Raw genomic sequence first — 57,671 nt, 5'->3', positions numbered from 1 at the left:
AAGATACCGGTCCAGGCATAGAAGTGCACGATATAGAGACTATTTTTGAGCCTTTTTACAGTACTAAATCGGTTGATGGACTAGGGCTTGGGTTGTGTATTTCTAAGCAAATTATTAGCGCGCTTAATGGCACGCTAAGCGCACAGAACCGCGAGCAAGGCGGCGCTAAATTTATTATTACGCTGCCTTGTGAGCCGCTAACGAGCTAAATAAAAGTAATTTAGGGCTAAATTATTGAGCGAATAGTAATTAATTGTGGCTATTTGTTCCTACAAAAACGGTAATTTTTAGATAGTTAGTGTTATTGCTCGAAAATCAGAACGGCGTTATAGTCGTAGCAAAATGATACACGAGTAGCACCTTTGGATACTGATAGCACACACACACCGTCACTCAGCGATACGTTTAATGAGCTGCAAAATAGCTTTTTAGCCCAGACGTACCTCCCGATAGATAAGCGTATCGTATTATTAAAAACGCTGCACAAACGCATTGTTAGCAATGAACAAGCGCTTATCGATGCAGCATCAAAAGACTTTGGCTACAGAACCGCGTTCGATACGTTACTTGGCGATATTCTGCCAACGGTTCAGGGCTTAGCGCACATTATTAAAAAATTGCCAAAATGGGCAAAACCCAGTAAGCGCTCAACTAGCTTAAGTTTGTGGCCATCAAAAGTGAGTGTGACTTACCAGCCACTTGGTATAGTCGGCGTGATTGCACCATGGAATTACCCCATACAATTGGCATTAGTGCCTGTTATTACCGCCATTGCTGCGGGTAATAGAGTTATGCTTAAGCTCAGCGAGTTTACCCCGCATACTAATGCAGTCATCGAAAAAATATTTGCAGGCGAGCTACAAGCGCATTGTAAAGTGGTGTTAGGGGCAAGCGATGTAGCGAGTGAGTTTTCTGCACTGCCATTTGCACATCTGCTGTTTACTGGCTCAACGTCAGTGGGCAAGCTGGTTATGAAAGCAGCCAGCGAAAATTTAACTCCTGTTACCTTAGAGCTTGGTGGTAAGTCGCCGGTGATCATTACTGAACAAGCTAATATTAAAAAAGCAGCGCAAACATTATTGTTTGGTAAAATGGCTAATGCGGGGCAAATTTGTGTAGCCCCAGATTATGTATTTGTGCCTAAGGCCCTTGAGCATCAGCTGGTGCAGCAATTGTGCGAGCTTTATAAAAAGCACTTTAAAGACGGGGTTGAAGGCAAAAACTTAACGTCAATTATTAGCGATGCGCATTACACTCGCTTAGAAGGGTATTTAACACAAGCACAGCAGTTAGGTGCGCAAGTTATTAAGCCGCTAGATCAAAACCAGCAAGACAAACAAAAGCATAGAATGGGTTTGCATATTGTTACCGCACCTAGCGATGATATGACGCTAATGCAAGATGAGTTATTTGGCCCCATTTTGCCTATTAAAACCTACGAAAAGCTCGATGAGGCAATTAGCTACATAAAAGCGCATAATCACCCTTTAGCGCTATATATTTTAGGCCAAGATAAGCACGCTCAAGATTACATAATGGAGCAAACATTAAGCGGCACAGTTGCTGTAAACGATGCCTTAGTGCAGGTGACAGCAGACGATGTGCCATTTGGTGGCGTTGGGCATTCAGGAATGGGGCATTATCATGGTAAAGAAGGGTTTTTAACCTTTAGTCATGCAAAAAACACCTTGGTGTCTAGCACGTTTAACCCGCGTACCGCGCTTTTACTCAAACAGAGCAACCTTATTATTAAGTTGCTTAAATTTTTATATATTAAGTAAATTGGTATAAAAAGGGCTAATGCGAGGTGCATTTGCCCTTGTTAAACACTTAGTTTTAGCTAGGCGCAAATTAAAATAAGCGACCTTCACCGGCGTACGTGCCTGCGAGTATTTTTTCGTAGATTTTGTCGGCTTTTTCTTTTGCTTCTTCTATTTCTTTGGGTAGCATTTTACGCTCATCTAGCTTACGGCTATGGCTTGCTTGCATGTTGCCGTTGTATTCTGCAATGGTATTCCACACATACGACTTCTCTAAATCTTTTGGCATGCCTAGGCCTTCAAAATACATGAGCGCCAGATTAAATTGCGCTAGTGAGTAGTTATTAGCAGCGGCTTTTTCGTACCACGTTCTGGCTTGTTTATAATCGCGCGTTACGCCCTCGCCATTTGCATACATAACACCTAAATTAAATTGTGCGGCGGGGAGGTTTTTTTTCGCTGCTTTTTCAAATAACGTAACCGCCATTTGCTTATCAAGCTTTACGCCTTTGCCTTCATCGTATAAAACCGCTAGCGCAAACATTGAGTTAGCGTGATTTTTTTTAACGCCTTCTTTATAAAGCTCTGCCGCTTTAAAGTAGTCGCGTGTAACACCATAGCCGCCCTCGTAAAGTTTACCTAGTTCGTAAATGCCAGGGGCAAAGCCTTTATCAGCTAAATATTCAAATTCTTTTAGTGCCGTCGCAAACTCGCCTTCGTTGGCAGCTCTTATACCGTCTTCAAGAGTTGCATGTGCAAATGGGCTTGAAAGCAAAACGCCAGTGAGTATTAATGCTTTTAAATTAAACTGTGACATAGCCATGTCTCCAATAGGTAATAGTTGCAATGTGTAAGTATAAAAACCTGTTTTATTGCAACACTTTGTACTTACTATTTAATAGCCACGTATAAAATGGTGCAAGTGCTTGGGGTTAAGTGAAATACTAACGCTTTGGTGATTATATGCTCGTTTAACACTTAGCCAAGCTGTTGTGGTAATTATAGCTTAAATAAGCAATTATATTGCTAATAATGCGCTGTTTATAAGCGTAAGATACAGATATTACAGAAAATTTAAAGCAGTAAAAAAGCGCAAGCCAAGGCCTGCGCTTTTAATGTCATATTAACCGTCACTAATATGAGCAATGTAGCAAGTAGAGATGAACTTTTATGCTATTACTTGGGTCGAGTAAATAATAGCCATTAAGCAGTCACGTGTTTAAAACAAAATGTCAGCATCCATGCTGTATTTCTTCCTTGGGCACTGAGGTCGTTACACTTTGTTTATGCGATTAATTATTATTTAGATTTGACAGTGTGTCAACAGTAAATAATAATTATTATCAATTAAAATAAATTAACATCTTTGCGTATTATGTGAGAGTTTGAGAGAAAGCGTTAGTTGAGGATTTCATGTTTAAAATAAAAAATATAAAAGTTTCGCGCGTAGCCATTGCGCTCAGTCTGCTATTTTTGTGTAGTTGTTCGGCTTCGTTTACTTATAATAACTTAACGTGGCTTTCATCGTTTTGGGTAGATGACTACATTGACCTAAATAAGCAGCAAAACAAGCAACTCAAAAGTATTATTAACACAACCCAGCAGTGGCATCGCACCACGCAATTACCCGCCTACAAGCAAGATATCCTAAATTTAAAAGGGTTATTTAATCAGCAGTTAGACTATCAGCAACTAAAGTCGCAAGTGGTATTGGCCAGAGCTCATTTTCAAAACATTCTTGAACACGCGCATATACCGCTCGCGCAGTTAGGGCTTACGCTTTCTTGTGCGCAGCGCGAAGAGCTTATTGCTAATATCCAAACGCAAATTAACGAAGAATACGAAGAGTTTACTGAATTAACAGCGCAGGAGCGCAAAAGCGAGCGCCTAGAAAGACAGCTTGATTACTACAAACAATGGCTAGGAAAGTTAACCCCTGTGCAAACGCAGCTTATTACCCAAGCTAACAATGCTCATTATGACTCTTCATTGCTTTGGCATCAGTACAAGCAAACGCGTTTAAATGCAGCGCAGCAAGTGCTTTTAAATAAAGCGCTCAGTGAGGCTGAATTTGTAAAACAATTAAGCTATGTAATTACACAGCGAGAAGCGTATATGAGCGAAGAGCTATTAGCCAGTAATGATGCAAACTTAGCGCTCTATGTAAACCTACTTATTGAGCTAAATACCACCTTGAGTGAGCAGCAACGCGAGAGTGTAAATGATGAGTTTGATGAGCTAATTAATACGCTCACCGATTTAATTGAAGATTAATGCTTATTTAAGCCAAGGCTCACATTAGCTAAAAAGCTAACGTATTGTTTGCTAATTAAGCATGTGCGCCTTTTTATAAATTATACGCTTATTAAGGAAGTTAGGGCGTGGCGTACTGCGGTGGATGAATTTACAGCAGGGCGTTTGGTTTTTAGTCAGGGCAAAGCCTTTGAAGGCGATTTAATTGCACCTAGAGTGAAAAATTTCAATCCACACAGGTCACCTCGCCCTCGATAAATGCTAAGATAATATTTCATATTTAATAACGTCCTATCTGATCGATTTTAAAATATATCACGTACGCTTCTCACTTATTTGTTGCTTGATTATCCTCGTTATATCTAACAAATGAAGTAAAGCGACACAATGGTGATAATTAAAACGCGCGCATATTAAGGTTTGTAATGGCTGCAGCTAATGGTTACTGATTTAAAAGGAATGCTCAATACGTGGTATCCGCTTCGTGATGAACAACAATGGGTGCTCGCAACCTTGTACCAAATTGAAGGGTCTAGCTATCGAAAATTGGGCGCGATGATGCTTATTTCGAGCCTTGGCCAGCGCTTAGGCATGCTTTCGGGTGGCTGTTTAGAGGCTGACATTCAGCGCCACGCCAAACAGGTTATGACCTCATTACATTCTAAAACTATTACCTACGATGCAACCGATGAAGACGACTTAACATTTCAGCTAGGAATTGGCTGTGGTGGTGTGGTGCATATTATTTTGCAAAGCGTTAATAGTGAAAACGAATACTTACAATTAGATAGCATGTTTAATGCGCTTAAAAATAAGCAATCGGGGCACTACACACAGCAAATTAAACCTTTGGTGGCAAAGGGGTCTGGCGTTTTTAAAACTGTGGCGCAGCAGCACAACTTATCTTTAAACCGCAAAGCAGCGCTTTTAGAGCAAGATAAAGTCCAACGTTTAGAAGTGGCTATTTACCCCAGCGCACATTTATTAATTGTTGGCGGTGGCGCTGATGCGATACCGGTATACGCGTTTGCTAAACAACTCGGGTGGACGGTAAGTGTATGGGATAGCCGAGCTGCAAATGCTAAAAGAGACTACTTTAAGCAGGCCGATAATATTTTGCGTTGCCCAGCTGCGCAGCTTAAACAATTTTGCGAACAGCAAAAAGTGGATGCCGCTGTTTTAATGGCCCACAGTGTAGACCTTGACTCACAGGCGTTAGCCGCACTTGAGCAAAGCCAACTAAAGTACATGGGGTTACTGGGGCCAGCACATCGCCGAGCGCAAGTGTTTGAACATGCAAATACAACGGTAAATAAGGTAGTAGCGCCTGTATTTGGTCCTGTTGGGCTTAATTTGGGAGGCGACTCGCCAGAGAGCATAGCTTTGTCGCTCATTAGCGAAATTCATGCGGTATTTGCTAATAAAGATGCTACATCGTTAAGTAATTGGGGCAACTAAGGTGCGCGTAGCAAAGGTTATTTTGGCCGCTGGGCAATCGTCGCGCTTTAACGGCTGTAAGCTTATAGCCGATGTAGGTAATAAACCAATGATTTGCCGCGCCGTAGATACCTTACAAGGTGATGACACATTACCTATATACGTTATTAGCGGTGCTTGGCATGCGCAAATTGAACACGCGTTACGTGGCTATAAAAATGTTGAAATACTGCATAACCCACACTGGCAAATAGGCTTAGGAAAATCCATTGCGCTGGCAACACACACTATAAGTAAGGCGCACTCATTAGAGGGGATTTTATTTATGCTGGCGGATCAGGTTGAGCTTAGTGCGGCACACATAAATACTTTAATTACTCATTTTAACAGCAACCCCTCGCGCTGGTGCGCTGATTATGGCGAACGCATTGGCGTACCTGCTGTATTTCCTGCCTGTGATTTTAAAACTCTAGCAGCGCTAAATTGCGATAAAGGCGCTCAACATTTACTGCGCGATACACAGGTTGACGTTAATACCATTTTACTTAAGCAGGCAAGCACAGATATCGACACTCAACAGCAATTAAAGCAGTTTATTAATAATAACAACAACCTAATTGTAAGCGAATAAACTAAAAAATATAGCCTAAACTTTAGGTTAAACGTTCAAAACGAGATTAAATTTTTAACAGTTATGCCAGCGCGCATTTTAAATGTGCGCTGCAATGTAAAGCGTAATAGTTTCAACGTACGGTGGTATAAAAAGTAACGTGTATGGGTCATGCGTTACTTTAATTTTATTTAGGCTTAATCAAGGGGCAAGCTATGGTGACGTTTACAGTTAATGGCAAAGAGGTTAAATCGCAAGCAAGTGCAGATACACCTTTGCTGTGGGTTATTCGCGATGAAATAGGGTTAAAAGGAACTAAGTTTGGTTGTGGTATTGCTATGTGCGGTGCATGTACGGTGCACCTAGACGGACAAGCAACGCGCTCGTGTGTATTACCCGTGGGCGCAGTGGCAGGAAAAAACATTACGACCATTGAAGGACTTAACAACGCGCATCCGCTGCAAAAAGCGTGGGTCGATGAGCAAGTGCCTCAGTGCGGTTACTGTCAATCTGGGCAAATTATGCAAGCAGCTACGTTATTAGCAGACAATCCAAATCCAACAGATCAAGAAATAGTAAATCATATGAATGGCAACTACTGCCGCTGTATGGCGTACAAGCGTATTAAATCGGCTATACAACGTGCAGCTGATGAATCGCAAAGTGCAGTACAAATGTTTAACCCCAAAGAGCTAGACGTGTAACTGGAGCCGACAATGAAAAAACTATTTCAAAAAAATACCGAAACCGTAGACTTAAACCGTCGCTCTTTTATGATTAGTACAGCAACTGCTGGCCTGGTTATGGCATTTGCTCCGGCTTTATTTTCAGGTGAACTTAGCGCCAAAGAGTCGATTGCACAACAATCGTTTTCACCCACAATTTGGTGGACTATGAACCAGCAAGGTGAAGTAGTCGTGAGTATTGCCAAAGCTGAAATGGGCCAGCACGTAGGCACCGCCTTAGCGCGTATTGTGGCAGATGAGCTTGAGTGCGACTGGGATAAAGTATCAATCACGTATGTAGATACGCACGAAAAGTGGGGCTACATGGTTACAGGTGGTTCATGGTCGGTGTTTCAAAGCTTTAAGCCGCTTTCACAAGCCGGCGCTGCGGGGCGTATAGCCCTTATAGATGCAGGGGCTAATATGCTTGGGGTTAAACCGGAGCAGTGCCACGCTAGTAAAGGGCGCATAATTGCAGGCGATAAATCGCTCAGTTATGCCGATATCGTTAAAAATGGTGAGTTTAACCGTACCTTTAGCAGTGAAGAAGTTGCAAAACTGCCGTTAAAGCCTGCCAACAAGCGTCACTTAACGGGTTTAAAACAAGACTTTAAAGCGCTTGATATTCCGGCAAAAACAAATGGTACTGCCGTATACGGTATAGATGTAGAGCTTGAAGGCATGGTGTATGCGCGCCCTGTGATCCCACCAACACGCTATGGTAGTGAAGTGACACAGGTGGACGATAGCGCCGCAAAAGCAATAAAAGGCTATAAAGGGTTTGAGATTTTAAGCGACCCGAGTAATACCGTACAAGGCTGGGTGGTGGTTTTAGCTGACAATTACCCCAGCGCTATTAAAGCGGTAGATGCGCTAAAAGTAACCTATAAAAAAGGGCAAACAGCTAATGTTACAGAGGCCGATATTCAATCCCTGGGCGAAAAATTATGTAACGATAGCAACGCTGGCACCTTATTTGTTAATGAAGGTGATACCGCTAAAATGCAGGCTGAGGCAACGCAGTCTCTTGAGTCACTGTACACCACAGCAACAGCAAGCCATTATCAATTAGAGCCGCTTAACGCGGTGGCAGAGTTTAAACAAGACAAGTGGATTATCCATACCGGTAATCAGTGGCAGTCTTTAACACTACCTGCATTGGCCAAGGCGTTAGAGGTTGAACAAAATAACGTTATTATTCGCCCTTATTATTTAGGCGGTGGATTTGGGCGTCGCTTATTTGGTGATTGGACTGTGCCTGCAGCATTAACAGCGAAAGCGATTGGCAAACCCGTAAAACTGGTATTTACGCGCGCCGACGATAGCTTATTTGATCAATCACGCTCTGCCTCTACAGCTAAATTAACAGCTTCGTTTAATGAAAATGGCAAGCTTAGTGCAATGGAGCATGCTTTTGCAGCAGGTTGGCCAACAAAAGCAATGGCACCTGGCTTCTTATCACCAGGGGTTGATGGCAAAGGTAAGTTTGATGCATTTTCAGCCTCTGGAGCCGATCACTGGTACAGCATGGATAACCACCGTGCCCGCGCAATTAATAACGAATTAGCGCAAAGCACCTTTACCCCTGGTTGGCTTCGCTCGGTAGGCCCTGGCTGGATAGCATGGAGCCTAGAGTCTTTTATCGACGAAATAGCGCACAAACAAGGGATTGATCCGGTTGAGTTTCGTTTATCAATGCTCGACGGCAAAGGTAAACAAGCAGGTAAAGCCCCTGAAAGCGTAGGCGGAGCGCTGCGCTTAAATGCGGTACTTAAAAAAGTGTCAGCGAAGGTCGCAAATGTTAAGCTGGGTGAAAATGAAGGCATTGGTTTTTCAGTAAGTTCAGGCCAAGAGCGTAATATGCCAGCGTGGATTGCCACAGCAGCCCATGTGCACGTAAATAAAAGCGATGGCAAAATTACGCTTAAAAAGCTTTACGCCGTGGTAGATGCAGGTCTAATTGTTCACCCAGATGGTGCACTAGCCCAGCTTGAAGGTTCGTTATTGTGGGGCACAAGCCTTGCGTTACATGAATCAAATAATTACCAAAACGGACAAGTAGCAGCCACTAACTTTAACACTTACTTACCACTTAGAATGCAAGATGTGCCCGATATGGACATAGAGTTTGTACAAAGTGATGAGTTTCCAATGGGCTTAGGTGAGCCTGGAGTAATTGGTGTTGCGCCAGCTATTGGAAATGCGGTATTTAATGCAGTTGGTGTACGGTTACGTAATTTACCCATGAAACCCAATGAGCTTAAAGCAGGTCTTTCGGCCTAGTTAAGTGCTAACAAAGCGCGTAAGGCACAGGCTTTACGCGCTTTGAACTTAGCGATGAATTATTAAAATGTTAAAGGCTTTTTTATGCTAGTCGACCCAGCAGGGCGAAAATTTAGTTATCTACGTTTATCCATTACTGATGTATGTAATTTTAAGTGTGTGTATTGCTTACCGGATGGTTATCAATGCGATCACGACCGAGACTTCCTTTCTCTTAACGAAATTAGCAATACAGTAAACGCCTTTGCTCATCATGGCATATCAAAGTTACGCATTACTGGCGGTGAGCCAACCCTCAGAAAAGATTTTATAGATGTAATTCGTGCGGCAAAAGACACCCAAGGTATTACCAAAATAGCCGCCACTACAAATGGTTACTCAATGCATAAACATGTTAAAGATTGGGCACACGCAGGGCTCAACGCAATAAATGTTAGCATCGACAGCCTAGACCCACGAATGTTTAATACCATTACCGGCAATGATAAGTTTGCCACGGTTATGCAAGGCATAGACACTGCCCTAGAGAGCGGCTTAGATTCAGTAAAAATAAACAGCGTACTCATGAAACAGTACAATGGCCGTGCCCTTGAAGCTTTTTTAGCGTATTTAAAGCACAGACCCGTAACGATGCGTTTTATTGAGCTAATGCAAACAAACGACAATAAAGCATTTTTTGATGCTAACCATATATCGGGGCAATCCATAAAAGAGCAGTTGCTTCGCGCTGGTTGGCAGCCCATTATACGTGATGTAACGGCGGGGCCTGCGCAAGAGTTTTTCCATCCTGATTATTTAGGCAAAATAGGGTTAATAATGCCTTACAGTAATGACTTTTGTGCTACCTGCAACAGGTTAAGAATTTCATCACTGGGGAAACTGCATTTATGTTTGTTTTCTGAGCAGGGTATTTCACTTAGAGAATACATGAGTGATAACACTAATCAGGCATTAATTGATCAGTTAGCGCGTTATATAAAAACAAAAAAACCAACGCACTTATTGCATCAAGGTAACACCGGGGTCACTACAAACTTATCTATGTTAGGTGGGTAAAGGCGTAAATATAGTGTAATTCGCTACTGAGTTTGCTGTTTTCGCTGCACAGTTTAATAAAATAACTGTTTTTACCTATTTAGCTACTTGTTATATTTAATTTTAGGGTTACACTGAATTTTTTATTATTTTAAGTTTTTTGAATGGATATAGCAGCACTTAGCAGTACTAAATCATTAAGAAGAAACGTTCTGAAATGGATGTGCTTGTGTTTTGGTTTTGTCTCATTGTTTTTTGCTGCGTTTAATATTTTTTTAAATAACTTTGCGTTATTAGGCTATTTAGAAATAGCGCTCACTGTATTTTGTGCCTACACCTACCACCGTTTAAACACACACGCACTCGAAGTATGGCAATCTGTTGTTATGTGCATATTTGTCACCTTTGTTATTGTATTAGGTAATTATTTAGCAAAGCCAATAAATGGTTTGTATGTGTGGTCGTTTGCGTTACCTGTGTTGTATTACCTACTGTTAGGTAAGCGCTATGGTATTGTATTATCGGCTTTGTTATTTGTACTCCAGGGAGCCATATTATTAACCAAAGCGTCGCAACTCCCTCTAACGACGCTTAACTTCAGTTTAAATCTTGCCTTTGTTTATATCAGCATTTGGGCCATATCTCATGTATTTGAAGGCAGTCGTGCTTTATCGTCTAAACGGCTGAAAAATCTGGCCTTGTTAGACCCACTTACTGGGGCTGCAAACCGTTTATCAATGAACCATTACTTTGCAGTAGAGCTTAAAGATAAGTCGCAACTTTATTTGTTTTTACTCGACCTAGACTTTTTTAAACAGGTTAACGACACCCATGGCCACACAGTAGGGGATAAAGTGCTGATTGAAGTCGCCACTTTATTACGGGTTGTATTGGCAAAAGGGTATGTATTTAGAGTGGGTGGGGAAGAGTTTGCTTTACTACATTCTTTTTCGTCACAAAGTGATGCATTGGCAATGGCCGAAACCATAAGAGAAAAACTCAACAATTCGGCATTTGAGATTGATGGGCTAAAAATAAATGTAACTGCCAGTATCGGGGTTGTTAAGTATCGCCAAGGCGACACGCTTGAAAAGTTCGTAATTAAAGCAGATAAACAACTGTATAAAGCAAAAGAATATGGCCGCAATAAAGTGTACTTTCAAGCAAATGCCAACCTGATTGAAAAGCCTCAAATAGCCTAAGTACGAGACTAGTACATTTGCTCAAAATTGGGGATGTTGTTTTCCCAAATTGGTTTGTCTTTACCTAGGTATTCTCTCACTGCATCAAAAAATAAACGTGTTCTTACCGGTAGGTCTCTGTGTGGGTACACAGCATACATATGGCTAAACTCTTTTAACTTAACATCCGTTAAAATGGGCACTAATTGACCTTGTGTAATTTCTTTATCGATAATAAATGCTGGCGCAACAAAGTAGGTAGTCCCTGAAATAGCTTTCATTAGCAGTACTTCTGCGTCGTTTGCTCTGTACACGCTTTTTATTTTTAGCTCGCACGGCTCACCTTTACTATCGTAGTAATCTATGGTTTCTACGCGCATAGCGTTACTTGCATAACTCGCCGCGGGTAACTCCGCCAGCTCTTCTATGGTTTGTGGCATACCATAGGTTTTTATAAATTCAGGGGCGGCTACAATAAGCAGCCTATTACGGGCAATTTTACGGGCAATTAACGAGGAGTCTTTAGGCTCACCAATTCTAAATGCTAAATCAAACCCTTCAGATACAATATCAACTAGCCTATCATCTAAACGTAGCTCTACTTCTACTTGTGGAAAACGTTTTTGGAAGTCGTTTAGCACAGGTTGTAAATAACGCCGACCAATTAATGTTGACGAGGTAACCTTTAGCACACCGCGTGGCTCTAAGTGGTAGTTTTCGGCCATACGTACGGTTTCACCAAGTAGCTCTCTTAGCTCTGACGCTTTTTTAATCATTTCTGCGCCCGCCGCCGTTAACGAAAACGAACGGGTGGTGCGGTTTAATAACCTAACGCCTAGCTCGTCCTCTAACCGGCTGATTTGTTTAGATATAACAGAGCGGTCTATGTTTCTTATTTCTGCAGCTTTGGCAAAAGAGCCTTGTTCTACCACTTCAAGCAGCATTAAAAGCCGGCTTGTTGTATCCATAATGATCACCCAATAAATGTTATTGATGCCATTTTGGCATTAATGAATTTATAAATCTATGGTTTTTGTCCGCAAGTATAGTCCGTAACATGCCAGGTAAATAAATAAAGGAGCGTCTTCATGAATAAACATTTAATTGCTGCTGCATTAGCTGCGGCAACTCTATCCTTAGCGGGCTGTGCCGATGAGAGCGCACCAAATGCGCAGCAACAACAATTACAACCTATCGATGTAGCACAAGTTTTAATTAAACCAGTACAAAGCTGGCACACCTACACCACGCGTTTAGAATCGCCGCAAGAAGTTGCGCTGATGCCGCGTGTATCTGGGGTGATTGATAGCATTGAATTTAAAGAAGGTGATGTTGTTAAGCAAGGCGATGTGTTGTTTCAACTTGATGAGCGCCCTTTTGCAGCAGTTGTAGCAAGCCTAGAAGCGCAAATACACAGCGCAGAAGCTGCACTTGAACAAGCTAAAAGTGAAGACAAACGAGCAGTGCGCTTATTAGAGCGTAAAGCTATTTCAACAGAACAAGCACAGGCGCGTACCTCAACGCTTCGTCAGCGAGAAGCACAACTGGCAGCGCTGCAAGCACAGCTTACCTCTGCAAAGCTCGATTTAGAATTTACATCAGTGGTTTCGCCGATTGATGGTGTTATCTCACGCGCAAATATTACCAAAGGTAATAACGTATTAGCGGGTCAAAGTGTATTAACATCAATAGTTTCTAATAAAGCGATGTATGCCTACTTTGATGTTGATGAGCGTACTTGGAATAGCGCTTTTAATGATGTAACCGCACAAAGCCGCCAAACAGTTGTTATGCAAAAAGTAGGGCAAAAAGAGTTTGCTTACCAAGGCTATATTAATTTTATTGATAACCAAATTAACTCAGCCACAGGTACTTTACGTGTACGTGCGGTATTTGAACAAGATAACAACCAACTACGTGCAGGTTCTTTTGCTCGCGTTAAATTGGCAGCAAACGAAGTGAGCGAAAAAGTAATTATTCCTGAGCGTGCTATTGGTACCGATTTAAAAAATCGCTTTGTGTTAACCGTTGGCGAAAACAACGTGCTTGAATACAAATTAATAGAAGTAGGCGAGCGCTATGGTGCGTTACGCGCTGTTACTGCTGGCCTAAACGAAGGCGATATTATTGCAGTAAATGGCCCTGCACGTGTAGGCCCAGGTATGCCAATTTCGCCAAATACAGTGACAATTGATACAAGCGGCGTGGCTTTTACACTGTCAAACGACAACGCGCAGCTAATGGCTAAGCAATAAGGTTTATTGATGAAATTTTCACACTTTTTTATTCAGCGACCAATTTTTGCAGCCATGCTGTCGTTGGTTATTTTAATTGCTGGTGGTATTTCACTGTTTCAACTTCCTGTAAGTGAATACCCAGAAGTTGTGCCACCTACTGTTGTGGTAACAGCAAATTACCCAGGTGCTAACCCAACCGTTATTGCGCAAACTGTGGCAACGCCGCTTGAGCAAGAAATTAACGGTACCGAAAACATGCTGTATATGTTTTCTCAAGGCACCAGCGATGGCCGTATGACACTTACGGTAACGTTTGCATTAGGCACCGACCTAGACCGTGCACAAGTACAAGTACAAAACCGTGTAAACAGTGCATTACCACGTTTGCCCGAAGAGGTGCAGCGCTTAGGTGTAGTAGCCGAAAAATCATCACCCGATTTAACCATGGTGGTGCATTTATACTCGCCTGAAAACAGCCACGACACAGCGTATTTATCTAACTATGCCGACATTCATATTAAAGACGAGATTGCCCGTTTACCAGGTGTAGGCGACATTCAATTATTTGGTGGTGGCAAATATTCAATGCGCGTGTGGCTAAACCCAGATGCATTAGCAGCCCGTGAGCTTACAGCCACCGATGTTGTGGCCGCTTTGCGCTCGCAAAATCAGCAAGTTGCCGCGGGTAGCTTAGGTGCACAGCCAATTTCTAACGACAGCCAATTTCAAATTTTATTAAACGTAAAAGGGCGTTTAAATAGCGTTGAAGAATTTGAAAACGTTATTATTAAAGTAGGTGACGAGGGTCAGTTAACACGCTTATCTGATGTAGCACGTGTTGATTTAGGCCAAGATACCTATGCACTTCGTGCAGAGCTTGATAACCAGCCAGCACTTGCAATGCCTATTTTTCAACGCCCAGGTTCAAATGCGATTGAGCTTTCAGACCAAGTACGTGAAACAATGGCGCGTTTGTCAGAAGATTTCCCAGCGGGTGTTGAGTACGACATTGTATATGACCCCACTGTGTTTGTACGTGGTTCAATTGATGCGGTAATTGCTACATTGCTAGAGGCAATCGTATTAGTTGTAATTGTGGTTATTGTATTTTTACAAACGTGGCGCGCGTCTATTATTCCATTGATTGCGGTGCCAATTTCGTTAATTGGTACGTTTGCTGTAATGCAATGGCTAGGCGTGTCTATTAATACACTTTCGCTGTTTGGCTTGGTACTGGCAATTGGTATTGTAGTTGATGATGCGATAGTTGTTGTTGAAAACGTAGAGCGAAATATAGAACAAGGGCTTTCGCCTTTAGAGGCAACACGTGTTGCTATGAGCGAAGTAACCGGGCCAATTATTGCGATAGCGTTAGTGCTGTGTGCGGTATTTATTCCTACTGCATTTATTACCGGTTTATCGGGTCAGTTTTATAAGCAATTTGCACTAACAATTACTATTTCGACTGTTATTTCGGCGTTTAACTCGTTAACACTGTCGCCTGCGCTATCGGCATTATTATTAAAATCGCACGATGCAAAACCAGATGCATTCACGCGTTTACTTAATAAGCTATTTGGTGCGTGGTTATTTAAACCGTTTAACCGCGTGTTTGACCGTGGTGCTAAAGGCTACGAAAAGCTGGTACAAAAGCTTATACGTATGAGCGTTATTGTTATGGTGGCCTATGTTGCGCTGGTGGGCGGTACAATTAAATTGTTTGATACCGTACCTGGTGGCTTTATTCCACAGCAAGATAAGCAATATTTAGTTGCAATTGCGCAACTGCCAGATGCAGCCAGTTTAGACCGTACCGAAGATGTGCTCTCGCAAATGCAAAAAATAGCATTAGAAGTACCAGGCGTTGCACACACCGTGGCGTTTCCAGGCTTATCGGTAAACGGTTTTACTAATAGCCCAAATAGCGGCATTGTATTTACGCCACTTGAGAGCTTTGATAAACGCACCGACCCTAGTCAATCAGCGATGGCAATTGCCGCGCAGTTAAATCAGCGTTTTGCAGCTATTGATGAAGCGTTTGTGGCTGTATTTCCGCCGCCGCCAATTCAAGGCTTAGGCACAACAGGTGGCTTTAAACTGCAAATTGAAGATAGAGCAAATAAAGGCTTTGATGCACTATTTAATAGTTTGCAAACCATTATTGGTAAGGCGCAGCAAGACCCCGCGTTAATGGGCTTATATTCAAGTTTCCGTATTCAAGTACCGCAAATGGATATTGACATAGACCGCGAGCAAGCGCTTATTCAAGGTATTCCTCTTGATGAAGTATTTGACGCATTGCAAATATACCTAGGCTCTGTGTATGTGAATGACTTTAATATGTTTGGTCGTACTTATCAGGTTAATGCGCAAGCTGATGCTGATTTTCGTCTTGATCCTGAGCAAATCCTTAACTTAAAGGTACGTAACAGTGCAGGAAATATGGTGCCGCTTGGCTCGGTACTTACAGTTACATCAACAATAGGGCCTGACCGTGTAATGCATTACAACGGTTACCCAAGTGCAGAACTAAACGGTAGCCCAGCCCCCGGTTATAGCTCTGATCAGGCACAAACTGCTATTGAAACAATATTAGCCGACAACCTGCCAACAGGTATTGAGTACGAGTGGACAGAAGTAACGTACCAACAGGTACTTGCAGGTAACACCATGGTTTATGTATTCCCATTAGTTGTGTTGCTTGTATTTATGGTGCTTGCTGCGCAGTACGAAAGTTTACGTTTGCCACTGGCCATAATATTAATTGTACCTATGACTATTTTCTCAGCACTATTAGGTGTGTGGTTTGTAGGCTCAGACAATAATATATTTACTCAAATTGCATTAATTGTACTAGTGGCACTCGCCTCTAAAAACGCCATATTAATGGTAGAATTTGCCCGCGACCAACATGGCGGTGGGTTAACGCACTTTGAGGCAATATTAGCGGCGTGTCGTATGCGTTTACGCCCAATATTAATGACCTCAATTGCCTTTACAGCTGGGGTTGTACCTTTAGTACTTGCAACCGGTGCTGGCGCCGAAATGCGCCACGCAATGGGTAACGCGGTGTTTGCAGGCATGATAGGGGTAACGGTGTTTGGCTTATTATTTACACCTGTGTTTTACATGTTAGTTGTGAAAAAGCAGCAAAAAGCAAAGGGGTTATCGCATGACTAATTTAATCGCTAAACCTATCAAAACGCGCTTAACGTTAAGTGCTGTGCTAGTGGCTGCTTTTTTATCTGGTTGCGCTAGCAAAATAGATACACAAAGCGAGCAAAACGCTATTAACGATTTTGTAGCTCAAGCAAATATTGCCAGCAATGTTGCCATTGCAGATGAAACAAATTGGTGGCACAAGCTTGAATCAAAGCAGCTAAATGCTTTGGTTAATAGCGCACTTGCCAATAACTACAATCTGCAAACAAGCCAATTAACGCTCAAAAGTACCCTTGCCCGACTTGGTGAGCAAAAAGCACAATATTTACCCCAAGGCGGGGTAAATATTGGCGCAGCACGAAGCGATGCACCGAGTGTGTTTGACCGTCAATCGAGTGCTAACATAGCACTTGATTGGCAGTTAGATTTATTTGGCCGTATTACTGCTTTGGTTGATGCTGCAAATGCATCGGCCATGAGCCAAGCCGAGCAAGTACGTTCACTGCAAATTGAAGTGGTATCGTCTGTTGTTAAAGGGTTTGTAAGCTATCAAGGTAATGTTGAAAAACAACACATTATAGCCATGCAAATTAACGCATTAGAGCAAAGCATTGAGGTACTTCAAGCACGTGTGGATGAAGGCGTTGCCAACGAGCTTGACCTAAACCGTACAATGGCACAGCTTAGGCAGCAAGAAGCCTTAATGCCCGCTATTGAGTATGCAAAATACAGCGACTTATCTACTTTAGCTGTGCTTACAGGTAAGCTTGCGCAAGACATTGCGATAGACAATGAGCAAAACCTGCTTGAGCAAAGCTTTAGCGTTGCGCTTAAAAATGCCAATAGCGCCATTGCCCTTCGCCCTGATATAAGCCGTGCATTGTATGATTTTAGCCAAGCCAACAGCTTAAGTGTGGCGGCAAGTAAAGCCTTACTACCTGATATTAGCTTATCAGCCTTTGCAGGCGTAGTAAGCATAGACAGCACGGGCTTAAAAAATACTGATCAGCAATGGCAAGTAGCCCCCCAATTGCAATGGTCAATATTAAGTTACCCCGCACTCCTTGCCCAGCGCGACGCACAGCAGTTTTTAAGTGAAGCTGCCTACAGCGACTACCAGCAAATAGTATTAAATGCGGTGACTCAAAGTGAACTTTCATTGCAAATGTTGGTCAATCAACAACAGCAAGAGCGTTATGCTAAACAGCGCTATGGCTTTGCAAATAAAGCATTTTTACAAGCACAGGCGATGTACGAAGAAGGCCAAATACCGTACTTAGAGTTGTTAGATGCACGCCAGGATGTTTTAATGGCACAAGAAAACGCTGTTGACACAACTATTGCTACATTGCTTGCTAAAGTGAATGCTTATCAGGCATTTAACGGCCAATGGAGCTATGCACTGAGCAGTACAAAATAGGTAGAGTTAATTGAATGAGCAATACTGAATTATCACATCAAGGCAGCACCTTACAAACAATGCGCGCTATTGTTTTATCACAACCAGATGAGCAAATACGCTTGCAAGATATTGAGGTTGATATACCCGAGTGCGCCGACAACGAACTGTTGGTAAAGCTTGAGTATGTAGGCCTTAATCCTGCTGATGCCTATTTTGCTAAAACGGGCTTTTGTAAGTGGCAATACCCTCATATTTTAGGCCTAGACGCCGTTGGTGTGGTAGTTAAAGCTAACAAAGGTGTGTTTCCTGGGGTTGGCGAACGAGTAATGTGGCATGCCAATATAGGTAAGCAAGGGGTACTGAGTGAATACACCACCGTGCCTAACTTTGCTGTATCGGTTGTGCCCGATGGGCTGTGCCCTGCAAAGGCTGCTACGTTACCGTGCGCTGGTATGGCCGCCCTTATTAGCTTAGATAAAATTGCCATTACGGAGGGCGACCAAATCCTAATCGAAGGTGGCTCTGGTGCGGTAGGGCAGTTTGCCATTCAATATGCTAAACAACGCGGTGCCGATGTATTTACCACCGCTTCAAAGCGTAATCACAAACTGGTAAAGCAGCTAGGTGCCGATGTGGTATTTGATTATAACGACAAAAAGTTACGCGACAAAATTCGCCGCGAGCTTGGCCCGCAAGGGTTTGATGCGGTAATTGATACTATGGGCGGTGAATCAACGCTTAGAAATATTGAATTAATGCGTTTTTGCGGGCGTATCGCGTGTTTAAACTCGCTGCCTCATTTTGATCAAGATTTAATGTACCACCGAGCGCCTAATATTAGTGTGGTGTCTATTGGTGGTGCGTGGCTTGCCAATAGTTTATGTGCACAGCAGCGCTTAAGTTTTATGGGCAATTTATTGCTTGAAGGCGCGCTATCGGGCGATATTAAAACACCGGCAATCACTGCGGTTGACTTTACTGCTGACTCAGTCAGTGCTGCCTTAAATAACCAAATAGCGGGTGGCTTTACAGGCAAACACGTTGTGCAAATAAGCAGTTAACGTTGCCCACCTTATTTTAAAAACGCAGCCCAAGTGGCTGCGTTTTTTTATGCCTAAAAAATAGCTTTTTATGAGTATGGGGCTTAATTGTTGCCAAATAGAGGTATTTCAGCGCACAAGTGTAAGCCTTTTAGTTTCAACAGTTTACGTCACCGTAAAGAAAATAAATTGAAAAAACTGTTAATTAATTGAATAGAGTAATTGATCTAAACTGATTTTTATGACGTAATGTAGGTATTATTTATCTGGTCGGATGAGTTCAATCATGAGTTTACGTACAAAATTAAAAAAAGTATTACCAAGTATTTCAATCACTGAACAAGAAGCGCTAGACGCGGGTGATGTGTGGCTAGAAGGGTCTATCTATCAAGGTAAGCCAGATTTTAGCGCACTACGCGATGTGCCGGCTGCTACCCTAAGTGCAGACGAGCAAGCATTCTTAGATGGCCCAGTACAAGAGCTACTAGGCATGATTGACGATTCAGTTATTCAAAACGGTATTCACTTACCAGATGACATATTAGAATTTTTGAAAAAAGAGCGTTTCTTCTCGCTTATCATTCCTAAATCGTTTGGCGGTTTAGAGTTTAGCCCTTATGCAAACTCGACTATTGTGGCAACCATTGCGACAAAAAGCTCTGCAGTAGCGGTAACTGTTATGGTTCCTAACTCTTTAGGCCCAGGTGAATTATTACTGCACTTTGGTACACAAGAGCAGCAAGCGCATTACTTACCACGTTTAGCAAACGGCAGAGACATTCCATGTTTTGCATTAACAAGCCCAGAGGCGGGCTCTGATGCAGGTGGCATTCCAGATATTGGTACTGTCACCAAAGGCATGTACAACGGCGAAGAAGTACTTGGCCTTGAGATCACATGGGATAAGCGTTACATCACACTGGCACCAATCGCTACGGTACTTGGTTTAGCATTTAAGGTAGTGGATCCAGAAGGTTTACTAGGCGGCAAAGAAAACTTAGGTATTACCTGTGCGCTTATTCCTAAAGATCACCCAGGTGTAGAGCTTGGCAACCGCCATGACCCAATGGGTATTCGTTTTTATAACGGTACTACACGTGGTAACAAAGTATTTGTACCAATGGACTTTATTATTGGCGGCCAGAAAAACATTGGTCGTGGTTGGCAAATGCTGGTTAGTTGTTTAGGGGCAGGGCGTGGTATTTCATTACCTGCTCTAGGTGTAAGTACATCACAAGTGGCGTTTAAATCAGCATCTGAATACGCAGCAGTGCGTGAGCAGTTTGGTTTAGCAATTGGTCAATTTGAAGGTATTCAAGAAAAACTAGCAGACATTGCAGGTAAAACATACCTTCAAGAAGCAATGCGCGTACTGACAACTGAAGGCCTAGGCATGGGCTTAAAACCATCGGTTGTTACAGCAATAGCTAAATACCACATGACCGAGCTTGGCCGCGACGTATTAGATTCTGCAATGGATATTCAAGCGGGTAAAGCGATTCAAAATGGCCCACAAAATACCCTTGCAAGCGGTTACGTAGCACAGCCTATTGCAATTACAGTAGAAGGCGCGAACATTCTTACACGTAACCTGATGATTTTTGGTCAAGGTGTTATGCGTTGTCACCCTTATTTACAATCTATGGTTGAATCAATCCATAGTGAAGATAAAGGTGCAGATAAAGAGTTTAACGGCATTTTGCGTAAAACAATTGGTTACAGCACAGCAAATAGCTTACGTGCGTTCCGTTTAGGTGTTTTACCATTTACTGCAAGTGCAAACTCTGCATTACCAGAAGTACGTGAATACGAAAAAGCCGTGCATAAACTGTCTGCAAAATTAGCAGTGTATGCCGACTTTTCGTTACTCGTACTTGGCGGTAAGTTAAAGCAGGCTGAAATGCTATCAGCACGTTTAGGCGATGTAATGAGCTTTTTATACGCGGCAATGGCATCAATTAAGTATTACGAGCAAAAAGTAGCAAGCAGCGAGCGCGAGCAAGCAGCGCCGTACTTCCACTACGCGACACGTTTTGCACTGCAAAGCGCTGAAGAAGCACTGCATAAGTTTTTAGATAACTTCCCTGCAAGTGGTACTCGTAAGTTTATTCGTTTTGTAACAATGAACTACTCAACTAAAATGCCAAAAATTAGCGACGACTTAATTCGTGAATTAGCAAAACAAGCACAGCTTGATACCGCATTTAAAGCGCAAATTACGCATTTAGTTAAGCCTGTAGAAGGTGACGGTCATCACATTAACGAGCAAGCTTATAAAGCTAAAATGGCATCACTTGTTGAACTGGCTAAAGTTAAAAAAGCGCTGCGCGCTAAAACGATTAAACCAGGTACACGTTTTGCCATTACGCTAGATAACGCATTAGCGGCAAATGTAATTACTGCGGATGAACATGCGCAACTAATTGATTACAACAAAAAGCGTGAAAAAGCGATTCGCGTTGATGAGTTCGACTTTGACATGAACTTACTTGATGACAACGCACAACCAGTTAACCCACTTAAAAGTGTAGTTAATCAATAAAATTCAATGATGCAAAGCGCCCGCTGTATCGGCGCTTTTATTCTTGATTAAAAAATTAGTGTGGAGCCTCGTTTGTTTAAAACCAAGCGGGGCTTTTTTATGTGTTTTCTAAAGTAGAGATAGATAGCGGTATTGATTTGTAAGCGAGTTTGTAAGTGCAGAGGTTTAAAAGAGGCACTTATAATCTTGAAAAAGGCTGATAACTCCGTTGGCACCTTGCTGCAATACATGAGTATATATTTGTGTGGTTTTAACATCAGAATGGCCAAGCTGAGCTTGAACAGTTCTTATATCGGCACCATTTTGCAGTAGATGAGTAGCAAAGAGTGTCTTAATGTATGAGGTGTTATTATTTTTGTTAACCCTGATTTTTGGACGGCTTTTTTAATCTCTTTTCTAATACAGAGTGATGAAAATGATGTCGCCATATTTCACCACTTTGAGAGACTGAACTTAATATATGAGAAGGAAATAAATACTGCCATGCAAGCGATTTTGCGGCACTTGGATATTTTTTTGTTAAAGCATATGGCATCCATACGCCAGAATATTCCGTATTATTTAAATCCAGTTTTAAATAGTCATCAACGTTCAAAATTTGATTTCTCAGCATAGGAATTAGCTCTGTGGCCAGCGTTACAATACGATGTTTATTTCCTTTGCCATTCCATACTTGAATACATTTATAATCAAAATCAATATCTTTCACCCTTAATTGCACCGCTTCCATTACTCTTAAACCACTTCCATACATAAGGGCTGCGACTAAATAATGGCGCTTATTTAAATGAGCCATCAACATTTTAACTTCCTCAGGGGTCATCACGACAGGGAGCTTTGCTTGTTTTTTACTACGGGCAAAATTTAAATTTAATTAAAGTTCGTTTTTTATTATATGTTTGTATAAAAATGACAATGAATTGAGTGCAGTGGCTTGCGTACGTGGTGCAACGTTTTGCTTTAACACTAAATGTTCTAGGTAGCGTTCGACTTCATTGTCCCCCATTGAGGCGGGATGGCGTTTATTATGAAAATAAATATAAGATGCAATCCATCTTAGGTAGGTATCGACGGTGCGTAATGAATATTGACGAACTAGCATATATTCAGCTATGTAATTTAAAAATGGGGAACGTGTTTTCATATTACCATCAATAGGAGTGTTGTTTTTATATACAGCATAGGTGTAATGCGCGCATATTCAAGAAAATGAGCGTCGAGCGCGTTATGTATTTTATTAAGGGTTTGAGCGCTAATAAAAAATTATATGTAGCAATGTGTTAAGTTATTTGGTAAAAAGATTTATTAAATACACGAGCGTGACATTGGCAGATACATGCGTGAAGAGCGCACTATAAAATTGTTAGTCGCCTTCGCTGAAAAACTTAATTTTGAAGGGTTAAATGAAAAGAAATATAGCTTTAGATATTCTTAAATTATCAATGGCTTTAATGATTGTTGGGCTTCATGCAGGTTTTCTCGGTGATATTACCTCATTAGGGAGTTTTCTTACTGTTAACGGCATATTTAGAATAGCAGTGCCTGTTTTTTTTCTTATAAATGGGTTTTATTTTTATCCTGTTTTATTAAAATATAGTCACGTCAATTGGTTTAAACGAGTTTTTATTTTACATGTTTTTTGGACTGTATTTTATTCATATTTTTGGCTAAATAACCCTGACTTTCCATTTATCATTATCCTTCTAAAAAATATTATCATTGGTTATTATCATCTATGGTATATCCCTGCGATGCTTGGTGCTGGATTTCTTGTGTTTTTGGCTAAGAATCTTTCATCTTTGTTTCTAGTTTTTTCTGTTTTATTAACTTTTCTATGTGGTGTATTAATACAGTATACTGCTACCTACCACCTCCTTGGCGATAATAGTTTGGATAAAATTTTATCGTATCAATTTATTTATAGAAATTTATTATTTTTTGCTTACCCATTTTTCTGTTTGGGATTTTTAATTAACAAACATCTTTTACACAAATATTTTTCATTTAAATTAATTCTTATAGTTATTGCTATTGGGGTAATCGCCCTAATAACTGAGTCTTATCTTAATTACTATCAAAGCACCAGAGATGGTGGGTTTGATATGTTTTTTTCTTTAATCATATTGTGCCCTTTTATTTTAATTTTATTTTTAAAAATAAATATTCCAAATGAAAGCAAAAAAATAGCCTTATACTCAACTTCAATTTATTTTATTCATTTATTTATATTGAATTTGTATCGTGAATATACGGAACTAAACGGAACACTTTTGACATTGACTACTATAGTTAGCTCGGTATTCTTTTCTTACTTTATTATTAAACTAAATAAAAGATTGAAATTTATACTGTGAGAAGCTAGCAAAGCTTGGGCCTAACATTACCCGAACTAAGTTAGAATAATAATTAATTTATGGAGTTATTATCCATACAAGTTGCTTAAAAGAACAAATGACAGTTGGTTTTTTCCCCTTCCTCGCTTATTTTAGCCAACAATTATTTGCCTCTTCGCAAGGCGTTAGCATGACTCTCACTGTCAAGTTAAGCACACTGATCCTTGCCTAACTTTTTAAGCTATTATTACTTCATCTCGAATTAGGAATAATCTTGACACCCATCTTAATTTTGCACTTTACGCAATTAAAGGCTAGCTTTCATTTAGTGCAAAAAATAAGCAGAGTGTCATATGGCAATTGCAAGAAAGCGACAAGTAAGTTTGGTTGATACAAAATACTATCACTGTATTTCACGGTGTGTTCGTCGTGCATTTTTATGTGGCGAAGACCGTTTCACTGGTCAATCTTACGAGCATCAACGAGGACGGGTTGAAGATAAGCTGGGTGAATTAGCTAAGGTATTTTGTATTGATGTGTGCGCTTATGCCGTAATGAACAATCACACCCATTTAGTACTGTATGTAGATGATAAAAAAGCAAATAGGCTGAATGATAAAGCGATTGTTATTCGCTGGCATAAACTCTGTAAAGGCACATTGTTAACGCAAAAATACATACAAGGCGAGAAGCTAAGTAAAGTTGAACTCATCTTTTTCAATCAAACGGTAAAACAATACCGAGAACGTTTAGCAAGTATCAGCTGGTTTATGCGCCTATTAAATGAAAATATAGCGCGTAGAGCAAATATATAAGATAACTGCACAGGAAGGTTTTGGGAGGGTAGATTCAAATCGCAAGCTTTACTTGATGAAGCCGCAATTACAGCGTGTATGGCCTATGTAGATTTAAACCCCATTAGAGCTAAAATGGCTAACACGCCAGAAGAGTCAGACCATACCAGCGCTCAAATACGCTTAATATGCGCAAAAGAAGGCAAGCAGCCAAAGCAACTACTTCGCTTTGCAGGCATGCCACGTCAAGTAATGCCTAAAGGGCTGCCGTTTGAGCTTAAATCGTACCTTGAACTCGTTGAGCTAACAGGGCGAGTAATGCGAGAGGATAAGCACGGGCATATAGATAATATGACCCTTCCTTTGCTAGAAAGGCTTAATATATCATCAGAAAACTGGTTAAAACTCACCACACAATTTACACGCGTATTTCGTGGTGCAGTGGGCAGGCCAGCCTCACAAGACGGGTATTGCGAAAACTTAAACCGAAAGCGGCGAGCGAATATAAGTAACTGCGCAAAGTTATTCGCTTAGAGCCTAATCACTTTTGAGCACTCCAACTACATAATGTAGGGATTTTTGTGGCTGCCATTTGAGCTTTATTTAGCAATACTTCTATTTTAAAACTCAAATTATTTTTGGACAGTTAAAAAACATAAATTCACTAGTTAACTTTAACCTTTTGTAATTCACTTTGTAGAAATTAAGGTGGGTGTCACTTTAAGAAAGGCTTTGAATCTGGCTAATTCGCTTTGTAGAAATTAAGATGGGTGTCAAGCTAAAAAAGTAAGGGGCTATGAATGCTATCGTTTTATTAAAAATACCTTCTAATGTTAAACTATAAAAAACTTAATGACTTAATATAGCTATGGCATTTTATCTTCCTCTTTTACAGTCTCATTTTAAACACATTGAAATGGGCGATACGCTAACCTCGCTTTGGAGCGGGTGTGGCAGTATTGTCGAGTGCAGGCTTGATGCCGAGCCATGTGTTATCAAAGCGATTAAAATACCAAGCCACATAAATCATCCAAAAATTAAGCAAAGCGAATTTGCATTAAAAAGAAAGCAGGAGTCTTATAAAGTTGAATATAATTTTTATAGGTTATACAGCGCGTACTTACCGACAAGCGCTAAAAGTATTACCTGTATTAATGCAATTAATGATAGTGATGATTATGCGTTAGTATTTAAAAACTTTACTCAATATGGTTTTGCTCAAGCAAGCTCTCAGCATATAAAGGCAATACTAAACTGGTTAGCATCTTTTCATGCCTTTAATTTAAATAAGCCAGCAAAGGGCTTATGGCAGCAAGGGAACTATTGGCATTTGAGCACACGGCCAGATGAGTTTAATAAGTTAAAACAAAGCGCTGACATAAAGTCCGATATTAAAAATGCGGCTCATAAAATTGATAAAACACTGCAAGCATCACACTACAAAACCTTGATACATGGCGATGCTAAACTTGCCAATTTTGCTGCAAATGAGCAAAGTGAAATACTCGCTTATGACTTTCAGTATGTAGGGGCTGGGGTAGGGATTTGCGATGTAATGTATTTTATGACCAGCTGCTTAAGCGACGAGCAATTACATACCTGCGCCGATGAGTATTTACGTTACTACTTTAGCCAATTAAAAAATGCGCTTTTAGTGTATCAACCGCAAATAAATGCCGATGACGTGATTGCGAATTGGCATGCATTATGGCCATTAGCTTGGGCCGATTTTTATCGTTTTTTAGCGGGTTGGAGCCCAACTCATTTTAAAATAAATAGCTACATGATGGCGCAAGTAAATTTAACGTTATCAGATAACAATTTATAAACATAAATTAGCGTATTGCTTGCATAAATATCAAGCAAATCAATACATTTTGGCACGATCTATGAAAACTTATTTAAAATTGCAGGTCAAATGACCTTTTTTAATATAAAATACCGCCAATTCTAGTATCAGTAGGTTTTTATCATGTCAATTCACGTAATTTCACACCCTCTAGTTCAACACAAATTAGGCTTAATGCGCGCTCACGGTATAAGTACTAAAAGCTTTCGTGAATTATGCTCTGAGGTAGGTACCTTATTAACCTACGAAGCAACTAAAAACCTACAGTTAGAAGATAACGAAATTACTGGCTGGGACGGCAACAAATTAAAAGTAGAGCACATTAAAGGCAAAAAAATTACTGTTGTGCCTATTTTACGTGCAGGCCTTGGCATGATGGATGGCGTAATGTCATTACTCCCAGCGGCTAAGGTAAGTGTAGTGGGCCTTGAGCGTAACGAAGAAACGCTTGAGCCAGTGCCTTACTTTGAAAAGTTAGTAGGCAATATTGATGAGCGTTTAAGCTTAGTTATAGACCCAATGCTTGCAACTGGCGGCTCTATGATTGCTACAATCGATATGCTTAAAAAAGCAGGCTGTAAAGACATTAAAGTAATTGTACTGGTTGCTGCACCTGAGGGCGTTGAAAAAACATTAGCCGCTCACCCTGATATTGAGATTTTTACTGCCTCAGTTGATAGCCATTTAAATGAAAAGGGTTACATTATCCCAGGGCTTGGCGATGCAGGTGACAAAATTTTCGGTACGGTTTACTAAGGTTTAACAGTGCAAAATAATTCTACATTTTCTATAAAAACCATTTTAACCGGCGCCCAAATGTTGTTTGTAGCATTTGGTGCGTTAGTGTTAGTGCCTTTATTAACGGGGCTTGACCCAAGTGTCGCTTTGTTTACAGCGGGTATAGGTACTTTATTATTTCAGGTAGTGACGAAAGGCAAGGTGCCTATATTTTTAGCGTCATCATTTGCGTTTATTGCACCTATTATTGCCTCAGTACAAATGTGGGGCGTACCAGCCACCATGGGTGGTTTAATGGCCGCTGGCTGTGCTTATATGCTGTTAGCGCTATTGGTTAAATTTAAAGGGGTGGCAACACTTCATAAAATTTTGCCGCCTGTGGTCGTCGGCCCCGTTATTATGGTGATTGGTTTAGCCCTTGCACCGGTAGCGGTAAATATGGCAATGGGTAAAAGTGGCGACGGCAGTATTGAACTTATTGCTTACGATAAAGCCATTATTATTTCGCTTTTTTCTCTTGTTGTAACACTTATTTTTGCTGTGTGGGGCAAAGGTGTATATAAGCTGATCCCTATATTAGCCGGTGTTATATCGGGTTATGTTTTATCACTGGTAATGGGTGTGGTTGAATTTGGTAGCGTAAATGAAGCCAGCTGGTTGGCTGTACCAAACTTCACATGGCCCGAATTTAAGTGGCAAGCCATTCTCTTTATGGTGCCTGTTGCCATTGCACCTGCTATTGAGCATATTGGCGATATGATGGCTATTAGCCAAGTAACCAATAAAGACTTTTTAAAAAAACCAGGCTTACATCGCACCTTATTTGGTGATGGCTTAGCGACTGCCGCTGCCTCTTTATTTGGTGGGCCGCCAAACACTACTTACTCTGAAGTAACTGGCGCAGTGATGCTGACCAAAAACTTTAACCCTAAAGTAATGATGTGGACTGCCGTAATTGCTGTGGTACTGGCCTTTGTGGCAAAAATGGGCGCTGGTTTACAAACTATTCCTGTACCTGTGATGGGCGGCATAATGATTTTATTGTTTGGCTCAATTGCAGTAGTGGGTTTAAATACGTTGGTTAAATCTGGTGATGACTTAACTGCACCCCGTAATTTAAGTATTGTGGCACTTATATTAGTATGCGGTATTGGCGGAATGCACATTGGAGGTAGTCAATTTAGTTTAGAAGGGGTTAGCTTGTGCGCCATTTTAGGTATTGTACTTAACCTGGTATTGCCAAAAGCCGAACCAGAAACTGATTAATTTTGCACTGTATGTAAAATTTACGCACCAAAATAGCGCATACTAATTGCGCTATTTTTGTAAGTTACTAATAATTAAATAAAAATAATAGTGGTCTAGTACCTGCATTTGTTACTTCATAATATAAGGAGTTACTATGTCAGAGGCCAGTATTGTGGATATAACCCCATTTTTAGCAAAGCACCAATTGCCTTTAAAGTATCAGTACCTTAGTGAGCAATTTTTTATCCCGCTTGCACACGATATTCTAGAATCAAAAAAAAATAACACCCCTATTTTTGTCGCCATAAATGGATGCCAAGGTTCAGGAAAAACCACCCTCGCAGATTTTTTAGTTACTTGGTTTAGTAACAACACGCTGTTTACCAGTGTCGCGCTTTCTATTGATGATTTTTACTTATCTAAAGCGCACCGCCAAGGACTTGCCAAAGACGTACACCCATTATTTGCCACCCGCGGTGTGCCTGGCACCCACGATGTAGGGCTAATGAATACCACCATAAGCCGGTTACTTGCAAAAGAGGTTGGCGTGCCGTTGCCTAAATTTGACAAGCATCACGACGATTGCAGCCCCGTGCAAACATGGCAATGTAACAATAAACCCATTGATATTATTATTTTAGAAGGCTGGTGCGTAGGCAGTGAGCCACAACCGTTATTTTCTTTAAGTGAGCCTATAAACGAGTTAGAAACACAGCATGATAAAGAAGGCGTGTGGCGTCGTTGTGTAAACAGTTGCCTAGCAAATGAATACAAAAGTGTGTTTAGTAAAATAGATTACACGGTGATGCTCAAAGCGCCGAGCTTTGAAGATGTATTTAAGTGGCGACAAGAGCAAGAGCAAAAGCTTATTGCCGCTAAGGGCGAGGGCGATGGCACCATGAGTGATGAGCAACTGGTGCACTTTATTTCTCATTTTGAGCGTATTACTCGCGAAAACTTAAACACCCTAAGCGCTAAAGCTAACGCCCTTATAGAGCTTGATAGTAATCGCGATATTAGTGCTATGCACTTAACCAGCGACGATACGCTGCAACCTATTATATTTACCGACTTAGATGGCACGTTACTCGATCACGCCGATTACAACACTAAAAATATCAGTAGCTTGCTGCAAGACTTACAAGCAGCCCACATTCCTGTGGTGTTTAATACGAGTAAAACATTTTGCGAAGTGGTTGAACTTAAAAACGAGCTTAATATTCAACAGCCTTTTATTGTTGAAAATGGCGCGGCTGCTTATTTACCCGTAGATTATTTTGAGCTTAAACCCATTGGCTGCACGCAAGTAGGGGCGTATTGGTGTTATGCATTTGCATCACCCTTATCTAATTTACTTAGTGATTTAGACTCCTTAAGCAGCGAATATAAATCGCATTACAAGTTATTTAGTGATTTGTCGAGCGAGCAAATATCATCCCTCACCGGGCTTGATGAAGCGCATGCAAGGCGCGCTCAAACACGCGATTTTTCAGACCCACTTTATTGGCACGGAAGCGATGAATTACTTAATGCGTTTGTAAACGATGTTAAAGCACTCGGCTACGAAATAAAAATAGGCGGGCGGTTTATACATATTGCTAAAAACACCGATAAAAGCGCTGCACAGCAGTGGTTAGTTAAACAAATTTCACAACATTTTAGAAAGCCTCTCACGGTAATTGCACTAGGTGATAGTGACAACGATAAGCAGATGCTAGAGCAAGCTGATATCGCCATTATCATACATAACCCAAGCAGTAAAAAGCCGGTTAAGTTAACACATAACAAGGCGCGTTATTCGCAATCGCCCGCTCCACTGGGTTGGATTGAAGAAATAACCACATTGCCTTGTATTAGCAGCATTTTAAATACTATTGAGGAGCGAAAATCACATGGCTGATTTTTATCAAAATGGCATCATCACAACCTTACATAATATAGCCGACAGACCGGTAGAAGCGCTTGAAGAAGAGCTAATTAGTTTTAGTAAGCAACGGCCAATGGGGTTAATACTCCCTTCGTTGTTTAGTGAGCTTGAAGGCCCAGCGCTGCAAAACATTGTAAAAGAACTCAGAGAGGTTCCTTATTTATCGCAAATTACCATAGGTTTAGACAGGGCAGACGAGTCACAATACCGCCATGCTTTAGGCTTTTTTAAAGAGCTTAACCAAAACCACAAAGTGCTTTGGAACGATGGCCCACGCTTGCAAGCGCTTGATAAAGAATTACAAGAGCTAGGCGTTGCACCGCGTGAACTTGGTAAAGGCAGAAACGTGTGGTATTGCATGGGTTATAAATTGGCCACCTCAGAGGTAGAGTCGATAGCCCTACACGATTGCGATATTTTAACTTACGACAGAGGTTTGTTAGCGCGCTTAATTTACCCTGTAGCGCACCCGCGTTTTAATTATGAATTCTGTAAAGGCTTTTACCCACGTACTGCAAACGGCAAAATTAATGGTCGAGTATCGCGCTTATTAGTAACGCCGTTATTACGCTCGTTCAAAACTATTTTAGGCAATACCGACTACCTTGAGTACATGGATACCTTTAGATACCCGTTAGCAGGGGAGTTTTCGTTTAGACGTGATGTATTAAATGATATTCGTATCCCGAGTGATTGGGGCCTTGAAATTGGCGTACTAAGTGAAATGTACCGTAATTATTCGCACAATCGCTTATGCCAAGTGGATATTGCTGATAATTACGATCATAAGCACCAGGAACTTTCTCTTGATGACCAAAACGCCGGTTTATCTAAAATGTCGATAGACATAACCAAGGCACTATTTAGAAAATTAGCCACTCAAGGGGTTACTTTTACCAGCGAAACAATTCGTTCTTTAAAAGCAACTTACTACCGTATTGGTTTAGACTTTATAGAAACGTATCATAACGATGCACTGATGAATGGTTTAACCTTAGATGTGCACCAAGAGGAAAAGGCCGTAGAAATGTTTGCCAAAAATGTTATGGAAGCAGGTCAGCACTTTTTAGATAACCCAATGGAAGCGCCATTTGTGCCAAGTTGGAACCGTGTTGTATCGGCCATGCCAGATGTTTTTGAGCGCTTAAGAGAAGCGGTTGATCTTGATAATAAAGAATTTAGTGAATAAATAAAACAATAATAAGGGGCGCGTGTGAATACAGTAAGCGAATTATTTTTACAGCGGGTAGAGCAACATCTACATATTATTTATAAAGATGTTGAACTGCCCTTAAGTATTACAGAGCTGGCTGAGCAGCTTATAACTATAATTTTAGGCGACAGCCCGCTGCGCGACCCTACACCCCATACTAACCGTTGGGACGAGCAAGATATTATATTAATAGCCTATGGCGACTCTATTATTAAGCACGATGAGGGAGACCAAGCTGTTGCAAAACCGGTAGAAGCACCGCTTAAAACCTTGCACCGGTTTATAAAAGAGCAGTGCGATATGCAGCTTAATGCTTTGCATATATTGCCATTTTACCCGTATAGCTCTGATGAAGGCTTTGCGGTAATGAACTACGTGCAAGTAAATGAATCGCTAGGGGATTGGCAAGATATAAAAAATATTGCCAAAGATGTAAAGCTAATGGCGGATTTAGTGATTAATCACTGCTCTAGCCGAAGTGTATGGTTTGAAAACTTTTTAAACGATTTAGACCCCGGCAAAGATTACTTTAAAACGGCAAGTTTAACCGATGATTTATCTAATGTAGTACGCCCGCGTACGTCACCGCTATTAAATACGGTAACCACACCAAGCGGCGAAAAACATGTATGGTGTACATTTAGCCACGACCAAGTTGATTTTGATTTTGGTAACCCGGAAGTGTTAAAAGAGTTTATTAGTATTATTCGTCATTATTTAGATAATGGTGTGCGCTTGTTTAGGCTAGATGCGGTTGCATTTTTATGGAAACAGCTCAATACAAATTGCATTAATTTACCGCAAACGCATGAAGCAGTTAGGCTTATTCGCACCCTTATAGAGCATACTGAGCCAAGCGTTGTCATAATTACCGAAACAAACATACCAAACCAAGAAAATCTCTCTTACTTTGGTAACGCTAACGAAGCCCACAGTATTTATAACTTTGCCTTACCGCCTTTATTACTGCATACATTACTCAGTGGAGATAGCACAGCCATAAAGCATTGGATGATGAGTATGCCGCCTGCGCAAAACGGCACCACATACTTTAACTTTATTGCCTCGCACGATGGCATTGGACTTAGGCCAATAGAAGGCTTGTTACAACCAAGCGAAGTAGCGTCATTGGTGAGTACGTCTATGCAATTTGGTGGGCGTGTATCAATGCGCACCAGTAACGATGGTACGCACACACCGTATGAGCTAAATATTGCACTTTTTGATGCATTACAAGGCACGCACAATGGGCAAGATAAGTTTGGTCTTGAGCGGTTTATGTGTGCACACGCCATTATGTTTGCGCTTGAAGGGATCCCTGGGCTTTATATTCATAGTTTGCTTGGTACAACGAACGATTACGAACGCTTTGAAAACTCACAGCATAACCGTGCAATTAACCGTCATCGTTGGCAAGAGTCAAAGTTATTATCGGCTTTAGGTGATAAATATAGCCATCATCACAAAGTGTTTAATGGTATTAAGCATTTATTAGGTATTCGAAAAAAACAAAGCGCATTTCATCCTAATGCCACGCAATTTACGCTGCACTTAGCGGGGGGGTTATTTGGTTTTTGGCGGCAAAGTATAGACAGGCGTCAAAGTATATTTTGCGTTTATAACATAAGTGATAAACCACAAGTACTTACCCTTGCAGATTTAAACTTAATTAACACCCAGCAGTGGTTTGATTTAGTGGCTAATGAAACAATTACCGAGGATCAACTCACTATAGAGCTAGAGCCTTATCAAAGTGTATGGTTAAGTAATATTAAATAAAGTGCAGTAATACCAATTTGCAAAATAGCTCACCTAATTAAGCGCATTGGTATAAAAAGGCTCGCAGTGCGAGCCTTTAACTTAATTAATAAACGTTGTTACTAATTATAAGCTGTAGCTTAAGTTAATGTAGCCAAAGCGGCCAATGTTATCGTAACTTGCGCTGTTTTCGCCTGTCCCGCGTGTACCATACGGAAGTTTACGATTAAATAGGTTATCAACACCTACTTTAACGCCTAAGCCGCTATCGAAGTTATAACCCACAGTCATATCAGTAATAAAGTATTTACCGTAAGACATTTGGTTACTTGGGTTCGAGTTACTCGCAAGCTCTACATTTGTGTATAAATCAACTTCGCTGATAAAGCGTGTTTCAACCGTTGAATAAAAGTTATCCATTGCATAGCTAACCGATAGGTTAGTTTGCCATTTCGCTTCGCCGGTTGTACCTGCGTACTCAATATATGAACTAGGATCATCCTGGAACGGGTAATCTTTACGTTCAATAAGGTAAGTACCAATTAAACGTGTTTTAAAGCTACCTTCTAGCGCATCAAAGTCATAGCCTAGTTCAAAATCAACACCCGACGCCTTTTGACCAGCTACGTTAAGCACTGAGTTTTGAATCAGCGAAATTTCACCACTGGCATTACGTGTAATTAAATTACAGTACTGATTGTCTATACCTGTTGTGCTATCAACACAGCGGTCAAGAATTTCTTGCGCGTCGATTGTGTCAATTGCATTTTCTAGATCAATTTCCCAGTAATCTATAGTAAGCACAGCGTTTTCTAAAAACTCTGGTTGATAAACAATACCTACCGTTGTACTTGTAGACTCTTCACCTTTTACATCACGGTTACCGCTTGTCAAGCCATCTAAAGAGGCTGAGTCGTAACCTGAGTTAAAGTCACTTGCAACACCTAATGCAGCACAGTTTGCGGTGCGTGTTGCTGCATTTGATAAATTAGCTATGTTTTCAGCGCGGCACGGGTCTTCTACATTGTAGAAAGTTTGGCTTGCTGCACCAAATACTTCACTTATGTTAGGCGCACGAAGTGCTGCAGATTGCGTTACACGCACACGTAGTTCATCGTTAACAGTCCAATCAAGGCCTAGTTTCCAGCTAGTTGCTTCGCCAATTGTGCTGTAATCAGCATGACGTACAGCGGTATCAAATACTAAATCTTGAATAAGCGGTAAGTCAGTTAAAATAGGCATAGTTGCTTCAAAAAATACTTCACGCACATTAAACGAGCCTTTATCTTCGCCTAAAGCGTTAAAAAATGTACCTTCTGCGTTATCTGGCTCTTTTGTTTCGCTTTCTTCTTTACGGTATTCAGCACCAAATGCAACACCTACGTAACCTGCTGGTAATTCAAAAATAGCGCCATTGGCAAGTGAACCAGAAACCACGGTTTGCTTAATAGTTGACGTACCTACAGAGACCGTATTTATGTAATCAATCGCTTGTTGAGATGGTGCGCCAAAACCCATAATGTTAACCGGTACACAGCCATCAGCTTGTGCTGCAGCGCTGCGACATACGATGTTGCCATCTGCATCTTCAACGGCATCAAGGGCATTAAAGTAGTTGGCTAAAATCATATTTGCGCCATTTTCGCGCTCTAAGTCAGTTTGACCATACACAACTGATGTATCTAATTCCCAATCTTCAAACACAGTCCCTTTTAAGCCTGTAACAAATCGGGTTGTTTCACGGGTATTATTTTCAACGCGGCGGCCAAGGTCACTCATCATGCGGTTTATCATGATTGAATCAACGCCTTCCTCTTCCATTCGCGCTTTGATATCTGGGTCTAGGTAAGGGTTATCAATTTTAATGCTGTTGTCGCTGTCAAAAAAGAAAAACGCAGGTTGACCTATGCTTTCGCCTTGGCTGTTTACGTATTTTGCATCAAAGTAGACGTTTAAATCGTCGGTAACATCGTAGTTAACTTTAAAGTTTACGTTGTAACGCTCAAACTCAGGTTGTATTTCTTCAAATTGGCCTAGGTTAAAAAAGTCACATTCTGCACATGAATATGGATCTGCATTATTGCCTATGTATAAGTCACGAGCACTGCTATCCGGGTTAAAGCTATTAATAAATTTACTTGGATCTTCAAGTGCATAAACACCTGCATCATTGATGGCGAAATAACCCGCATTAGGTGTTAAAATATCATCAGGAAAGTCAGCACTATTTTTGTTCTCATCCGTTTGGGCTTGGTTAGGTAAGCTGCTAAAAGATGTGCTAGTCCAAGGGTGGTCAAGTGCATTTAATGAATCTTGGCCTGAGTACTCAATAGCAAAAGCGGCATTACCACGGTCGTTATCAAAATTAGAGCCGTACGAGAACGTTGCTTTTTCGTTGTTGTAGCTGTTTAAATCGGCAAAACCACGGGTAACGCTAAAATCCATACCTTCAATGTTGTCTTTTAATATAAAGTTGACAACACCTGTAACCGCATCAGCACCGTATACAGCTGATGCACCACCAGTAATGATTTCTACTCGCTCAACCCAGACGCTCGGAATAGTATTTGTATCTACAGCTTGAGAGCCCGCTGAACTAGATACGTGGCGCTTACCGTTTACAAGTACTAAGGTACGGTCGGTACCCATGTTACGTAAATCAAGAATGTTTAAACCAGCAGTACCAATAAAGCGGCCTGAGTTAGCCATTGAATATGTATTGCCAAGTGCTGGTAAGTTGTTTAGCGCTTCACCAATGTTTACAGCGCCAGTATTAATTAGCTGCTCGCCGCTTATAACTGTTACTGGAGCCGGTGCAATAGCGCCTTCACGTAAAATACGCGAACCCGTTACTTCAACGCGTTCAATTTTTGTCGCTTGCTCATCTTGTGCAAGTACAGAATTACTCGCTGTTGCAGCAGCAGTAATTAATGCACATTTAATGCTAGTAGAAAGTAAATTATGACGTTTCATGTGTTTCCCAAAGGAGATTTTATAATAATTAAATACATTAACTTTTTAGCTAAATACACAGTGCATTTAGCCTAAGCCCTATAACTTTTGTTATATGGCCGGCGATTATTGCATGCTGAAACAATGAATAGAAGCGTCGTAATTTTTGCTTTTTCAGTAAGTTAACTCTTTATTAAATTGTCTAAAGTTGCCGCTTGTTAGTATTAACGCAACAATAAATCACTCGGGTTTTGTTAATACTAATGAGGGTTAAAAGGGCGTAGTGTTACATTTTTTGTTATTTTACAGGTGTGTTTACGTTTGGTTGATTTATTGGTTTGTTTTTTAATCTTTTAATGGCTTTGCAGTTGGCGTGGGGCTTAACTATGCTTTGCTCGTAAATTGAACGCATGAGTTAAAAATGAGCTCCAATGTGTTTTTAATGTAATTACTTTGTGTCGGTTGACCCCGAAAAAGTAACATGATGAAGCAGTTATATGTTTCTAAAAACAATAAATTGAGTAAATTTCATCTAAAAAAATAAAAAAGGCCCAATTAAGGGCCTTTCTAGGGAGGGTTAAAAACTAAAAATCGTATGATAAGTTTACATAGCCAAAACGGCCAATATTATCGTAACTTGCACTACCACTACCTGTACCACGTGTACCGTATGGAAGCTCTCTGTTAAATACGTTATCTACGCCTAATTTAACACCCATGCCATTATCAAAGTTATAACCTACTGTTATATCTGAAATAATATAAGTGCCATAGTTCATTAAGCTACTAGGGTTAGGGTTGTCTTCAAGTTCTTGTTCTGTGTATAAGCTCACTTGTTCAATATAGCGAGTGCTTAAAGAGGTGTAGAAACGCTCGTAGCTATACTCTATATTAATGTTAGCTTGCCACTCAGCTTCGCCAGTTGTACCCGCATATTCAATGAACTCTTCTGGTTCATCTTGGAATGGGAACTCTTTACGTTCAATTAAATAAGTACCAATTAAACGGGTTGCAAAGCTACCCTCAAGGGCATCAAAGTCATAAGCAAGTTCAAAATCAATACCAGAAGCTTCTTGGCCTGATACGTTTAGAACTGAGTTTTGAATTAGCGTAATTTCACTGTTTGCATCACGCGTTATTAAATCACAGTATTGATTTTCAATACCTGAAGTGCTGTCGACACAGCGATCCAGAATTTCTTGAGATGCAATTGTAGAAATCGCATCTTCTAGTTCTATTTTCCAGTAATCTACCGTTAATACTGCATTTTCAATGAAATCAGGCTGGTACACTAAACCTATCGTTGTACTTGTTGATTCTTCACCTTTAACATCACGGTTACCACTTTGTAAGCCTTCAAGTGTTTGTGAATCGTAGTCTGATTCAAAGCCAACTGGTACACCAAGCGCAGCACAGTTAGCACGGCGAGTGTCGCTATTTTGTAAATCATTTAAGTTATCGGCTAAACAAGGATCATCTACGTTATAGAAAGTTTGGCTAGGTGCGCCAAAAATTTCACCAATATTAGGCGCTCTTAGTGCTTCTGACTGTGTAAATCGCAAGCGTACTTGGTCATTAACAGTCCAATCTAAGCCAAGCTTCCAGCTTGTTGCATCACCAATGGTGCTGTAATCAGCGTAACGCACAGCTGCATCCAGTACTAAATCTTGAACAAAAGGAAGGTCAGAGACTAAAGGAATAGTGGCCTCAGCAAAAATTTCATTTACATCAAATTCGCCCTTATCCTCACCTAAAGCATTGAAGAAAGTCCCCTCAGCGTTGTCAGGTTCAATTGTTTCACTTTCTTCTTTACGGTATTCAACACCAAATGCCATACCAACATAACCTGCCGGTACTTCAAAAAGTGCACCATTTGCCAGTGAAGCTGAAACCACTGTTTGTGTGATTTCAGAAGTACCGGTTGATACGGTATTAATATAATCAATGGCTTCTTGGCTAGGTGCGCCAAAACCCATAATGTTTACAGGCACACAGCCGTCAGCACGTGCAGCTTCACTACGACATACAATGTTGCCTTCGTCATCTTCAATTGCATCAAGCGCGAAAGAATAGTTATCTAAAATCATATTAGCGCCATTTACACGCTCAAGCTCGGTTTTACCACGAACCACTGAAGCATCTAGATCCCAATCTTCTAAAACTGTTCCTTTTAAACCCGCTACAAAGCGCGTGGTTTCACGGGTGTTATTTTCGATACGACGACCTAAATCTGTCATCATACGTAAAACATTAATCGAGTCGACGCCTTCACCATCATTAGCCTCTTCCATTAATGTTCTGACGCTGTCATCTAAGTATGGGTTATCTATACTGATTGTATTTCTAGGATCGCCGAAGAAGAATGCTGGTTGACCAATGCTTTCACCTTCACTGTTGACGTATTTTGCTTCAAAATAAGCATTTAAGTCTTCTGTTACGTCATAGTTGACTTTGAAATTAACATTGTATCTTTCAAATTCAGGTTGTATTTCATCAAATTGTGCAAGGTTAAACGAGTCACAATCGGCACACAGTAGTCCATCAACATTGTCGCCAATATAAATATCACGCTGTGTTCCATCTGGATTAAACGTATTTACATAGCCGTTACCTACGCTAAATACGCCTGCGTTATTAATTGCATAGTAGCCTGCATTTGGTGTGTAAATTTTATCAGGAAAGTTTGGGTCATCTTTATTAGCATCAGTTTGTGCTTGGTTGCGTAAACTTGAGTAAGAGCCGTCTGTCCACGGGTGATCAAGTGCGTTTAATGAGTCTTGACCAGAGTATTCAACTGCAAATGCTGCGTTACCGCGGCCATTATCAAAGTTTTTACCATATGAAAAAGTGGCTTTTTCGTTGTTATAATCACTTAGATCAGAAACCCCTTTAGTCACACTTACGTTTAAGCCTTCAATGTTGTCTTTTAAGATAAAGTTAACTACGCCCGTTACGGCATCCGCACCATAAACGGCCGATGCACCACCGGTAACTATTTCAACGCGCTCAACCCATACACTTGGAATAGTATTCGTATCGACTGATTGAGAGCCCGCAGAACTTGAAACATGGCGCTTACCATTAACAAGTACTAAGGTACGGTCTGTGCCCATATTACGTAAATCAAGAATATTTAAACCGGCAGTACCAATGAACCTGCCTGAGTTTGCAAGTGAGTATGTATTACCTAACGCTGGTAATTTGTTTAAGGCTTCACCAATATTAACTGCGCCGGTGTTAATAAGATCTTCGCCAGAGATAACGGTAACAGGGGCAGGGGCTATTGCGCCTACACGGCTGATTTTAGAACCTGTTACTTCTATTCTTTCTAATTTTTTTTCATCCTCTTCTGCCGCTAATGATGAAAATGCTAAACCTGCAGTTGAGAGACAAAGTGCAGCTTTAATACTGTGAGAGACTATATTAAACGTTTTCATTGAAATTCCCTAGATGATTACTTGTGATTTTAGGTACAGCTCTTGTGCAATGTGTATTAACTACTACGAGCTGTTTATTTATTATTTACATTGCACATTAACAATTAACATGGATGTATATGGGAACAACTCATTTTCGCTGAAATCACAATAAAATAAGCCCAAATACAGTGTTAATTAAATGAAAAAAACATGCTTAACCTTTGTTTTAAAATAAGATTATTCTTCTAATTGAAATTGTTGTCACTGTTTTTAAATTGTATTTAATATAGGTAATTCATGTGTTTATATTGAGATTTTTGAGTTTTTATTAGGCGGTGCTAATTTATATTGTCCCTTTTATAGGGTGTTTTTTTAAGGTGTATTATTTGTGTTTACTGTTTAGTTACATTTATAAAGGTAATACTTGTTACTTACTCGTTTATTGTAAAGCCCCTTTACAGTTATCTAGCTTCCTATGCGCCTTGAGTTACTTTATTACGTAAACTTGATACACTTATACTGTTTTTTATAAATAGGTTTTACCATGAAGTTTTTAGTTTTAATTTTTACTTTTGTATTTAGTACTGCGGCATTTTCAGAGCAAGAAGTTGATCTCGAAGTTAATATGAAAAATACAGGCCTTGCTTATAAAAATGCGGTGCAAGCAGTAGGTATAGGTGGCTTTAATACCGCCATAGATAAGTTTATTACTTTGGTTGAAACCAGTAAAAAAGCGACCTTTCATAAAGAAGCACAAATGTCGCTACAAGGGCTAGATAAAGTTATTGCGCAAGCAAAGTTGGCAAAAAAATTAGCGAATGAGCGCGGGCTTGATGCAGCAAAGCCAGCCCTTAAAAATATAGATGATTTACGCAAGAAGTATCATGAGTTGCACGAGCCTCCGGGTTTTTTTGACTTATTGTTTGGTAATTAACCTCAGCTTTTTTGTAAATTAATGTCGAGCAGTTATTTCAGCGCTACCTATGCTAACTTTTTCGCAGTAGCGCATTTTTGATGCGCAGATTTGTGATGTTTTAATAAAATGTATAGCTGTAGATTAAAAATTTTGAATGCTCATTTTTCAATATTTAGTAAAGCTCTTATTTAGGGTGCAGATTAATTAAGGAATAGTAATGGAAATTTCGGTGTCATTGTTAGAGGGTCAAAAACAAAGTGCAAAATTTGGCGATCTTGAAGTAATAAGCGATCAAAGTATTAATGCTGGTGGCGGTGCCGAACACCCAGAACCGTTTGACTACTTCTTAGTAAGCATGGTGCTATGTGCTGGGTTTTATGCGCGTAAATTTTGTGAGCAACGCGATATCTCTACACAAGGGATGACGCTTACACAAAATAATGAAAACGTAGATGAAGAAGGTAAAAAATTATTTTCTATCGAAATTAATTTACCAGATGGCTTTCCTCAAAAATATAAAAAAGCACTTATTGCTGCGGTTAATACGTGTACTGTTAAAAAAGTGATTCAGGCCCAACCTGAGTTTTCTGTAGTTGTTAAATAAAAAATACGGGTAAACATGTATCGTTTACCCGTATACTTCACGGAATTAGTGTTACTTTTTCTTCATTCCTTGTACTGCTTTAAAACGTGGATTGTCTTTACATATAACAAAAACACGTCCTTTTCGCTTCACTATTTGACATCCTGGTCGTTGCTTAGCGCTTTTAAGCGAGCTTAATACTTTCATTACTCACCTTTTTTGGCAGTAGATAAGTTTTTAAAGCGACGGTTAAACTGCGCGACACGTCCGTCACTAGCCACTGTTTTTTGCTTACCAGTATAAAATGGGTGCGAGTCGCTAGACACATCAATAGGCACATACGGATACGTTTTCCCTTCAAGCTCAATAGTGCGGTCTGTTTTAATGGTAGAGCCAATAATGAAGTAGCTATCGGCAGCTGTATCGTGAAAAGCAACCACGTTGTAATCTGGATGGATATTAGGTTTCATAATACGCCTCAAGTTGTTATGTGATAATATAACTGTAGATTATCGCGTTTACGACGTTTGTGCAAATGATTTTTACTCTCATTTACATGGGTTTTTGCTGGCTAATTGCGCAAACAATTCAAAAAATAACCACTTAAACCAAAAATACTGGCTATTAGTTTTTAGGCTGTTATAACTATATAAAAAAGTGTTAACAAGAAAATTTTTTACGGTTTAGAGGTAAGCTATGAGCGACGCAGCACAACAAGAACAAATAGACCAAGGGGTGATGGAAACCCTTAGAGAGCGCGATCACACAGTCTTATCTGAGCAAATTAATCCAATAGACTGTACACACAACGACATTATTGAGCTATTAGCACACTATATGGCGTTAAGTGAGCAAGATAACGACGAACTATTTGACGATTGGTTTGATAATCTAAATAAAGAACAGCACACTGTTTTAAAAGTGTTTGAGGTATACCGCGGACAATACGAGCACCAAAATTAATACTTAGGCGCAGGTGAAACGCTCACTTGGCTGCGCCTTATTAATTAACCACCAACCTGAGCTTTGGATAATAAATCTATCTCAAGCTGCTAATTTGTTTTTTTTCACTTAAAATTTTTAGCTAGCGAAAGCAAACTTAAATATTTTAACGCCAGCTCAGATTAATGAATGCAATTATAATCAGAGTGTTAAGGCGTTTTCATACAATTTTTATCTGCATAGGGCGGGGCTAAACTGACATCAGGGTTCCAAATTCTACCCCACACTTTACTTAGGCTACTTAAATTTGAGCGCTGATTTAGTTTTTCAAAGTTGCTTACCTGCACTCCTTTATTGGTTTTTTCACCAACTGCAAAATTAAATACGTAATAACACTCTATGCCCATACGTAAGTCGGATAAAACAATTTTATTTTGCTGCTCTTTCACGCTATAAAAACCTTTAGTAAACCATTGTAAGCGTTGTACGCCCCATTCATTTTTAATATCGTTTAGTAAAGCGGGGCTTGTGTTATAGCGGTTTATTGTAACCTCTTCAGGGGAGTCAAATACCGAGGCATAACTTATGTAATATTGCCCATCAGACATTGCAACAACTCGCCATAGCAAGGTTGTAAGTGGGGCGGGGGTGCTTACATAGTTATTAATGTGTATGTGCTTATGTGCAAACGCCGCGTCTATTTTATTGTTAATTATTACTTTTAAAATAAGAGAACTACATAAATAAAGGCTACTGAGCACAAGCATAGCGGCATTAATTTTATAAATGCGCGGTGTGTGTATTTTAGGTATTAAAGTGCACAGAAAGGCCAACAATAACGCCAGGGTGTACAGGGGGTCAATTATAAATATATTTGAAATAGCAAAAGGGTGCTCGCTAAGCGGCCAGATTAATTGCGTACCATATACTGTAAAGCTATCAAGTAATGCATGGGTCGATAAACATAAAAATACCAGCCAAAACCAGCGCGCCTTATGTCTTTGCATGCCGGAGTGTATTTTTAAAATAAGCCAAACAATAAGGGGGCTAATTAATAAATGCACTATAAACGAATGGCTAAAACCGCGATGATAAGTAAATGCCTCCACTGGCCCGCCATAAGGAATAAAAACATCTAAGTCAGGTAAAGTACCTAAAGCAGCACCCCATAAAGCAGCTTTCCGGCCAATTTTATTACCTAATACCGCGTAACCTACTGCGCTACCCAAAACTACCTGCGTTAACGAGTCCATTTTATTCCTTCTTATTTAGGGTGTTAGTTATGCTGCCCTTGGGCTTAAAACCAATCCACAATTATACTTAATCATATTGCGGGGCTAAACGTGTCGCTACCTGCGTTAAAAAATTTTCATTTACGACTGCATGGATGCAGGAGCAATTGCTGAGAACAACGAAATAGCCAATTTTTTGCTTAGCTATCAACACGTTTTTCCAGCCTCAATATAGATTACTTAATTAAGCGTTTGGTATAAAAACGTCACTTACAATTTCAGCAGTGGTTTTATAAAGTCTAAAAAGGCCATTATACGCGACGATACAGCACTGTTTTTGTAATACACCGCTTGCACAATTTCGCGGTTGTTTGGCGTGCTGATACTCCCTGGCAGAATTTCTATTAGCTTGCCTGATTTTAAATCATCACCAATCATAAAGTGCGAAAGCAGCGCCACCCCTTGGTTTGCCAAGCATAGCTGGCGTACAGTTTCGCCGCTACTGGCGGTTAAGCCAAAATTTAAAGCTGTGGGCGATTTTAGCGGCCAGTTATTAAGTCTAGGCGAGTCGGTAAAACCAATGAGTTTATGCTGGGTTAAGTCGCTGGTGTGCGAAATAGTCGGTGTATTTTTAAGGTAACTAGGGCTTGCAACTAAATGCAATTTACTTACGCCGAGCTTTTTTGCATGTAGGTTAGAGTCTTTTAACTCACCTATACGAATTGCTAAGTCGGTTTTATGTTCGAGCAAATCTATAATGCTGTCGTGGGAGGTTATATCAAGCGTAATGTGGGGGTATTGCGTATTAAATTCAGCAATTAAAGGTACCAATTGGTGCAGTACAAAGGGGCTTGCTGCATCAATACGTAATTTTCCACTAGGGGCTTGTTTTAAAAGCTTTATTGCCTCTTCGCCGGTTTGTAAGGTGTTTAAGCCATCGCGAGCATATTTAATAAAGGTATGGCCCTCTTCGGTTAGCTCTAATCGGCGAGTGGTCCTATTTAGTAATGTACATTGTAACGTGTTTTCAAGGCGAGACACGGCCCGCGATACTTTTGCTACTTGCTGATCAAGCAAATTAGCTGCTGCTGAAAAACTTCCGCTATCTACTACCGTTAAAAACATTTCTAAGTCTTCGGTTTTTGCATGCTGAGCCATACGTGAGCACCTTACTTTTGCATTAATTACAAAAGTATTTTGTCACTAATGCTATTTTTTGCAAACACATTATTAGTCAAACTGTAAGTCTTAACTAATAATGAGGATTTAATTATGCCATTGGCTTTGTGGGCGCTCACCTTAAGCGCATTTGCAATAGGAACAACCGAGTTCGTAATAGTGGGATTAGTGCCTACTATTGCAAACGATTTAGGCGTAAGCCTACCTTCAGCGGGTTTGCTAGTTAGTTTATATGCAGTAGGGGTTGCCATTGGTGCACCAGTACTGACCGCACTAACTGGGCGTTGGAACCGTAAAATTGTACTAATAAGCTTAATGGGCTTATTTGTTTTAGGTAACTTACTTGCATGGCAAGCGCCTAGTTACGAAACATTAATACTAGCGCGTATTTTAACAGGCTTGGCTCACGGGGTGTTTTTCTCAATTGGCTCAATGATTGCCACAAGCTTAGTAAGTAAAGATAAAGAAGCCAGTGCTATTGCTATTATGTTTACCGGACTTACTGTAGCGCTAGTGACGGGTGTGCCACTAGGCACTTGGATTGGCCAACACTTTGGCTGGCGAGCAACGTTTTTAGTGGTGTCGGTACTGGGTTTAATCGCTTTAATTGGCAGCGCTATTTTAGTACCAAAAAACTTAAAACAGTCTATTCCGGCAACGTTTAAAGAGCAGCTTCAGGTTATTGTTAAGCCGCGCTTATTACTCGTATATTTAATGACAATTTTAGGTTACGGCGGCACGTTCACTGCGTTTACTTACTTAGCACCTATTTTAGAGCAAGAAACAGGTTTTGCTCCTTCAGCGATTGGTTTAATTATGCTGGTTTACGGTGTATCGGTAGCCATTGGTAATATTTGGGGCGGAAAACTGGCTGATAAACGCGGCCCGATTAGCGCACTGAGTATTATATTTAGCGCGCTGACAATTATTTTATTGGCTTTTACTTTTACGATGGAGTCAAAAGTAGCGGCCGTACTGACTATTTTAGTATGGGGTGCATTTGCGTTTGGTAACGTACCGGGTTTACAGCTTTATGTCGTAAAGCAGGCGCAAAAGCATACTCCTAATGCGGTAGATGTCGCATCGGGCTTAAACATAGCAGCGTTTAATATTGGTATCGCACTGGGCTCAATTATTGGTGGCAGTGTAGTAGAGGGCATGTCACTTCAAGATACCGCTTGGATTGGCGCAGCAATTTCCGCTCTTGCATTAGTAGTAACTCGTTACAGTGGCATGCTTGATAAGCGAGAAGTGAAACAAGCATAAAGTATTCTGTTAAGGTTGAAACTTAAATTTATGACCTCATTACCTGTATTGAGGTCATAAATTTTTAGGTGACAACACAAAAGAAGTAAAAGGTGTATTTCGTAAAACTTTAAACAGTTTGTATTTTTAACCGATTATTTTATAAGGATAGAGCCATGACACAACGTGTAATAGAAATGCCAGATTTAGGCATGGGAACATTCCGTTTAGAAGGCGATACCGCCTACAATTCAGTAAAAATGGCGTTAGAAGTGGGGTTTCGTCATATTGATACTGCGCAAATTTATGGTAATGAAGAGCAAGTAGGCCAAGCCATAAAAGATAGTAACATTCCGCGCAGCGAAATATTTTTAACCACCAAAGTGTGGAACAACAAGCTTAACAAAACTGACTTTATTGCCAGCGTTGAAAAGTCACTCGAGAAATTACAAGTAGACTCTGTCGATCTACTGCTTATTCATTGGCCTGCGCCTTCAAATGATGAACCAATGAGTGAGTACCTAACGGAGCTTTTAAAAGCTAAGCAGCTTGGTTTAACAAAACATATTGGCGTATCTAATTTTACTATTGCCAACTTAAACGAAGCAATGCAAACACTTGATTCGCGTGAAATATTTACTAACCAAGTTGAGGTGCATCCGTATTTAACCAATACTAAGCTACGCGCTTTTTGTGCCCAGCACGACATTCACGTTACAGCGTATATGCCATTTGTAGTTGGTAAAGTACTTAAAGATCAAACTATTATTGATATTGCCAATAAGCATGAGGCATCGCCAGCGCAAGTAGTTATTGCATGGATTAATGCCAACGGCATGACCACCATTCCATCGTCAACTAAGCGTAAAAACTTAGAAGATAACTTTAATGACCATGTTAAGTTAGACGCTGAAGACATTGCTCGTATTGACGGACTTGATTGTGGCGACCGCCAAGCTACGCCTGATTTTGCGCCGCAGTGGGATCAGTAATAAAATACGTAAAACAACATTAGGTGTAGCAAAGCTGCACCTTTACTTTTTTAAAAGGACTCCGTATGTTAACGGTAATTGCCACTATAGCGAGCAAAAATATCGACGCAGAGGTTGTTTTAACTGCGCTCGAAAATCTGCAAAAGTATTCACGACAAGAAGTGGGTTGTTTGCGTTACGAGTTGTCGGTTAAACAAGACTCAGACAATACCGAGTACCTTGTAAGTGAGCAGTGGGCGTCGCAAGAACACTTTGAAGCTCATAAACAAGAGCCTCACTACAAAGCATTTGGTACCCAAGTTACCGGGCTTGTAACAAGCAGTAATATTGATGTGTACAACACCATCGGCTAGTAAAAAGCACTCTTAATATTAGTTAATGAGTAAAATACAGTGGCGGCGTAAGCATACATCGCCATTTGCGTTACTTAGTCTTTTAAATACCCACCTCGTATTAAAACCTCAGCCATTTTATTTAATCGATAAATCGTACTTTAAAATAAGTGCATCTATGTAACGGGCACGCAATGTGTGTTGTTTTTCGTGATCGGCACCGTGGCCTAATGCTTTATTGAGTAATTTCATCGCGGGGTGAAGCTGCGTACGCTCTTGTTGGTTTAAACTCCCTTTAGTGCGCAATTCAGTAATATCGTCTACCAGCAAGCGGCCTATATCCACACATACTATTTCGTCAATTAAACCGTTTTGTGTCAGTACGCCGTATTTGCTGCATAAAAACTGTTGCCACACTTGCTGTAAATGCTCGTCTATTTCGCAGCCAAATAATTCTTCATCAAAACTAAAGCCTTGCTGGGCAAGTTTACTCAGGCTTGCCGTGTACTGCTGCGCAAAGTAATTAAAGGCATTACTAGAGGATTCTATTTTTTGTTTTATTAGCCCTTGCCCCCAATTTACACAGCCGCGCGGGTAATAGTCATCGTACTCTTCACATTCATACAAACCAGAGTACGAGCTGCAACTTAATTGGCTTTTTATGCAATAACTTGGTTTAGGAAAAATACTTTGCTGCTGCCATGTATCTAGTTGCTCGGCATCAATATTTAAAGCATGGCAAAGCTCATCGGTGTTATAAAAATGAGTGGCTAAGTAGTCAGATAAACGCATAATGGCTCGCTTAAAGTTAAAAACACAAACACTGTTTAAATATACAGTATTTGTATTTTGTATTATCAAACTAAATAACACAAGCCATTTTACGTTTATTATTCGCTTAGGCCTGCAAAAATGCGTGCAAGTATGTTACAAATAGCGCAAGTTTTATAAATAATGAATTTTTATGCGCACCCTAGAACAAATTAAACAAGCAAGCTTAATTACCGCCATTAAAACCCCATACTTAGCCAATGGTGAAATAGATTTAGCAAAGTACGATGAACTCGTTGAAATACAAATTGCAGCGGGTGTAGATGGCATTGTGGTTGGTGGTACAACCGGCGAAGGCCAGCTAATGAACTGGGAAGAGCATTTAATGCTTATCGCGCACAGTGCAAATAAATATGGCGATAAGCTGGTGATTGTAGGGAATACGGGTAGCAATAATACCCGCGAAGCTATTAAAGCCACTAAGTATGGCTTTGCAAGTGGTATGCATGCCGCGCTACAAATTAACCCATATTATGGCCGCACCTCTATTGCTGGTGTGAACGAGCACTTTAAACGTGTACTCGATATAGGCCCTGCGTTTATTTACAACGTAGCAGGGCGCACAGGGCAAGATTTAACCCCTGATATTATTGAGCCATTAGCAAAACACCCTAATTTAATTGGTGTAAAAGAATGTGGTGGTAACGAGCGTATTGCCCATTACGAACAGCAAGGCATTGCGTGTTGGTCAGGTAACGATGACGAAGCACACGATGCACGCCACACGCACAATGCACACGGTGTTATATCGGTCACATCTAATCTTATACCAGGGTTGTTCCGCCAGTTAATGGATACTAAAAATGATGCGTTAAATACCTCATTACAACCTTTAATGAACTGGCTATTCTGCGAGCCAAACCCGATTGCAATAAACACCGCAATGATGATGACAGGCGCGGTAAATCCCGTATTTAGATTGCCGTATGTGCCACTGAGCGATGAGCAACAAGCACAAGGCGAGGCCTTAATAAACGAGCTTAACGTTGATGATATTGTGGGCAATAAAGCTAACGTTTTAAATAACGATGATGTGCTCATCCTATCTTAGTGATAAGTTTGTATTAATAAACACTAATCACTAACTGTTGACGCATTTTTGCTGTATAATTTGCGACCCTTGATAAATGTGGCCGCAGGTTATACAGCATGAATTTTAAATCTTTTAGTTTTTCCCCTGAACTTATTCAGGCGTTAGACGAACTTAATTACCACACCCTTACGCCCATTCAGCGTTCAGCTATTCCGGCTGTTCGTAAAGGTAAAGACGTTTTAGCAAGTGCCCAAACAGGCACAGGTAAAACGGCTGCGTTTGCTTTACCTATCATCCAAAAATTAACTGAATCTGAGCTAAGCGCAAGCAATGCTCCACACGCGTTAGTGCTTGCGCCAACTCGTGAGCTGGCAGAGCAAATAGCAAATAACTTTAAAGCCTATGCAAAACATACCGCTTTAAAAGTAGTGAGCCTATTTGGCGGTGTTAATACCGCAGGCCAAGCAAATGCACTTAAAGACGGCGTAGATGTTGTAGTTGCAACTCCAGGACGTTTACTTGATCATATTCGTTTAGGTAATTTAAGCCTAGCAAGTGTTAAACACTTAGTACTTGATGAAGCCGACCGTATGCTTGATATGGGCTTTATTGAAGATATGCAAAGTGTTATTAAAAGTTGTGACGAGCAGCGCCAAATTTTACTTTTTTCAGCCACTTTTCCAGCGGCTATTAAGCAGTTTGCAGCAAAAGTATTAAAACAACCTGAAATTGTTCGCGTAGATCAAACTAATAGTACAGCAAGTACGGTACAGCATGTTGTGTACCCAGTTGAAGAGCGCCGTAAACAAGAGCTGCTTTCTGAGCTGATTGGTAAAAAGAACTGGCAACAGGTACTTGTGTTTGTAAACATGAAAGAAACGGCGGATGAGCTGGTTAAAGAGCTTAACCTTGATGGTATTCCTGCCACTGTATGTCATGGTGCTAAATCGCAAGGTAACCGCCGACGTGCACTTCGTGAATTTAAAGAAGGCAAAGTACGTGTTTTAGTGGCTACCGAAGTTGCAGCGCGTGGTATTGATATTGAAGGCCTACCACGAGTAATTAATATTGATTTACCATGGCTTGCAGAAGATTACGTACACCGCATTGGCCGTACAGGTCGTGCTGGTAATCAAGGCCAAGCTATTTCGTTTGTAAGCCGCGAAGAAGAAAACACCTTATTTGAAATAGAGTCGTTAATTGGCCAAAAAATCAAGCGTGTTTACTTAGAGGGTTATGAAGTAAGTAGCCGTGAAGTACTTATTGATAAAATAGGTAAAAAACCAGCGCATTTACGTCGTAGCCGTACTAATAAGCCAACAGGCCAAGCAACAGGCGAAGCACGTGCGGTAAATCGCTCACGTATTTCAAATGTTCGTAAAAGCTTAAAAGGCGCCAAGCTTACCCTTAAAAAGTAAGCTTACAAAGTGTAGCGCTTTTAAAAAACCTGAGGCTTACTCGGGTTTTTTTGTGCCTCAATTTAGCTCAAGGTTTAAACAAAAAAACCTCACTAAGTGAGGTTTTTGATTAATAACTTAAAAGGGTTAAGCGTTTTCTAACATTGAGAGTGCAACGGCTTCAGCCGCTTTAATACCATCAATGCCTGCAGATAAAATACCACCTGCGTAACCTGCGCCTTCACCCGCTGGGTATAAACCTTTAGTATTTATGCTTTGGAAGCTTTTATCGCGCTTGATACTAATAGGTGATGATGTACGGGTTTCTACCCCTGTTAATAAACCGTCGTTTGTAGAAAAACCACGAATTTGCTTATTAAAGGCTGGAATGGCTTCGCGTATAGCATCGATAGCAAACTGCGGGAGTACATTTGCTAAATCGGTGAGTTTTATTCCTGGTGTAAACGACGGTTGTACATCACCTAAATCGCCCGATGCTTTTCCTTTTAAAAAGTCGCCAATTAACTGTGCTGGTGCATCGTAGTTGCTACCGCCTAATGCATAGGCTTGCTCTTCTAGTTTACGTTGCAAATCAATGCCGGCAAGCGGGTGACCAGGGAAGTCTTTTTCAGGTGTAATACCTACTACAATGGCACTATTTGCATTGCGCTCACTTCGAGAGTATTGGCTCATACCGTTTGTTACTACGCGGCCTTCTTCAGAGGTGGCGGCTACAACAGTCCCTCCTGGGCACATACAAAAGCTGTAAACTGTGCGGCCATTATCACAATGGTGAACGAGTTTATAATCAGCAGAGCCTAAAATGGGGTTAGCCGCGTTAGGCCCAAAACGACACTCATCAATCATCGATTGCTTATGCTCGATTCTAAAGCCCACAGAAAACGGTTTAGCTTCTACATAAATGCCTTTATCGTGGATCATTTTAAAGGTATCACGGGCGCTATGTCCCACAGCAAGTACTACATGGCGGGTATTGAGCTTTTCACCGTTTGAAAGCGTTAAGCCTGTTACTTGTCCATCATCTATATGAATATCGTCTACGCGGGTACTAAAGCGGATTTCGCCACCAAGTTCAATAATACGTGCGCGCATTTTTTCAATCATGGTAACAAGTTTAAACGTACCAATGTGTGGCTTACTTACATATAAAATTTCATCTGGTGCGCCGGCTTCTACAAATTCGGTGATAACTTTACGCCCGTAATGTTTTGGATCTTTTACTTGGCTATATAGTTTACCGTCTGAAAATGTACCTGCGCCACCCTCGCCAAACTGCACGTTAGACTCTGTATTAAGGGTGCGTTTACGCCAAAAGCCAAAGGTGTCTTTGGTGCGTTCGCGTACTTCTTTACCGCGCTCTAAAATAATAGGGTTAAAACCCATTTGAGCCAGCACTAAGCCCGCAAATAATCCACACGGGCCAAAGCCAATAACTACAGGGCGCTCAGTAAGGTTAGCGGGGGCGTGGGCAACAAATTTGTATGAGGTATCGGGGGCTGGTTTTACGTGCTGATCTTTAGCAAATGCGTTTAACAGCGCTTCTTCGTTATCTACTTCAATATCGAGGGTATAAATAAGTAAAATAGCCGTTTTTTTACGTGCATCGTACCCACGTTTAAACACATTGTAGCTGTGTAGCTGCGCTGGCTGTATTTTTAGTTTATCAACTATGGCTTGGCCTATAGCGTCTTCATTATGATCAAGCGGCAGCTTTATTTCGGTTAAACGTATCATTGTTATCTCTTTTAGGTGTCTTAGCGGTAATAGTATCCGCTCACAATAAGAAGTGTAGGGCACGTAATGGCTATACATTAAGGGCGCATATATTACGTTAAATTGACCGCAGATGGCACATATTTATTGTGTTTTTAATGGGGTTGGGTATGATCGCGCTGTAGATAATTAATTACTAGGTTTAAACTATTATGGCGTTTGTGGTCACCGAAAACTGTATTAAGTGTAAATACACAGATTGTGTGGCAGTGTGCCCTGCAGATGCCTTTTACGAAGGCCCTAACTTTTTAGCAATAAGCCCTATTGATTGCATAGATTGTGGATTATGCGTACCAGAGTGCCCAGCTGAAGCAATTTACCAAGAAGACGAGCTGCCGGAAGACCAAAAAGAGTTTACCGAGCTTAATGCTGAGCTTGCATTGGTGTGGCCACGCATTGTTGAGGTAAAACCAGCGCCTGCTGATGCCGATAGTTGGAATGGTGTGGCTAATAAGCTTAAATTAATTGAAACCTAGCTTTTAAATTAAGCCTTTAATATTAATTAGTTAAAAAAGCTATTGTTTTTAGTATCAAGCTATTAACAAATGTACTGACTTAAATTACACTGCATAAATAAGTTTACCTTTTAAGGGTAAATACGTCTAAATGGATGTTTATGCAGTACTTAATAATTATAAAAAAACAATGCAGTGCTTTATTCCCCTTTTTATTAGCACTTTTATTTTCTAACCACCTTTATGCCAGTGAAAAACAGCAGCATTCTCTTGTACATATAAATGCAGATATTACTGTAGATGGCGTAATTGATGAGCCCCACTGGCAAAATGCCACTTTAGTTCCTATAGCATTTCAAGATGAGCCTAACGAAAAGGGCGCCCCACCGGTTAAAACTGATGCTTACATGTATGAAGATGGCAGCAACTTATATGTTGCTTTTGTAGCCGAAGATCCACAGCCGAGCGAAATAACAGCTTCTCTTCGCGACAGAGATACGCTTTGGCAAGATGATACGGTTATTTTAATTATTGACACTTTTAACGACGAACGTTCAGCTTACGAATTTTATGTAAACCCATTGGGTGCGCAAGGTGATACGCGAATGAGTGACACCGATGGCTGGCAATCAGACCCGTCTTGGGATGCAATATGGGATAGCGCAGGGCAAATTACCGACCAAGGGTTTGTGGTTGAAATGCGTATACCTTTTAAAGCACTGAGATTTCCTGAAAATAAAACAGATTTAACATGGGGCTTTGCCCTTATGCGAAATTACCAACGTGATGTACTGTATCAGCTTTCAAACATGGGGTTTGACCGAGATATAAAATGCAGTTTATGTCAGTTTGATAAATTAAATGGTTTTAAAAATATAAAAGCCAGTAAAAATCTGCAACTAACGCCTACACTTACGGCGCTCAGAAATGATTCAAAAGCTACCTTGCCAGGGCAGTGGGATAATGGCGATATAGACACCGAAGCTGGCCTTGATTTACGCTGGGGGGTTACACAAGATGCGGTAATTAATGCCACTATAAACCCAGATTTTTCGCAAATAGAAAGTGATGCGTTAGCCCTTGATGTAAATACCACGTACTCAATTTATTATGCAGAAAAGCGACCATTTTTTTTAGATGGCGCATCTTATTTTAAAAGCAGTTTATTTGAACTATTGTATACCCGCACTATTGCAGAGCCTGAAGTTGGGGCGAAATTAACAGGTAAAACAGGGCAACATAGCTATGCATTTATGTATGCCGATGACAATAATAGCAATATTTTATTGCCTACAAATCAAGGCTCTGGTTTTGCAATTTTAGAGGATAAAACCCATGCAGCAGCAGCGCGTTATCAATACGATATTGGCCAGCAAGGCACTATAGGGCTAAGTACGACTCACCGCGAAAGCGATGATTACTCCAATACAGTACTTTCTGTCGATGGCAGCTATTGGTTTAATCAATCAGATCTACTGACCTACCAGGTAGCTACAACAGATTCTAAAAACTCTGATTTTTTAACAAGTAACTATAACTTATCTAAAACTCAATCTGATGAAGCGTACGCTATAGAGTTTACCCGTGATAAACGTGACTACAATTTGTTTGCTAGCTACGAAAATATAGGTAAAGATTATCGCACTGACTTAGGTTATCAAGAAAAAGTAGATTATGAGAACGTAGGCTTTGGGGGCGGACAAACCTGGTATGCAGATGAGTCTGGCTTATTAACGTCATGGTCTTATGAGGCTGATTGGGATAAAACATGGGCGCAAAATGGCGACCTACTTGAAGAAGAATACCAAGGATTTATAACATTAAAAGGGCAAAAGCAGTCTATTTTTGAAATTGGCTTACTGCATCGTTATGAAAACTATAATGATGCTTTTTATAACCAAAATATTGGCTTTGTTTATACGGGCTTTAAACCTAAAAACAATATATGGCTTTCGTTTTATGGTGAGTATGGCAGCCGCATTGATTACGCCAATGAGCAAATTGGCGATTCGTATGCAACGCAAACACAAGTTACGTGGGATATAAACGATCATTGGCAAGTAGACGCTACACATAACTACAGCGTTTTAGATAACCCTCAAGGGGAGCGAGTTTATACTGCTAACTTATTAGATTTTAGGCTTTATTATAAATTTAGCATGCGCGCTATGCTCAAGCTTATATTGCAATTTGAAGACATTGATAGAAATAAAGACGCCTACTACTACCAAGTTAGCCACATTAATAAAGACTATGGCAGCCAATTAGTTTACTCGTACAAAATTAATGCTCAAACATTATTTTATTTAGGCTACTCAGATAAAAGCTATCAAGACGATTCTCTAAAACACGTTGAAAGAGATCAACGTACATTTTTTACAAAAGTGAGCTATGCATGGCAACTATAGGTTGTTAAGCCAAAATATGTAACTTTAACAAAGTGGTTTATTTTTATTCATCACACTCTATAATTAGTTAATTATTAAGCATTAATTTATTCTTTTTGAGTACAGTTCTAAAATTTTAATGAATAAGGACTGTGCTATGGCTTGCTTAGTACTAAAAACAGGCGATATAATCGTCTTTTAGTAACGGGTTTATAGGATAAGTAATTTAGATGGATTTTATTGATGAATAAATTTAAACCCTTAGGCGGCATTTTTTTTGTATTTATCTTATTTTGCTTTTGTTTAAACATCGAACTAACAAACCAGATTAACCGCATTAATTTATTCAACCCTGATATAGATTTACGCCACTTTGATATTGTAGATACAACGCTCGAAATGGCGCCTTGGTATAACCCTATGCTCAATGGGCACTACTTAATACACCAGCCTTCTGCCGATTTTTTGTTAGTTAAAACTACCGACACGGAATTTATCGCTGCAAACGCAACAAAGCTTATTTTAATGACGCTAACGTCGCCAATAAACTTTATATTGGTGTGTATGGTATTGTTTGTTGGCTTTACAATTATTCGTAAAGAGCGTAAAAAAATCTCTTATCAGCATCAAATTGCACAGCTGAATAACAACGCTAATCAATTGCTTGTTGCCTTTAACCTACAACCCCAACACGACAACCCATCAGGGCTGGGTAATTTGAGCCAGTCAATAAACAATTTAAATACCCATGTTGCTAATTATTTAAAGCAAACACAAACAAGTATCTGCCAAGATAAGCTAACCTTGCTCATTGACCGCCATGCTTATATTGAGCATATAGATAGGCAAATAAATTTTACTGATGAAGAGCAGCTTAAATGCGCCTTATTGTTTATTGACCTAGATGGGTTTAAGCAGGTAAATGACTCGTTTGGCCACAGCTTTGGTGATGAAATTTTGGTGCAGGTTGCTACGCGCCTAGCTAACGTATTACGCCATCATAAGTTAAGTAATATTAACGAGGCGAATCAGTTAGAGCAAAATTTATCACGTTTAGGCGGTGACGAATTTTCAATTTTTATTGAGTCGGTAGATACCGATAATAAAGTGGTCGATATTGCTAAGCACGTACTCAGTGAACTTGAAAAGGACTTTGTACTAGGTAATAAAATAATAAAAATTAGCGCCAGTATTGGTATAGCGGCTTACCCAGAGAGCGCATCAACACCACAAGCATTATTGCAATTGGCCGATGTGGCAATGTACCGTGCAAAGAGCGATGGTAAAGGCATTTTTAAAGTGTACTCCCCAGAGATGGGTAATAAAATGCGCCGCTATCACTATTTATTAGAAGAGCTGCGTTTGGCGGTTGCGTGTAAAGACTTTTACTTATCTTTTCAACCTATCGTGCATGTAGAAGATTGCATGATAGATTATTTTGAAGCGCTTACACGCTGGGATCACCCTATAGAAGGGATGATTTCACCGGCGGAGTTTATACCTATTGCCGAAGAGTCTAACCTTATTTTAGAGCTCGGCGATTGGATTATGCATGAGTCGTGTAGACAAATGGCGGCATGGCATAATGCCGGTATGCGCAAAGTAAAAATTTCGGTTAATGTATCGGGTGTGCAACTAAAACACCGCTCAGTGTACGATTGGATAATGAAAAACCTAAAAAACACAGGGCTGCCATCGCATTCTTTAATGCTAGAAATAACAGAGTCTACGTTTATTAAAGCCAGTAAAAGTATGATTGAAGAGCTTGAGCGGCTTCGTGCAGAAGGTGTGACAATTGCTATTGACGATTTTGGTACTGGCTTTAGTTCATTAAGTACATTGGCTGATTTGCCCATTGATGTAATAAAAATAGATCGCTCGTTTATCTCTCAAGCCGATAAAAGTCCAAAGTACAATGACATCCTTAATACTATTAGTGAATTAGGTCAAAAGTTAGGACTTAAAATAGTGGCAGAGGGCGTAGAAGAAATTGAGCAGTTTGAACTTGTAAAACGCATGGGAGTAAGCTCTGTTCAAGGTTATTTGGTTAGTCGCCCTCAATCATCTATCAATGTGGGTAACAAAGTTTTACGTAAAAATACGGCTAACTTATCTGCAGCGGGTACCAGCGCGTGGGAAATAGAAAGTTAGAGCCTGTTTATTATAGGTAATTTAATAGCTTATGTAGGGTTTTAGGCCCATGCTATGGTATTAAATTGCCCCTACCGATAGCGATTAACTTGAGCATTCACTGGTGCAGCTATTTAGTCCACGAAATGTTAAACCCTATATTGTGCTTAATTGCCCCTAAATAAAACTAAGTTCTTTAGGACTACAGCCTTAAAATTTAGTAAAAAAATGCCACTTTTAAAAGTGGCATTTTTGTTTGTAGAATCTAACAACTACAATTTTATAAATCGAATGTGCGTGATATAGCAAGTACTATACGATCATC

The 57,671-nt window shown here is 40.4% G+C and carries 42 protein-coding genes and 2 pseudogenes (1 of these 44 running past the window's edge); 33 read left to right on the top strand and 11 right to left on the bottom strand.

Annotation, left to right across the window (positions count from 1 at the left end; genetic code table 11):
* Together CWC04_RS03855 and CWC04_RS03850 are read left to right on the top strand one after the other, a co-directional pair.
* A protein-coding gene (locus tag CWC04_RS03855) for a sensor histidine kinase (RefSeq protein WP_138684655.1) crosses the window boundary here: on the top strand, positions 1–209 show its final stretch. The gene continues 1,516 nt to the left of window position 1, outside the view; only the last 209 of its 1,725 coding nucleotides appear in the window; its start codon lies off the left edge, out of view; its stop codon occupies positions 207–209.
* A gap of 153 nt (positions 210–362) precedes the next feature.
* Positions 363–1,781, top strand: a complete 1,419-nt coding sequence (locus CWC04_RS03850; RefSeq protein WP_138684654.1) for a coniferyl aldehyde dehydrogenase — start codon at positions 363–365, stop codon at positions 1,779–1,781.
* A 70-nt stretch (positions 1,782–1,851) separates the two neighbouring features.
* On the opposite strand, the gene CWC04_RS03845 is transcribed toward CWC04_RS03850, so the two are convergent.
* Positions 1,852–2,577, bottom strand: coding sequence for a tetratricopeptide repeat protein (locus CWC04_RS03845; RefSeq protein WP_138684653.1), 726 nt, complete (start codon positions 2,575–2,577; stop codon positions 1,852–1,854).
* Positions 2,578–3,173: 596 nt separating this feature from the next.
* On the opposite strand from CWC04_RS03845, the gene CWC04_RS03840 reads away from it, so the two are divergent.
* The 7 genes from CWC04_RS03840 to CWC04_RS03810 all read left to right on the top strand — a co-directional run bounded on the left by CWC04_RS03840 (position 3,174) and on the right by CWC04_RS03810 (position 11,305).
* Entirely contained in the window at positions 3,174–4,034 is an 861-nt protein-coding gene (locus CWC04_RS03840; RefSeq protein WP_138684652.1) for a DUF6279 family lipoprotein, read from the top strand.
* 417 nt (positions 4,035–4,451) lie between these two features.
* Positions 4,452–5,471, top strand: a complete 1,020-nt coding sequence (locus CWC04_RS03835) for an XdhC family protein (protein WP_138684651.1) — start codon at positions 4,452–4,454, stop codon at positions 5,469–5,471.
* A 1-nt stretch (position 5,472) separates the two neighbouring features.
* Positions 5,473–6,081: a nucleotidyltransferase family protein gene (locus CWC04_RS03830; protein WP_138684650.1), complete on the top strand. Its 609-nt coding sequence runs from the start codon at positions 5,473–5,475 to the stop codon at positions 6,079–6,081.
* A 194-nt stretch (positions 6,082–6,275) separates the two neighbouring features.
* Positions 6,276–6,764 carry a (2Fe-2S)-binding protein gene (locus CWC04_RS03825; protein WP_029771953.1) on the top strand — a complete coding sequence of 163 codons (489 nt, stop codon included), beginning with the start codon at positions 6,276–6,278 and terminating at the stop codon, positions 6,762–6,764.
* A 12-nt stretch (positions 6,765–6,776) separates the two neighbouring features.
* The gene (locus tag CWC04_RS03820; RefSeq protein ID WP_138684649.1) at positions 6,777–9,068 is read left to right on the top strand and encodes a xanthine dehydrogenase family protein molybdopterin-binding subunit; all 2,292 of its coding nucleotides are present in this window, start codon (positions 6,777–6,779) and stop codon (positions 9,066–9,068) included.
* Between the two features lie 84 nt (positions 9,069–9,152).
* Entirely contained in the window at positions 9,153–10,124 is a 972-nt protein-coding gene (gene moaA / locus CWC04_RS03815; RefSeq protein WP_126008999.1) for a GTP 3',8-cyclase MoaA, read from the top strand.
* Between the two features lie 143 nt (positions 10,125–10,267).
* Positions 10,268–11,305: a GGDEF domain-containing protein gene (locus CWC04_RS03810; RefSeq protein WP_171038556.1), complete on the top strand. Its 1,038-nt coding sequence runs from the start codon at positions 10,268–10,270 to the stop codon at positions 11,303–11,305.
* Between the two features lie 8 nt (positions 11,306–11,313).
* On the opposite strand, the gene CWC04_RS03805 is transcribed toward CWC04_RS03810, so the two are convergent.
* On the bottom strand, positions 11,314–12,252 hold the full coding sequence (locus CWC04_RS03805; RefSeq protein WP_138684648.1) for a LysR family transcriptional regulator: 939 nt from the start codon (positions 12,250–12,252) through the stop codon (positions 11,314–11,316).
* A gap of 120 nt (positions 12,253–12,372) precedes the next feature.
* Here CWC04_RS03805 and CWC04_RS03800 point away from each other — a divergent pair, with 120 nt between their 5' ends.
* The 5 genes from CWC04_RS03800 to CWC04_RS03780 all read left to right on the top strand — a co-directional run bounded on the left by CWC04_RS03800 (position 12,373) and on the right by CWC04_RS03780 (position 21,667).
* Entirely contained in the window at positions 12,373–13,539 is a 1,167-nt protein-coding gene (locus CWC04_RS03800) for an efflux RND transporter periplasmic adaptor subunit (RefSeq protein ID WP_024032205.1), read from the top strand.
* A gap of 9 nt (positions 13,540–13,548) precedes the next feature.
* On the top strand, positions 13,549–16,701 hold the full coding sequence (locus tag CWC04_RS03795) for an efflux RND transporter permease subunit (RefSeq protein WP_138684647.1): 3,153 nt from the start codon (positions 13,549–13,551) through the stop codon (positions 16,699–16,701).
* Positions 16,694–18,103, top strand: coding sequence for a TolC family protein (locus CWC04_RS03790; RefSeq protein ID WP_054981863.1), 1,410 nt, complete (start codon positions 16,694–16,696; stop codon positions 18,101–18,103). Before CWC04_RS03795 ends, CWC04_RS03790 begins: the two co-directional genes overlap by 8 nt.
* Before the next feature lie 14 nt (positions 18,104–18,117).
* Complete coding sequence (locus tag CWC04_RS03785) at positions 18,118–19,146, top strand: zinc-binding dehydrogenase (protein ID WP_138684646.1); 1,029 nt, start codon at positions 18,118–18,120, stop codon at positions 19,144–19,146.
* A 265-nt stretch (positions 19,147–19,411) separates the two neighbouring features.
* Entirely contained in the window at positions 19,412–21,667 is a 2,256-nt protein-coding gene (locus CWC04_RS03780; protein WP_004588700.1) for an acyl-CoA dehydrogenase, read from the top strand.
* 165 nt (positions 21,668–21,832) lie between these two features.
* Here CWC04_RS03780 and CWC04_RS19990 read toward each other — a convergent pair.
* A pseudogene (locus tag CWC04_RS19990) lies at positions 21,833–22,811 on the bottom strand (integron integrase).
* 259 nt (positions 22,812–23,070) lie between these two features.
* Here CWC04_RS19990 and CWC04_RS03770 point away from each other — a divergent pair.
* The 8 genes and pseudogenes from CWC04_RS03770 (at position 23,071) to CWC04_RS03735 (ending at position 33,548) form a co-directional block, all read left to right on the top strand.
* Entirely contained in the window at positions 23,071–24,021 is a 951-nt protein-coding gene (locus tag CWC04_RS03770; RefSeq protein WP_138684645.1) for an acyltransferase family protein, read from the top strand.
* A 332-nt stretch (positions 24,022–24,353) separates the two neighbouring features.
* Positions 24,354–25,328: pseudogene (locus tag CWC04_RS03765) on the top strand (transposase).
* 334 nt (positions 25,329–25,662) lie between these two features.
* The gene (locus CWC04_RS03760; protein ID WP_138684644.1) at positions 25,663–26,622 is read left to right on the top strand and encodes a phosphotransferase; all 960 of its coding nucleotides are present in this window, start codon (positions 25,663–25,665) and stop codon (positions 26,620–26,622) included.
* Positions 26,623–26,766: 144 nt separating this feature from the next.
* Positions 26,767–27,399: a uracil phosphoribosyltransferase gene (gene upp, locus CWC04_RS03755; protein WP_004586497.1), complete on the top strand. Its 633-nt coding sequence runs from the start codon at positions 26,767–26,769 to the stop codon at positions 27,397–27,399.
* A gap of 9 nt (positions 27,400–27,408) precedes the next feature.
* The gene (locus tag CWC04_RS03750; protein WP_138684643.1) at positions 27,409–28,647 is read left to right on the top strand and encodes a uracil-xanthine permease family protein; all 1,239 of its coding nucleotides are present in this window, start codon (positions 27,409–27,411) and stop codon (positions 28,645–28,647) included.
* A gap of 136 nt (positions 28,648–28,783) precedes the next feature.
* On the top strand, positions 28,784–30,529 hold the full coding sequence (locus CWC04_RS03745) for an HAD-IIB family hydrolase (RefSeq protein ID WP_138684642.1): 1,746 nt from the start codon (positions 28,784–28,786) through the stop codon (positions 30,527–30,529).
* A complete protein-coding gene (locus CWC04_RS03740) occupies positions 30,522–31,745 on the top strand; it encodes a glycosyltransferase family protein (protein ID WP_029771978.1) in 1,224 nt (407 codons plus the stop codon). Before CWC04_RS03745 ends, CWC04_RS03740 begins: the two co-directional genes overlap by 8 nt.
* A gap of 24 nt (positions 31,746–31,769) precedes the next feature.
* Positions 31,770–33,548, top strand: a complete 1,779-nt coding sequence (locus CWC04_RS03735) for a sugar phosphorylase (RefSeq protein WP_004586493.1) — start codon at positions 31,770–31,772, stop codon at positions 33,546–33,548.
* Positions 33,549–33,653: 105 nt separating this feature from the next.
* Here the strand turns inward: CWC04_RS03735 and CWC04_RS03730 are convergent, their stop codons facing one another.
* A complete protein-coding gene (locus tag CWC04_RS03730; protein WP_138684641.1) occupies positions 33,654–36,500 on the bottom strand; it encodes a TonB-dependent receptor domain-containing protein in 2,847 nt (948 codons plus the stop codon).
* 563 nt (positions 36,501–37,063) lie between these two features.
* Positions 37,064–39,916, bottom strand: a complete 2,853-nt coding sequence (locus CWC04_RS03725) for a TonB-dependent receptor domain-containing protein (RefSeq protein ID WP_138684640.1) — start codon at positions 39,914–39,916, stop codon at positions 37,064–37,066.
* A 526-nt stretch (positions 39,917–40,442) separates the two neighbouring features.
* On the opposite strand from CWC04_RS03725, the gene CWC04_RS03720 reads away from it, so the two are divergent.
* The gene (locus CWC04_RS03720; RefSeq protein ID WP_029771982.1) at positions 40,443–40,832 is read left to right on the top strand and encodes a cytochrome b562; all 390 of its coding nucleotides are present in this window, start codon (positions 40,443–40,445) and stop codon (positions 40,830–40,832) included.
* Between the two features lie 199 nt (positions 40,833–41,031).
* Positions 41,032–41,418, top strand: a complete 387-nt coding sequence (locus CWC04_RS03715; RefSeq protein WP_004586490.1) for an OsmC family protein — start codon at positions 41,032–41,034, stop codon at positions 41,416–41,418.
* A gap of 51 nt (positions 41,419–41,469) precedes the next feature.
* Here CWC04_RS03715 and ykgO read toward each other — a convergent pair whose 3' ends face one another.
* Positions 41,470–41,604, bottom strand: a complete 135-nt coding sequence (ykgO, locus tag CWC04_RS03710; RefSeq protein ID WP_004586489.1) for a type B 50S ribosomal protein L36 — start codon at positions 41,602–41,604, stop codon at positions 41,470–41,472.
* Positions 41,604–41,867 (bottom strand): type B 50S ribosomal protein L31, encoded by a 264-nt coding sequence (locus CWC04_RS03705; protein ID WP_004586488.1) that lies wholly within the window; start codon positions 41,865–41,867, stop codon positions 41,604–41,606. The genes ykgO and CWC04_RS03705 overlap by 1 nt, the downstream gene beginning before the upstream one ends.
* A 226-nt stretch (positions 41,868–42,093) precedes the next feature.
* On the opposite strand from CWC04_RS03705, the gene CWC04_RS03700 reads away from it, so the two are divergent.
* On the top strand, positions 42,094–42,360 hold the full coding sequence (locus CWC04_RS03700; protein WP_004586487.1) for a hypothetical protein: 267 nt from the start codon (positions 42,094–42,096) through the stop codon (positions 42,358–42,360).
* 188 nt (positions 42,361–42,548) lie between these two features.
* On the opposite strand, the gene CWC04_RS03695 is transcribed toward CWC04_RS03700, so the two are convergent.
* Both CWC04_RS03695 and CWC04_RS03690 read right to left on the bottom strand, forming a co-directional pair.
* Positions 42,549–43,592, bottom strand: a complete 1,044-nt coding sequence (locus CWC04_RS03695; RefSeq protein ID WP_138684639.1) for a metal-dependent hydrolase — start codon at positions 43,590–43,592, stop codon at positions 42,549–42,551.
* A gap of 249 nt (positions 43,593–43,841) precedes the next feature.
* A complete protein-coding gene (locus CWC04_RS03690; protein WP_138684638.1) occupies positions 43,842–44,729 on the bottom strand; it encodes a LysR family transcriptional regulator in 888 nt (295 codons plus the stop codon).
* A gap of 114 nt (positions 44,730–44,843) precedes the next feature.
* Between CWC04_RS03690 and CWC04_RS03685 the strand changes: the two genes are divergently transcribed.
* From CWC04_RS03685 to CWC04_RS03675, 3 genes are all read left to right on the top strand, one after another.
* A complete protein-coding gene (locus tag CWC04_RS03685; RefSeq protein WP_138684637.1) occupies positions 44,844–46,016 on the top strand; it encodes an MFS transporter in 1,173 nt (390 codons plus the stop codon).
* Between the two features lie 155 nt (positions 46,017–46,171).
* Entirely contained in the window at positions 46,172–46,987 is an 816-nt protein-coding gene (dkgB, locus tag CWC04_RS03680) for a 2,5-didehydrogluconate reductase DkgB (protein ID WP_004586484.1), read from the top strand.
* 65 nt (positions 46,988–47,052) lie between these two features.
* Positions 47,053–47,340, top strand: a complete 288-nt coding sequence (locus tag CWC04_RS03675) for a putative quinol monooxygenase (protein WP_138684636.1) — start codon at positions 47,053–47,055, stop codon at positions 47,338–47,340.
* Between the two features lie 117 nt (positions 47,341–47,457).
* Here CWC04_RS03675 and CWC04_RS03670 read toward each other — a convergent pair whose 3' ends face one another.
* Positions 47,458–48,111, bottom strand: a complete 654-nt coding sequence (locus CWC04_RS03670) for a DUF6058 family natural product biosynthesis protein (RefSeq protein WP_126008961.1) — start codon at positions 48,109–48,111, stop codon at positions 47,458–47,460.
* A gap of 172 nt (positions 48,112–48,283) precedes the next feature.
* Between CWC04_RS03670 and dapA the strand changes: the two genes are divergently transcribed.
* Complete coding sequence (gene dapA / locus CWC04_RS03665) at positions 48,284–49,201, top strand: 4-hydroxy-tetrahydrodipicolinate synthase (RefSeq protein WP_126008959.1); 918 nt, start codon at positions 48,284–48,286, stop codon at positions 49,199–49,201.
* A gap of 98 nt (positions 49,202–49,299) precedes the next feature.
* Positions 49,300–50,601, top strand: coding sequence for a DEAD/DEAH box helicase (locus CWC04_RS03660; protein ID WP_138684635.1), 1,302 nt, complete (start codon positions 49,300–49,302; stop codon positions 50,599–50,601).
* A 126-nt stretch (positions 50,602–50,727) separates the two neighbouring features.
* Here the strand turns inward: CWC04_RS03660 and CWC04_RS03655 are convergent, their stop codons facing one another.
* Entirely contained in the window at positions 50,728–52,335 is a 1,608-nt protein-coding gene (locus tag CWC04_RS03655; protein WP_138684634.1) for an NAD(P)/FAD-dependent oxidoreductase, read from the bottom strand.
* Positions 52,336–52,526: 191 nt separating this feature from the next.
* On the opposite strand from CWC04_RS03655, the gene fdxA reads away from it, so the two are divergent.
* From fdxA to CWC04_RS03640, 3 genes are all read left to right on the top strand, one after another.
* Positions 52,527–52,850, top strand: a complete 324-nt coding sequence (fdxA, locus tag CWC04_RS03650; protein WP_029774458.1) for a ferredoxin FdxA — start codon at positions 52,527–52,529, stop codon at positions 52,848–52,850.
* 140 nt (positions 52,851–52,990) lie between these two features.
* Positions 52,991–55,237 carry a carbohydrate binding family 9 domain-containing protein gene (locus CWC04_RS03645; RefSeq protein WP_138684633.1) on the top strand — a complete coding sequence of 749 codons (2,247 nt, stop codon included), beginning with the start codon at positions 52,991–52,993 and terminating at the stop codon, positions 55,235–55,237.
* A 222-nt stretch (positions 55,238–55,459) separates the two neighbouring features.
* Positions 55,460–57,367, top strand: coding sequence for a putative bifunctional diguanylate cyclase/phosphodiesterase (locus tag CWC04_RS03640; RefSeq protein WP_024031793.1), 1,908 nt, complete (start codon positions 55,460–55,462; stop codon positions 57,365–57,367).
* Positions 57,368–57,671: the final 304 nt, after the last annotated feature.

Source organism: Pseudoalteromonas sp. S2893, assembly GCF_005887105.1.
In the GTDB taxonomy this organism is placed as follows: domain Bacteria; phylum Pseudomonadota; class Gammaproteobacteria; order Enterobacterales; family Alteromonadaceae; genus Pseudoalteromonas; species Pseudoalteromonas atlantica.
Note: the sequence above shows the minus strand (reverse complement) of the source record. Positions and strands in the feature narration are given on the sequence as shown.

What these genes read in the sequence shown, in the direction of transcription:
- CWC04_RS03745 (WP_138684642.1), top strand. Translation starts at nt 28,784, where the DNA reads ATGTCAGAGGCCAGTATTGTGGATATAACCCCATTTTTAGCAAAGCAC.
- CWC04_RS03700 (WP_004586487.1), top strand. Translation starts at nt 42,094, where the DNA reads ATGAGCGACGCAGCACAACAAGAACAAATAGACCAAGGGGTGATGGAA.
- ykgO (WP_004586489.1), bottom strand. Translation starts at nt 41,604, where the DNA reads ATGAAAGTATTAAGCTCGCTTAAAAGCGCTAAGCAACGACCAGGATGT.
- CWC04_RS03720 (WP_029771982.1), top strand. Translation starts at nt 40,443, where the DNA reads ATGAAGTTTTTAGTTTTAATTTTTACTTTTGTATTTAGTACTGCGGCA.
- CWC04_RS03820 (WP_138684649.1), top strand. Translation starts at nt 6,777, where the DNA reads ATGAAAAAACTATTTCAAAAAAATACCGAAACCGTAGACTTAAACCGT.
- CWC04_RS03800 (WP_024032205.1), top strand. Translation starts at nt 12,373, where the DNA reads ATGAATAAACATTTAATTGCTGCTGCATTAGCTGCGGCAACTCTATCC.
- CWC04_RS03690 (WP_138684638.1), bottom strand. Translation starts at nt 44,729, where the DNA reads ATGGCTCAGCATGCAAAAACCGAAGACTTAGAAATGTTTTTAACGGTA.
- CWC04_RS03805 (WP_138684648.1), bottom strand. Translation starts at nt 12,252, where the DNA reads ATGGATACAACAAGCCGGCTTTTAATGCTGCTTGAAGTGGTAGAACAA.
- CWC04_RS03840 (WP_138684652.1), top strand. Translation starts at nt 3,174, where the DNA reads ATGTTTAAAATAAAAAATATAAAAGTTTCGCGCGTAGCCATTGCGCTC.
- CWC04_RS03695 (WP_138684639.1), bottom strand. Translation starts at nt 43,592, where the DNA reads ATGGACTCGTTAACGCAGGTAGTTTTGGGTAGCGCAGTAGGTTACGCG.
- CWC04_RS03675 (WP_138684636.1), top strand. Translation starts at nt 47,053, where the DNA reads ATGTTAACGGTAATTGCCACTATAGCGAGCAAAAATATCGACGCAGAG.
- CWC04_RS03835 (WP_138684651.1), top strand. Translation starts at nt 4,452, where the DNA reads ATGGTTACTGATTTAAAAGGAATGCTCAATACGTGGTATCCGCTTCGT.
- CWC04_RS03685 (WP_138684637.1), top strand. Translation starts at nt 44,844, where the DNA reads ATGCCATTGGCTTTGTGGGCGCTCACCTTAAGCGCATTTGCAATAGGA.
- CWC04_RS03740 (WP_029771978.1), top strand. Translation starts at nt 30,522, where the DNA reads ATGGCTGATTTTTATCAAAATGGCATCATCACAACCTTACATAATATA.
- CWC04_RS03715 (WP_004586490.1), top strand. Translation starts at nt 41,032, where the DNA reads ATGGAAATTTCGGTGTCATTGTTAGAGGGTCAAAAACAAAGTGCAAAA.
- CWC04_RS03705 (WP_004586488.1), bottom strand. Translation starts at nt 41,867, where the DNA reads ATGAAACCTAATATCCATCCAGATTACAACGTGGTTGCTTTTCACGAT.
- CWC04_RS03730 (WP_138684641.1), bottom strand. Translation starts at nt 36,500, where the DNA reads ATGAAACGTCATAATTTACTTTCTACTAGCATTAAATGTGCATTAATT.
- CWC04_RS03785 (WP_138684646.1), top strand. Translation starts at nt 18,118, where the DNA reads ATGAGCAATACTGAATTATCACATCAAGGCAGCACCTTACAAACAATG.
- CWC04_RS03790 (WP_054981863.1), top strand. Translation starts at nt 16,694, where the DNA reads ATGACTAATTTAATCGCTAAACCTATCAAAACGCGCTTAACGTTAAGT.
- upp (WP_004586497.1), top strand. Translation starts at nt 26,767, where the DNA reads ATGTCAATTCACGTAATTTCACACCCTCTAGTTCAACACAAATTAGGC.
- CWC04_RS03770 (WP_138684645.1), top strand. Translation starts at nt 23,071, where the DNA reads ATGAAAAGAAATATAGCTTTAGATATTCTTAAATTATCAATGGCTTTA.
- moaA (WP_126008999.1), top strand. Translation starts at nt 9,153, where the DNA reads ATGCTAGTCGACCCAGCAGGGCGAAAATTTAGTTATCTACGTTTATCC.
- CWC04_RS03670 (WP_126008961.1), bottom strand. Translation starts at nt 48,111, where the DNA reads ATGCGTTTATCTGACTACTTAGCCACTCATTTTTATAACACCGATGAG.
- CWC04_RS03660 (WP_138684635.1), top strand. Translation starts at nt 49,300, where the DNA reads ATGAATTTTAAATCTTTTAGTTTTTCCCCTGAACTTATTCAGGCGTTA.
- CWC04_RS03655 (WP_138684634.1), bottom strand. Translation starts at nt 52,335, where the DNA reads ATGATACGTTTAACCGAAATAAAGCTGCCGCTTGATCATAATGAAGAC.
- CWC04_RS03760 (WP_138684644.1), top strand. Translation starts at nt 25,663, where the DNA reads ATGGCATTTTATCTTCCTCTTTTACAGTCTCATTTTAAACACATTGAA.
- CWC04_RS03645 (WP_138684633.1), top strand. Translation starts at nt 52,991, where the DNA reads ATGCAGTACTTAATAATTATAAAAAAACAATGCAGTGCTTTATTCCCC.
- CWC04_RS03795 (WP_138684647.1), top strand. Translation starts at nt 13,549, where the DNA reads ATGAAATTTTCACACTTTTTTATTCAGCGACCAATTTTTGCAGCCATG.
- CWC04_RS03640 (WP_024031793.1), top strand. Translation starts at nt 55,460, where the DNA reads ATGAATAAATTTAAACCCTTAGGCGGCATTTTTTTTGTATTTATCTTA.
- dapA (WP_126008959.1), top strand. Translation starts at nt 48,284, where the DNA reads ATGCGCACCCTAGAACAAATTAAACAAGCAAGCTTAATTACCGCCATT.
- dkgB (WP_004586484.1), top strand. Translation starts at nt 46,172, where the DNA reads ATGACACAACGTGTAATAGAAATGCCAGATTTAGGCATGGGAACATTC.
- CWC04_RS03780 (WP_004588700.1), top strand. Translation starts at nt 19,412, where the DNA reads ATGAGTTTACGTACAAAATTAAAAAAAGTATTACCAAGTATTTCAATC.
- CWC04_RS03825 (WP_029771953.1), top strand. Translation starts at nt 6,276, where the DNA reads ATGGTGACGTTTACAGTTAATGGCAAAGAGGTTAAATCGCAAGCAAGT.
- CWC04_RS03810 (WP_171038556.1), top strand. Translation starts at nt 10,268, where the DNA reads ATGGATATAGCAGCACTTAGCAGTACTAAATCATTAAGAAGAAACGTT.
- CWC04_RS03845 (WP_138684653.1), bottom strand. Translation starts at nt 2,577, where the DNA reads ATGTCACAGTTTAATTTAAAAGCATTAATACTCACTGGCGTTTTGCTT.
- fdxA (WP_029774458.1), top strand. Translation starts at nt 52,527, where the DNA reads ATGGCGTTTGTGGTCACCGAAAACTGTATTAAGTGTAAATACACAGAT.
- CWC04_RS03725 (WP_138684640.1), bottom strand. Translation starts at nt 39,916, where the DNA reads ATGAAAACGTTTAATATAGTCTCTCACAGTATTAAAGCTGCACTTTGT.